The sequence below is a fragment of the Streptomyces flavalbus genome (assembly GCF_042674625.1).
GTDB classification, from domain to species: domain Bacteria; phylum Actinomycetota; class Actinomycetes; order Streptomycetales; family Streptomycetaceae; genus Streptomyces; species Streptomyces flavalbus.
The window spans coordinates 4,587,485-4,642,782 of record NZ_JBHTEB010000001.1 but is presented as its reverse complement, the minus strand read 5'-3'; the positions used below and the strand labels follow the sequence as shown (position 1 = coordinate 4,642,782).

Here is a 55,298-nt window from a genome sequence, read left to right as displayed (position 1 = left end):
GCCGATGCCGCAGCGGGCCTCGGTGACCGTCTCGCCCTCGATCTCCAGGATGAGGCGGAGCACTCCGTGGGTGGAGGGGTGCTGGGGTCCCATGTTGACGACGATGCGCTCGTCGTCGGCGCGGGCCGCGGACTGGACGACCTCGTCCCAGTCGCCGCCGGTGACCGTGTAGACGGTGCCTTCGGTGGTCTCCCGGGGGAGGCGTGGGAAGTGCTCATGAGTACGACCTCCGCTGGTCCGGAGCCGGGATCTGGGCGCCCTTGTACTCGACGGGGATGCCGCCGAGGGCGTAGTCCTTGCGCTGTGGGTGGCCCTGCCAGTCGTCCGGCATCATGATCCGCGTCAGGGCCGGGTGACCGTCGAAGACGATGCCGAAGAAGTCGTAGGTCTCGCGCTCGTGCCAGTCGTTCGTCGGGTAGACGTCGACCAGGGACGGGATGTGGGGATCGGCGTCCGGGGCGCTGACCTCCAGGCGGATCAGCCGGTTGTGGGTGATCGAGCGCAGGTGGTAGACGGCGTGCAGCTCGCGGCCCTTGTCGTGCGGGTAGTGGACGCCGCTGACGCCCGTGCACAGTTCGAAGCGCAGGGCGGGGTCGTCGCGCAGGGTGCGGGCGACGCGGACCAGGTGCTCGCGTTCGATGTGGAAGGTGAGTTCGCCGCGGTCGACGACCGTCTTCTCGATGGCGTTGTCCGGCAGGAGGCCCTGTTCCTCCAGGGCGCCCTCCAGCTCGTCGGCGACCTCGTCGAACCAGCCGCCGTAGGGGCGGGTGGACGGTCCCGGGAGCCGTACCGAGCGGACCAGGCCGCCGTAGCCGGAGGTGTCGCCGCCGTTGTTGGCGCCGAACATGCCGCGCTGGACGCGGATCTCCTCGCCCCCCTGGCCACGCTGGCCGGGGAGGTTGGAGGCGCTGAGGTCCTTCTCCGGATTGACCTCGCCGCCGGTGGCGTCGCTCATCGCAGCAGCCCCTTCATCTCGATCGTCGGCAGGGCCTTGAGCGCCGCTTCCTCCGCCTCGCGGGCCGCTTCCTCCGCGTTCACGCCGAGCTTGGAGTGCTGGATCTTGTGGTGGAGCTTGAGGATGGCGTCCATCAGCATCTCCGGGCGCGGCGGGCAGCCGGGGAGGTAGATGTCGACGGGGACGACGTGGTCGACGCCCTGGACGATGGCGTAGTTGTTGAACATGCCGCCCGAGGAGGCGCACACGCCCATGGAGATCACCCACTTGGGGTTCGGCATCTGGTCGTAGACCTGCCGCAGCACCGGCGCCATCTTCTGGCTGACCCGGCCCGCGACGATCATCAGGTCCGCTTGGCGGGGTGAGCCGCGGAAGACCTCCATGCCGAAGCGCGCGAGGTCGTACCGCCCGGCGCCGGTGGTCATCATCTCGATGGCACAACAGGCGAGGCCGAAGGTGGCGGGGAAGACCGACGACTTGCGCACCCAGCCCGCAGCCTGCTCGACGGTGGTCAGCAGGAATCCGCTCGGCAGCTTTTCTTCCAGTCCCATGACGTTAGGCCCCTCAGTCCCATTCCAGGCCGCCGCGCCGCCACACGTAGGCGTAGGCGACGAAGACGGTGAGCACGAAGAGCAGCATCTCCACGAGCCCGAACACACCCAGGGCGTCGAAGGTGACGGCCCACGGGTAGAGGAAGACGATCTCGATGTCGAAGACGATGAAGAGCATCGCCGTCAGGTAGTACTTGATGGGGAAACGCCCGCCGCCGGCCGGCGTGGGGGTCGGCTCGATACCGCATTCGTAGGCTTCGAGCCTGGCCCGGTTGTACCGCTTTGGACCGATCAGCGTGGCCATGACCACGGAGAAGATCGCAAAGCCTGCCCCGAGGGCTCCCAGTACGAGGATGGGCGCATACGCGTTCACCGCTCCTCGCTCCTCTCAGTCGGCACTGACTGCTGGCGGTTCACCGGACCCGCATCCGCCCCGTCAGTCCCACAAACCCCGTCTGTCCCGGCGAAGATCGAGAACATGTGAAGCAGGTCACAAGCCCAGTTGCCTCGCATCTTATGCCCGTGGCTCTGTGATCTGCGACACGGGGTATTACACAACCTTTGTGATCTCCACCACCTGACGAAGGATCATGAAGTCGGATGAGCGGTGATCTTCGCACGCGAAGCGTCCGAGTGATCACCAGAGGTGACATTTTCGCAAGTCAGCGCAGCTCGGAGGGGGTGTCTCCATATCAAGATGGTTCCGCTACATGCAAATTGGAGTTGGACGGGGGGCGCTGATAGTGGCCCTCGTTCACATCTCGACGAGATCACACGGGCGGGTGTGGACACGTGCACGCGTTCACGAAGTCACCCGCCCCCGACAACACGACCGGCACCACCCTCACCACCCACCCTCACCACCCACCCTGACCGCCCACCCCGACCGCCCACCTCGGCGCACACGCGAGACGCGACCGCCGCGGAAACCGTTCCGTGACCTCCGCCACATTCACAAGAGGGGGAGGAAAAGCGGACTTGGCCAACGGACGCAACGAGTGGTAGGCCGCGGGCAATTCGGGCGTAACGACGAAAGCCCATGATCACAGGCTTGATCACCCGCGTCCGCAATGTCCGTTACGGCGTCAATAAAGGGCGACACGCCCGGCGTTCGAGGGGCCCGTTGAACAACTGTGGCGCACCACACGTTTCTTGTAGGTATGGAGGAGCCCCTGATACCGGTTGGTTTCATGTCCCACACCGCTCACATACCCAGCCACCGGAAACCCCGCCGCAACGCGTCCTCGAAGATCGCGATGCGGGCCGGAGTTGCCGGTGGCATCCTCAGCACCGTGGCAGTGGCCAGCGCGTCGGCCGCGGCGAACGCCGCCGAGCCGGTCACGCAGACCCTGGAACTGCCCGTCCTGACGGCCGACCTGGCCGCTCAGGTCGCCGAGTCCGCGGACGCCACCCAACTGGCCGCCGCGAACTACGAGCTGGAGGCCGAGCGAGACGCGGCCGCCGCGAGGGCCGCGAAGGAGGCCAAGGCCGACCTCGCCGAGGCGAAGCGCAAGGCCGAGGCCAAGAAGAAGGCCGCGGAGGCCGCCCGCAAGGCCGCCGCGGAGCGCGCCGCCCGCGACGCCGAGCGCGTCACCCTCACCGCAAGCGCCGACACCGGCACCACCGCCTCCGCCTCCGCCTCCGCGCCCGCCAGCGGCAGCGTGGCGACGGTCATCTCCTTCCTCAAGGCACAGTTGGGCGACGCCTACGTCATGGGCGCCACCGGCCCCAACGCCTGGGACTGCTCCAGCCTCGTCCAGGCCGCCTTCCGCCAGGTCGGCGTGGACCTCCCGCGCGTCTCGCAGGACCAGTCGATGGTCGGCACCGAGGTCTCCCTCTCCGCCCTCCAGGTCGGCGACATCCTGTACTGGGGCGGCAAGGGCTCGGCGTACCACACGGGCGTCTACATCGGTAACGGCCAGTACCTGGACGCGGCCAACCCCTCCAAGGGCGTCGTCATCCAGGACCTCTCCGGCTACCCGGCGTCGGGCGCGGTACGGGTGCTCTGACCCACGGGACACACGCGCCACCACGCGCGCGTCGGCGCCCCACCAGGCGCCACGGGAAAGGGCCGCAGCCGCTCGGGGGCAGCGGCCCTTCCGCCGTACCGCTGGTTGCGTCCGGCCGGTCGGCCCCAGCACCCTCTTGCCCGACGGTCCCGCCACGGTGGCGTGACCGCGGGAGAGAGAAGGAGGGGCGGCGATGCCCAGCGTGTTCCTGCAGGGGCGGCCCGTCGAGTCCTACCCGCCGCTGGCGCCCGAGGCCCGGCGCGGGGCGGTGCGGCGGATCACCGAGGTCGGTGAGCGGGTGCTGCACAAGCCCTGCCGGGACGTCACCGAGTTCGGTCCCGACCTCGCCGCGCTCCTCGACGACATGTTCCTCACGATGTACGTCGCCGAGGGCGCCGGGCTGGCGGCGAATCAGGTCGGCGTTGACCTGCGGCTGTTCGTCTACGACTGCCCGGACGACGACGGTGTCCGACATGTCGGGCACGTCGTGAACCCGGTGCTCGACCCGCTGGACCCGGCCGGGCGGCGGCTGGTCGACGACAGCGAGGGCTGTCTGTCGGTGCCGGGCGCGACCATGGCGGTGCCGCGTCCGGACCGGGCCGTCGTGCGCGGGTACGACAAGGACGGCGCGCCGCTCGTCATCGAGGGCACGGGCTACTTCGCGCGGTGCCTCGCGCACGAGACCGACCACGTGAACGGGCAGGTGTACCTGGACCGGCTCTCCGCGCGGGAGCGGAAGGAAGCGCTGCGGCAGGCCGCGGACCGGCGGGACGAGGTGTTCGCCCGCCGGGCCGCCAACGTCGAGGCGCTCACGGCGTAGGGACCCGGACCACCCGGGTCCGGTTCACGCCTTCGGGGCCACCTTGCTCAGGCCGTTGATGATGCGGTCCATCGCGTCGCCGCCCGTGGGGTCGGTGAGGTTGGCGAGGAGCTTCAGGGTGAACCGCATCAGCATCGGGTGGGTCAGGCCGCGCTGGGCGGCGATCTGCATGACCTTCGGGTTGCCGATGAGCTTCACGAAGGCGCGGCCGAGGGTGTAGTAGCCGCCGTAGGTGTCCTTGAGCACGCGCGGGTAGCGCTGGAGCGCGGCCTCCCGCTGGGCCGGAGTCGCCCGCGCGTGCGCCTGGACGATGACGTCGGCGGCGAGCTGGCCGGACTCCATGGCGTACGCGATGCCCTCGCCGTTGAAGGGGTTCACGAGCCCGCCCGCGTCGCCGACGAGGAGCAGCCCGCGCGTGTAGTGCGGCTGGCGGTTGAAGGCCATCGGGAGGGCGGCGCCGCGGATCGGGCCGGTCATGTTGTCGGGGGTGTAGCCCCAGTCCTCCGGCATGGACGCGCACCACGCCTTCAGCACCTCGCGCCAGTCCAGCTCCTTGAAGGAGTCGGAGGTGTTCAGGACGCCCAGGCCGACGTTGGACGTGCCGTCGCCCATGCCGAAGATCCAGCCGTAGCCGGGCAGGAGGCGGTCCTGGGGGCCGCGGCGGTCCCAGAGTTCCAGCCAGGACTCCAGGTAGTCGTCCTCGTGGCGCGAGGAGGTGAAGTACGTGCGGACGGCGACGCCCATCGGGCGGTCCTCGCGGCGGTGCAGGCCCATCGCCAGGGAGAGCCGGGTGGAGTTGCCGTCGGCCGCGACGACGAGGGGCGCGTGGAAGGTGACCTCGCGCTTCTCCTCGCCCAGTTTGGCGTGCACGCCGGTGATCCGGCCGGTGCGGGCGTCGACGATCGGGGCGCCGACGTTGCAGCGCTCGTGCAGCCGGGCGCCCGCCTTCTGGGCCTGCCGGGCGAGCTGCTCGTCGAAGTCGTCGCGCTTGCGGACGAGGCCGTAGTCGGGGAAGGACGCGAGGTCCGGCCAGTCGAGCTGGAGGCGGACGCCGCCGCCGATGATGCGCAGGCCCTTGTTGCGCAGCCAGCCCGCTTCCTCCGAGATGTCGATGCCCATCGCCACGAGCTGCTTGACCGCGCGCGGGGTGAGACCGTCGCCGCAGACCTTCTCCCGGGGAACTCGGTCTTCTCCAGCAGCAGGACGTTCAGCCCCGCCTTGGCCAGGTGGTAGGCCGTGGTGGATCCGGCCGGACCCGCGCCCACGACGATCACATCAGCGGTGTTGTCCGTCAGAGACTCGGCCACGGCGGGATCTCCCCAAGTTCGAAATCGGTGTGCCGACCGGCACTGGACATGGGCAGTCTATTCAGCAGAATTGATCACCCGGCTGAAGGGCTGCCCTCGTGAACCGAACTCTCCCCGTAGTGCGGCTGCGCGTTCCCACCGACGAGGACGCCGTCGCCTGGCACCGGGTCTTCGACCACCCGGACGTCATGGAGTTCCACGGCGGCCGGTCCGCGGAGCTGTCCGTCTACGAGGAGCTGACCGCCCGCCAGCGCCGCCACGACGCCGAGTACGGCTTCTGCCTGTGGACCGTGCTGGACGAGCAGGACCGGGTCATCGGCTTCACCGGCGCGCAGCCGTGGCCGTGGGAGTGGGGGCCCACGGGGGAGATCGAGATCGGCTGGCGGCTCGGGCGGGAGCACTGGGGCAAGGGGTACGTGACCGCTGCCGCGCGGGAGACGCTGGAGCGGGTGCGGGCGGCGGGGGTGTCCGACGTCGTGGCGATGGTCAACGCCCGGAACGCGCGGTCCATAGCGGTCACCCAGCGGCTGGGGATGCGGCTCGCTGAGAGGTTCGTGTCCCCGGCCAGTCAGCAGGAGGGACACTGCTACCGGCTCGCGCTGTGACCGGCGCTGCCAGTACCGCCGGGGGTGACATCTGTGCGCATACCCCCGAAACGCCCGAGGTGCGGGTGCCGACGGCACGTCAGTCTGATGAGCACCGGCGGGGGCGCGGGGGTCCGTGAGCCCCGGCTGCCCACGGCAGGCGGGGCGGTACAGGAGTCGGGGGAGCCGCGGGGTGCCGCCGCTACGCGGCTGACGGCTGGGTCTTGAAGGCCCGGTGCAGGGCCACCACTCCGCCCGACAGGTTGCGCCAGGCCACGCTGGACCAGCCCGCCTCGCGGAGGTGGTGGGCGAGGGCGGGCTGGTCGGGCCAGGCGCGGATGGACTCGGCCAGGTACACGTAGGCGTCGGGGTTGGAGGAGACCGCGCGGGCGACCGGGGGCAGGGCGCGCATCAGGTACTCGGTGTAGACCGTGCGGAAGGGCGCCCACGTCGGGTGGGAGAACTCGCAGATGACCACGCGCCCCCCGGGCCGGGTCACCCGGTACATCTCGCGCAGCGCGGCATCCGTGTCCTGCACGTTGCGCAGCCCGAAGGAGATCGTCACCGCGTCGAAGGTGTCGTCCCGGAACGGCAGTCGCGTCGCGTCGCCCGCCGTGAACGGCATCCACGGCTGGCGCCGCTTGCCGACCTGGAGCATCCCCAGGGAGAAGTCGCAGGGCACGACGTACGCGCCCGCGCGGGTGAACGGCAGGGAGGAGGTTCCCGTACCGGCCGCGAGGTCGAGGACCTTCTGCGCGGGCCGCGCGTCGACCGCGCGCGCGACCTCCTTGCGCCATCGCCGGTCCTGGCCGAGGGACAGCACGTCGTTGGTGAGGTCGTACCGTTCCGCGACGTCGTCGAACATCGAGGCGACTTCGTGCGGCTGCTTTTCCAGGGATGCGCGGGTCACGGAGCCATTCTTGCAGCAGGCGTCGCGGGCCGGGCGCCCGGGACGAGACGCGGCGGTTTCCGCGCCGCCACGTCCTCCACCCACCCGCACAGCAGGACGAACGCCCCGATCAGCACCCACGCCACCCCGAACATGAACCACTGGCTCTCCAGCGGCAGATGCGCCTCGAAGGCGGGGACCTCCCAGCACCGGTCGATCAGCGGTACGGCGAGGACCAGCGCGATCTCGTGCCAGAGGTAGACCGTCACCGCGCGCGCGTTGAACACGGTCACGAGCCGGTCCAGCCGCCGGAACCGCGCGAGCCCGGCGAGGTCGAAGCCGAAGCGGGCCTTGGCGTACATCAGCGGCGTCACGAACCCCGCCGACCAGAAGGCCTGGGCGAGGGGGTCGTCGTCGAGGTCGTAGCCGCCGTACTCGGCCTGGTGGGCCAGCGCGTACCAGCCGCCGTAGCCGAGCGCGGCCACGGACAGCAGCGCGACGGCGACGGGCGGCAGCCGCCGTAGGACGCCCTCGCGGTGGGCGAAGCCGACGAGCCAGCAGCACAGGTACGTCGACAGGTCCCACAGGCCGGTGCCGAAGCGGTCGTCCGGCGGCTGCCAGACGAAGGTGAGGACCAGGACCGGCGCGAGGGAGAGGCCGAGCACCGCGACCGGTGCCCGCCGGAACAGCCACAGCAGCGGCGGGGAGAGCAGGACGAACCAGAGGTACGTCCGCAGGTACCAGAGGACCTCCCACGCCTGCTCGCCCCACGCGTTGCCCGGTGGGTCGCCGAGCGGGACGACCCAGTAGACGATCTGCCAGCCGGGCATCCAGCCGTGCACCAGCATCGCCAGCACCACGAAGGCGCCCCAGAACCAGAACGGCGGCAGCAGTCGGCGGATCCGGTCGCGGAGCACCGTGACCGCGGGGCGCTCCAGCGACCGCGCCATGAGCGTCCCGGCGAGGGCGAACATGATCCCCATGGAGGGGAACACCAGGCCCGCCCAGGCCCACCCGAAGGCGTGGTACGTGACCACCCGGACGAGCGCGAGGGCGCGCAGCGCGTCGAAGTAGCGGTCACGCCCCCCGCCGACCGGCACCGTGCCCGCCCCGTCACCTTTCCTGCGATGCGCCCCCATCAGCCCGCGGACCCCGAGGACTTCACGGCCCCCGTCGGGCTGCCCACCTCGCCCGTCCGCTTCAGCTTCTGCCAGCGCAGCCGTCCGCCCGTGAGGGCGGTGACGCAGGAGTGGATGAGGACGAGGTACATCATCTGCCGGTAGGCGAGCTGCTGGAGCGGCATCATCAGCAGGTACCGGTACTTCTCCCGGTCCAGCCGGAAGGCGTACGCCGCGCACACCAACTGCACCCCCAGCACCGCCAGCCACGCCAGCAGAGCCGCCTTCAGGTCGATGAAGATCATCGAGTAGGCGGTGAAGACGTCGATGAGCGGCGCGCAGACGGGCGTGACGATCTGGAAGATCACCACGAGCGGCATCCCGACCCGCCCGAACCGTCCCGAGGGCCCCTTGTCGGTCACCGACCCGCGGTGCTTCCACAGCGCCTGCATGGTGCCGTACGACCACCGGTAGCGCTGCGACCAGAGCTGCCTCAGCGAGCCCGGCGCCTCGGTCCACGCCCGCGCGTGCTCCTGGTAGACGACCCGCCAGCCCGCGCGGTGCATGGCGATGGTGATGTCGGTGTCCTCCGCGAGGGTGTCCTCGCTCATCCCGCCGACCTCCAGCACCGCCTCCCGGCGGAACGCGCCGATCGCGCCGGGGATGGTCGGCATACAGCGCAGCAGGTCGTACATGCGGCGGTCGAGGTTGAAGCCCATCACGTACTCGATGTGCTGCCAGGCCCCGATGACCGTGCCGCGGTTGCCGACCTTCGCGTTGCCCGCGACCGCGCCGACGCCGGGGTCCGCGAAGGGCCGCACGAGCTGCCCCACCGTGTCCGGCTCGAAGACGGTGTCGCCGTCCATCATCACGACGATGTCGTGGCTGGCGTTGCGGACGCCGTTGTTGAGGGCGGCGGGCTTGCCCGCGTTCTCCTGCCGGATGACCCGGACGTTGGACATGCCCAGCGAGTCGGCCGCGTCCCGCGCGATCTGCGAGGTGCCGTCCGTCGAGCCGTCGTCCACGACGATGATCTCGATCGGGTGGGTGCTCCGCGCCAGCGACTCCAGGGTGTTGGCGATGCACTCCTTCTCGTTGTACGCCGGGACGATCACGCTCACCGGCCGGGTGACCGGCGGCCCCCAGCTGAAGCGGCGTCTGTTGCGCTGCCGGTGGTGGCGGCGGGCCAGCACCAGCATCATCCCGAACCGCCCGAGTACCGCCACGCCCACCACCACGAGCCCGACGGACAGCGCGGGCACGGTCCACTCCGCGACGGCGACGGCCGCGACGAGCGCCTTGCCCTCGTAGAGGGTCGTGCCGGTGGCCTGCCGGTGGGCGGCCTGGAGCATCGACGTACCAGAGACACCAGGGGGAGCGGCCCTGTCCGACTGCCCGGAGGACTCCGCCCCCTGCATCGCCCCGCTGACCGTCGTGAAGGTGTACCCCTTCGCCTGCATCTTCTCGATGTACCGGGCGAGCGCCGTCACCGTCTGGGAGCGGTCGCCGCCCGCGTCGTGCATCAGCACGGAGGCGCCCTCGCCGTCCTCCGGAGTGGCCCACTCGACGATCTTCGCCACGCCCGGCGTCTTCCAGTCGTCGCTGTCGGTGTCGACGAAGACGCTGGTGTAGCCCTGCTCGCCGAGCTGCTGGTAGACGGGCCAACTGTAGTTGTCGATGGCGTCGGTCTCGGAGGAGTACGGCGCCCGGAACAGGGTCGTCGTGATCCCGGCCGCGCCCGCCAGCGCGAGCTGCGTCTGCGTCATCTCCCGCGTGACGCGGGCCTCGCTCTGGTACGACAGGTCGACGTGCGTGAAGGTGTGGAGGCCGACCTCGTTGCCCTGCTCCACCAGGTCCTCCACGACGTCGGGGTACCGGGCCACCATCGACCCGACGACGAAGAACGTGCCCGGCACGTCGTACTTCTCCAGCACGTCGAGAATCCGCGGCGTCCAGGTCGGGTCGGGACCGTCGTCGAAGGTCAGGGCGATGGTCTTGTCCGGCACGGAGAGGGTGGTGGCCTCGCCGCCCCGGAAGGTGAGGATGGGGCCGCCGTCGAGGACGTCGTCGGGTACGTCGCTGGAGCTGGCGCCGGTGCGGACGCGCTGGTCGCCGCCGACCTCGGAGCGCAGATAGCCGTCCAGCAGCATCACGCAGGTCAGCGCGAGCAGGAGCAGCAGGGCGAGGATGACCCGGGGGCGCTGGAGCGCCGCGGCCCTGCCCGCCGCGCGTTCGATCCGGGTGGGGGCGCGGCGGCGGCCCCGGGCGGGGCGTGCGGGAGCGGTGGTCATGAGGCGCCGTAACCGCCCTGCGGCGGGAGGTCGGTGCCGGGGGCGCCGCTGGGGACGCCAGCCGGCCGCCGCCGGGCCCGCCCTCCGCGCCGAACGGCAGCAGCGAGGACGGCGTGAGCGACGTCCCCCAGCCCATGAAGGCCGCGCCCAGCAGGACGGCGTAGCCGAGGCAGGCGACACCGAGGAGGACGCCGATCCGGCGCAGCGCCCTGGCGCGGCGCCCGGAGGTGTCCACGAACACGGGTCCCTCGGCGGTGCTATCGATGGCAAGGTTGGCAGGCTCGGAATGCATTCCCCGGATGGTAGGGAGCCATTATTTGCGTGGGGCACGGACCGCTTATGAGAAACCCATGGAAAGCCGGGAAACCTGTCCTTCCCCTGAGAGAATCCGCGCTCGGACGGAAATCGGCGCCGTGGCCCGAATTCTTGTGAGACGTTTCCCTTCCCCACGAGCGAGGTTCACGAGAGCGGGTACGTCAGTGATACGGAGTTTCCGAAAGCCGGTGGCCGGGCTGGGCTGCCTGCTGGCGCTGGCCGTGACGGGGTGCTCCACGACGCCCGCCACGCCCGCCACGCCCGCCACGCCCGCCACATCCGCTACATCCGCTACATCCGCTACATCCGCCACGCCGTACGCCCCGTACGTCAGCGCCACCACCGCCGCCGACCACGACACCGCCGGGTCCCCCACCGCCTACAACCTCGCCTTCGTGATCTCCGACGGCACCGGCTGTACGCCGACCTGGGGCGGCACGTCCGCCATCGACGACTCGGCGGTGGCGTCCCGGATAGCCCAGCTCACCGGCGTCGGCGCCGTGCCGCGCGTGTCCTTCGGTGGCGCGTCCGGCGCCGAGTTGGCCACCGTCTGCAACACCGCCGCGGAGCTGGCGGAGGCGTACGGCGCCGCGCTGGACGCCGCCGGTGCCACCCGCGCCGACTTCGACGTCGAGGGCGAGACCCTGACCGACGCCGACTCGGTCGCCCTGCGCTCCGAGGCGATCGCGCTGCTCCAGGAGGAACGGCCGGGGTTGGAGGTGTCGTTCACGCTCCCGGTGATGCCGTCCGGCCTCGACGACGACAGCGTGGCGCTGCTTGAGTCGGCCAACGACCACGGCGTCCAGGTCTCCACCGTGAACCTCATGACGATGAATTACGGCAGTACGTACACCGGGGACATGGGCGACTACGCGATCGAGTCGGCGAATTCGGCGCACACTCAGCTCCGGTCCGTTTTCGGGCAGTCCGCGAAAGGCGCCTGGCGGGCCATGGCGCTCACCTCGATGATCGGCGTGAACGACGTCGACGGGGAGACGTTCACGCTCGCGGACGCGAAGGAGGTCCGCACGTTCGCGGCGGAGAAGGAGATCGCCTGGGTGTCGATGTGGGCGAGCTTCCGGGACCAGGAGTGCGCGGACGGCGCCACGCAGGAAGGGCACGACGACGCGGCCACGAACTGCAGCGGCGTCTCCCAGACCACCGGCGCCTTCGCCGAGGCGTTCACCGGCCAGGACTAGGAGTACGCCGTCGCGTCACCGCCGCCGGTGCACCAACCGCCCCGCGCACACCGTGGCGACGGCCTCCCCCACCCCGTACTCCCCGGCGAACACGGCGAGATCGGCGCGCCCGCCCGCCGCCAGCGCCCCGAGGGCCGACGCACCGTCGGCCACCACGCGTACGTCGTTCCGCTCGGCCGCGCCCCGCAGTTCCGCCGTCTCCGCGTGCCCGGCGAGCACGGCGGTGGCCCCCCGCTTCAGCACCGCGTGCACCCGCTCGCGCGGCGAGGGCGCGTCCGGCAGCGGACCGTCGTACACCAGGCCGGGACCGAGGACGCCGGGCCAGCGCCGCACCCGCGCCCCCGGGAACCGCGCGGTCAGCTCGGTGAGCGTCCCCACGGCGGCGATCCGCGCCCCGTCGACGGCGACGGCGCCGTCCGGCAGCTCCTCGGCACCGCCGACCACCAGGTCGGCGGCGTGAATCGTCAGCACGGAACGGTCAGCTCAGTTGGACGCGAGCAGCTTGAGCTCGGGATGGGCGGTGCCGCCCTCGATGGCGGTGGAGGAGATGTGGGACATCACGCGCCCGTCGACGGGGTCGTCGGCCGGGTCGTCGTGGACGTGCAGGTGCTCGTACGTCGTCGACCGCTGCGCGGGCACCCGGTCGGCGCCGCGGATCATCTCGATCATCTCCATCAGGTTGGAGCGGTGCTTGGCACCGGCCGCGGAGACGACGTTCTCCTCCAGCATGATCGAGCCGAGGTCGTCGGCGCCGTAGTGCAGGGTGAGCTGGCCCGCGTCCTTGCCGGTGGTGAGCCAGGAGCCCTGGATGTGGGCGACGTTGTCGAAGAAGAGCCGGGCGACGGCGATCATCCGCAGGTACTCGAAGATGGTGGCCTGGGTGCGGCCCTTCAGGTGGTTGTTCTGCGGCTGGTACAGGTACGGGATGAAGGCGCGGAAGCCGCCGGTCCGGTCCTGGACGTCGCGGATCATCCGCAGGTGCTCGATGCGCTCGGCGTTGGTCTCGCCGGTCCCCATCAGCATGGTGGAGGTGGACTCGACGCCGAGGTTGTGCGCCGTCTCCATGATCTCCAGCCAGCGCTCGCCGCTCTCCTTCAGCGGGGCGATGGCCTTGCGGGGGCGCTCCGGCAGCAGTTCGGCACCGGCACCGGCGAAGGAGTCGAGCCCGGCGGCGTTGATCCGCTGGATCGCCTCCTCGACGCTCACCTTGGAGATCCGGGCCATGTGCTCGACCTCGGAGGCGCCCAGCGAGTGGATGACGAGCTGCGGGAACTCCGCCTTGATCGCGGCGAAGTGCTTCTCGTAGTACTCGACGCCGTAGTCCGGGTGGTGGCCGCCCTGGAACATGATCTGCGTGCCGCCCAGTTCGACGGTCTCCGCGCAGCGGCGCAGGATGTCGTCGAGGTCGCGGGTCCAGCCCTTGGCGGTGTCCTTCGGCGGCGCGTAGAAGGCGCAGAACTTGCACGCCGTCACGCAGACGTTCGTGTAGTTGATGTTCCGCTCGATGATGTAGGTCGCGATGTGCTCGACGCCCGCGTACCGCTGGCGGCGCGCGGCGTCGGCGGCGGCGCCCAGGGCGTGCAGGGGGGCGTCGCGGTAGAGCGCGAGCGCCTCCTCGGGCGTGATCCGCCCACCGGCCGCGGCACGGTCGAGCACAGACTGGAGGTCGGCCTTCTCGGTCACCGAAGCGTCCCTTTCGTCAAGGGTTGTGGACAGACCGATCCAGCCTACGCCAGCCCCTTCCGGCGCCCGCCTACTGCCCCACCTTGGACATCCTGGCCTCCGGCTCGCCCGAGTCCGTACTGTCCGACTCGTACCGCAGGTCGTCGCCGACCGGGGTGAGCGTCACGGTGTGCGGCGCCTGGCTGCACACGGCGCGGTTGTCCTCGGCCCCGGCGGCACGGGCCACCAGCCGCTCGCCGTTCACCCGCCGCAGCGTCAGTACGTCGGTGCAGACGCCGCCGACCGGGTCGACGTTCCGCACCCGGCCGACCTCCTCGCCCACCTCGGCCTGCTGGACGGTGACCCGGAAGGTGCCCATGGGCAGCGTGCCGCCGAGGGCGGTGCCCGCGCCCTCCCAGGTGCCGAGGTAGCGGTCGGGCACCTGGGCCGCGCCGCCGCCCGAGCCGTCGGGGGCGCTCTCGCTCGCCGCGGGGGGCTTGGTGGCCGTGGGCGGCCCGCTGTCGGCCGTGTCCTGGCCGCCGCCGCCCGGCAGCAGGTCGAACACGAACGCCGACCCGACCGTCACGGCCGCCAGCGCCCCCGCCACCGCGAGCGCGACCGTGCAGCTCAGCCGCCGCCCCCGCCCACCGGCGCCGGGCGCGCTGGACGCCGACACGGTGACCGCGAGCCTGCCGGGCGGCCGGTCGGCGGGCTCGGCACCCGGTCCCACGGTGGCGAAGCCGGGCGGCGGCGGTGCGTACGTGGGCGGCGGCGCCGTCGGCATGACCGGCGCGGGCCCGAACTGCCCCTGCCCGGAAACCCCGTTCCCGTTCCCGCCGGGCACCCCCGTCACCCCCACCGCCGGACTGCTGAACCCGACGGGCCCCGAGGCGGACGCCCCGTCCACCGGGGACGCCGGGGACGCCGGGGACACCGCCGCCTCCAGGTTCAGCAGTTCTACGGCACTCCGGCTCACCCGCTCCACCAGCGCCCCCGGCAGCCACCCCCCGCCGACCAGCCGGGCGGCGCCCTCCGGGGCGAGCCGTGCGGCGATGTCGCGGGGCGTGGGCCGGGCGGCCGGGTCCTTCCGCAGGCAGGCGGCGGCCAGCTCCCGCAACTCCCCGCTCAGGGCGCCCAGCTCGGGCTCCTCGTGGACGACCTTGTAGAGCAGGGCGGCGGAGGAGTCCCCGGGGAAGGGCGGCGCGCCGGTCGCGGCGTACGCCAGGACGGCGCCCAGCGAGAAGACGTCCGCGGCGCCCGTCACGCCCTTGCCGAGGATCTGCTCGGGCGACATGTAGCCGGGGGAGCCGACGGAGACCCCGGTGGAGGTGAGGGAGGCGGTGCCGTCGGTGGCGCGGGCGATGCCGAAGTCGATCAGGAGGGGGCCGTCGAGGGTGAGCAGGACGTTGGACGGCTTCACGTCCCGGTGGACGAGCCCCAGCTCGTGCACCGCCGCCAGCGCCTCGGCGAGGCCCGCGCCCAGCGCCCGTACCGAGAGGTCGGGCAGCGGACCGCCGTCCGTGACCGCGGCGGTGAGGGAGGGTCCGGCGGCGTACGCCGTGGCGATCCACGGCACCGGCGCCTCGGGGTCGGCGTCCAGGACCGGCGCGGTCCAGGCGCCGCCGACCCGCCGCGCCGCCTCGGCCTCCCGCCGGAAGCGGGCGCGGAACTCCTCGTCGAGCGCGAAGTGCGGGTGCACGATCTTGACGGCGACGGTCCGGCCCCCGGCGCTGCGCCCGAGGTAGACGCGCCCCATCCCACCGGAGCCGAGCCGTCCGAGCAGCCGGTAGGGCCCCACGGTGGTGGGCTCGTCGGCACCGAGCGGCTGCATGGCCGCCCCCCTTTCCCCCGAGGGTTCCCCCGTTTCCCTGCACTGCCCGGAAGGTTATAAGCAGTACCCCGACGCTGGCCCGCTCCGTCCCGAGCCCCGCGCCCGCCCCTACGGCGTCAGCAGCTCCACCTTCACGTCCGCCGCGAACCCGGTCGTCGGGCCCACCCGGCGGGCGAACTCCGCGACCGCCGCGAGCTGCGGGGCGCCGAAGCGGAAGTCGAGGGTGGTGAAGTAGCGGGCGAGCACCTCCTCGTCGAACGCCTCCCAGCGGGCGGCGTGCTCGGCGACCTTGTCGACCTCTTCGAGGGAGAGGTTGCGGGAGGCGAGGAACGCCTTGTGCACCTCGCGGGTGATGACCGGCTCCCGCTCCAGGTAGTCGCGGCGCGCCGCCCAGACGGCGAAGACGAACGGCAGCCCGGTCCACTCCTTCCACAGCGCGCCCAGGTCGTGCACGTCGAGCCCGAAGCGGGGCCCGTCGTGCAGGTTGGCGCGCAGGGCGGCGTCCCCGATGAGGACGGCGGCATCGGCCTCCTGCATCATCACGCTGAGGTCGGGCGGGCAGGTGTAGTAGTCCGGCTGGACGCCGAAGCGCTCCGCGAGCAGGAGCTGGGCGAGCCGGACCGAGGTGCGCGAGGTGGAGCCGAGGGCGACCCGGGCGCCGTCGAGGCGGTCCAGCGGGACCTGGGAGACGATCACGCAGGACATCACCGGCCCGTCGCAGCCGACGGCGATGTCGGGGAAGGCGACCAGCTCGTCCGCGTGGCGGAGGAACTCGACGAGGGTGACGGGCCCGATGTCGAGGTCTCCCTGCACCAGTCTCTCGCTGAGCTTCTCCGGGGTGTCCTTCGTCAGCTCGAAGTCGAGGAGTGTGCCCGTTCTGGCGAGCCCCCAGTACAGGGGCAGGCAGTTCAGGAACTGGATGTGGCCGACGCGCGGCCGGGTGCGAGAAATGTCCACATCGGGAGGCTAGACCCTGTGCGGTAGGGTGCAGCCCTCAGGGTCGGAAGGGCCCGCTGGGGCGGTCGAGCGCCACGTCAGCACCACCCGCCCCCCTTCAAACATCCGGGTGACGTGATCTTGCCCTCTCTTGCATTCCCCTGCGCGCGTGCTAGGCTCGCCGCAAGTTGCAGTTTGGTTTCCCTTGCAGTACAGAGCCTGCGGAGCATGTGACCGCAGGCTCTCGTCGTTCCTAGACGGATGCAGTTGTGCAGAATGCAAATATCTTCACACTTGCTGGTTCTGGAGCAGGGCAACCCTTTGGGCCCAAGGAGGGCTTATGGCTACCGGAACCGTGAAGTGGTTCAACGCCGAAAAGGGCTTTGGTTTCATCGCCCAGGAAGGCGGCGGCCCCGACGTCTTCGTCCACTACTCCGCGATCAACGCGACCGGCTTCCGGTCCCTTGAGGAGAACCAGCAGGTGTCCTTCGACGTCACCCAGGGCCCGAAGGGCCCGCAGGCGGAGAACGTCACCCCGGTCTGATCGATCCTCCGATCCGGGAACGAGTGCAGTACCCAAGGAGCCCCGCGCCGTCCAGTACGGCGACGGGGCTCCTGCCCTTTTCACCGAGATACCCATGTCTCACACGTGCTGCATGATGAGCACGAAAGCCGTACCGGGGGCCAGCGCCTCATACGCATGGGCCACGTCCCCGCGGTAACTCAGGTAATCCCCCGGACCCAGCTCCACCTCTTCACCGCGCGGCCCGGCCTTGACCCGTCCGGCGCTGACCACGAGGTGTTCCACCGTCCCCGGAATATGCGGCTCGGACTCGCGTACCGCGCCGGGTTCCGCCCGTAGCCGGTAGATGTCCCGGCGGGCGCCGGGCGGGCTGGCGGAGAGCAGGGTGGCGACGTAGTTCGCCTGTTCGGAGGCGACGGACGGCCCCTCCCCCGCCCTGATCACCCGCACCGCGGGCGCGGGCGGCTCCACCAGCGCGCTGAAGGGCACCCCGAGCGCGACCCCGAGCGCCCAGAGCGTCTCCACGCTGGGGTTCCCGGCCCCGGCCTCCAACTGCGACAGCGTGGACTTGGCGATCCCGGCGCGCTTGGCCAGCTCGGACAGGGAGATCCCCACGCGGGTGCGTTCGCGGCGCAGCGAGGCCGCGATCCACTCCAGGGGGAGCCGCGTCGGCGGCAGCGAGGCCCCGTCGTCGCCGCCGGTACCCGTACTCATCGTTCGCTTCACCATCCCATTCGTTCGCCTTGACGAACGACGCCGTACGCGTTCATTGTAGGAAACATGCGTTCGCCACTCCGAACACCCGTGTCCGCCCCCATGATGGCACCCCTCGTCCGCGACGCCTCCCTGGTCTGGCTGGCGAGCGGGGTGGTCGGCGTCTCCTTCGGGGCGATCGCCGTGACCGGTGGGCTGCCGGTGTGGGTGCCGGTGGTGATGTCGCTGGTCGACTACGCCGGGTCGGCGCAGTTCAGCGCGGTGGGCGTGCTGCTCGCCGGGGGCGGTCCGCTCGCGGCGGCGGCCACCGGGCTGCTGCTGAACACCCGCACGGCCGCCTTCAGCCTCGCCGTCGCCGACACCCTGGGCACGGGGCGGCTCGCCCGGCTCCTCGGGGCGCACCTGGTCACCGACGAGACGGTCGCCTTCGCCCTCGCGCAGCCCGACCCGGAGCGGCGCCGGGCCGCCTTCTGGATCTCGGGGCTCGGACTGTTCGCTGTGTGGAACGCGGGCGTCCTGGTCGGCGCGCTGGCGGGCAGCGCGCTCGGCGACACCGGCCGCTACGGCCTGGACGCCGCCTTCCCCGCCGTCCTCGTCGCCCTGGTCCTGCCCGCCCTCCGCCAGGACGGCGCCGTACGCCGGGCCGCCCTGCTCGGCGCGGCGCTCGCCCTCGCGGTCACCCCGGCCGTCCCCGCGGGCGTGCCGGTGCTGCTGGCGCTGGCCGGGCTGGCGCTGTACGGGCGACGGGAGCGCACGGCGTGAGCACGACGGTCGCGATGATCCTGGCGCTGGCGGTCGGGACGTACGCCTTCCGGCTGGTGGGCCCGGTGCTGCACGGGCGCGTGGTGCTGCCGGTGCGGGTGCAGGAGCTGCTGTCGGCGGGCGCGGTGGTGCTGCTGGTGGCGCTGCTGGCGACGGGTGCGCTGACCGAGGGCGGCGGCTTCGCCGGGTGGGCGCGCCCGGCGGGGGTGCTGGCCGGGGGCGTACTGGCCTGGCGGCGGGCGCCGTTCGTGCTCGTCGTGCTGGGCGCGGCGGTGACGACGGCGGCGCTGCGGGCGCTGGGCGTGGAGTGAGCGCGCCCCGCCGTTGTCAGTGCCGCCGGATACGGTCCCACCCATGACCACCGACTCCGCCGCCCGGCCCTCAGACGCAGACACCACCACCCCACCCTCGGACGCCACCACCCGCGCCTTCTACGACGCCATCGCCGAGGACTACGCCGACCAGTTCCGCGACGGTCTCGCCGCGCGGCCGGTGGACCGGGCGCTGCTGTCCGCCTTCGCCGAGTTCGTGGCCGCGGACGGCGGCGGACCGGTGGCCGACCTCGGGTGCGGGCCCGGCTGGGTCACGGCGTACCTGGCCGACCTGGGGCTGCCGGTGTTCGGGCTCGACCTGTCGGCGTCGATGGTGGCGACGGCCCGGCGCGCGTACCCGGGGCTGCGCTTCGAGCAGGGTTCGATGCGGGCGCTCGACCTGCCCGACGGCCACTTGGCGGGCGTCGTCTCCTACTACTCGTCGATCCACACCCCGGTGGCGGAACTGCCGGACCTGTTCGCGGAGTTCCACCGCGTGCTGGCCCCCGGCGGGCACCTCCTCCTCGCCTTCCAGGTGGGCGACGAGCCGCGCCGCCTCGACCGCCCCTACGGCCACCCGGTCGCCCTGGACTTCCTGCGCCGCCGCCCGGAGCAGGTGGCGGAGCTGCTGTCGGCGGCGGGGTTCACGCTCCGGACGCGGGCGGTGCGGGAGCCGGAGGAGGCGTTCGCGGAGACGACCCCGCACGCGTTCCTGATCGCCCGGAAGCCCGGTCCGGCGGCCCCCTGACGTCGGCTACGCCCCGTACATCGCCTCCACCTCCCGGGCGAAGTCCCGCAGGATCGCCTCGCGGCGGAGCTTCATCGACGGGGTCAGATGGCCCGCCGCCTCCGTGAAGTCGTAGGGCAGGATCGTGAAGCGGCGGATGGACTCGGGGCGGGAGACCATCTTGTTGGCCTCGTCGATGGACCGCTGGAGGAGGGCGCGCAGCTCCTCGTCCTGGGCGAGGACCTCGGGCGGGGCCGGGGGGCGGCCGTTCATCCGGCGCCAGTGCTGGGTGCCGTCGAGGTCGAGGGTGATGAGGGCGGTGATGTAGGGGCGGCGGTCGCCGAGGACCAGGCAGTGGGAGATCAGGGGGTGGCTGCGGAGCCAGTTCTCCAGCGGGGCGGGGGCGACGTTCTTGCCGCCCGCGGTGATGAGGATCTCCTTCTTCCGCCCGGTGATGGTGAGGTAGCCCTCGTCGTCGAGGCGGCCGATGTCGCCGGTCGGGAACCAGCCGTCGGGGGCGGCCGGGACGACGCCGCCCGCGTGCGGGTCCCAGTAGCCGCGGAACACCTGGCCGCCGGAGAGCAGGATCTCCCCGTCGGCGGCGATCCGGACGCGGGTGCCGGGCAGCGGCCAGCCGACCGTGCCCAGCCGGGGCCTGAGCGGCGGGGTGACCGTCGCGGCGCCGGTGCACTCGGTGAGGCCGTACCCCTCGTAGATCTCCATCCCCGCGCCCGCGTAGAACGCCGCCAGGTCCCGGCTCAGCGGTGAGCCGCCGCAGATCAGGTAGCGGACCCGGCCGCCGAGGGCGCCCCGGATACGGCGGTAGACCAGCGGGTCGTAGAGGGCGCGGGCGGCTTTCAGACCGGCGCCGGGTCCGGGGCCCGTGCCCTGTTTGCGGGCCTCGGTCGCCTCGCCGTGGCGGCGGGCCACCCTGGCGGCGCGTTCGAACGCCCCGGCCTTTCCGCCCCGTTCGGCGGTGGCACGGGCGCTGTTGTAGACCTTCTCCAGCATGTACGGGATGGCCAGCAGGAACGTCGGCCGGAACGCGGCGAGGTCGGCGATCAGGTCCTCCGCCTTCATGCTGGGCGCGTGCCCGAGCCGGACCCGGGCGCGGACGCAGGCGACGGCCACCATCCGCCCGAAGACGTGGGAGAGCGGCAGGAAGAGGAGGGTGGACGGCTCGGCGGTGGTGCGGGCCCGGAAGACCGGGTAGAGGAGTTCGATCGCGTTGTCCACCTCGGCCAGGAAGTTGCCGTGCGTCAGCGCGCAGCCCTTGGGCCGTCCGGTCGTGCCCGAGGTGTAGACGAGCGTGGCGAGCGTGTCCGGGCCGAGCACCCCGCGCCGTACGTCGACCTCCTGGTCCGGCACCGGCCCGCCCAGCTCCGTGAGCCGCTGCACGTGCCCCTTCTCGATGACCCACAGGTGCCGCAGGTCGGGCAGGTGGCCCAGCTCAGGGCCCAGGGCCGCCGCCTGACTGACGGACTCGGTGACCAGGGCGACCGCGCCCGCGTCCTGGAGGATCCACCGGGTCTGGAAGACGGAGGAGGTCGGGTAGACGGGGACCGTCACCAGCCCGGCGGCCCAGGCGGCGAAGTCGAGCAGCGTCCACTCGTACGACGTCCGCGCCATCACCGCGATCCGGTCCCCCGGCGACAGCCCCTCCGCTATCAGGCCCTTGGCCAGGTCGAGCACCTCGCGCGCGAACTCCGCCGTCGTCAGGTCCGTCCAGTTCCCGTCCTGGTCGCGGCGGCTGACGACCCGTTGGTCGGGGGCGACGGCGGCGTTCTCGAACGGCAGGTCGGCCAGCGACCCGTGGGACACGGGCGGCACCAGCGGCGGTACGGCCACCTCGCGCACCTCGCCGTCCAGCCGCCGGATCTCCGGCTCCACCAGGACCGGGCCGCCGTCGGGGTCGTAGTCCAGCTCAGGCGACGGCTCCGCGGGGTCGGGCGGCACGGGCGACGAGGACGCGTACGAGATGGGCATGGCGGCTCCTGGGGCCTTGCGGCGGGCGTACTGCTCCGCGGCATGTGGTACGCGGCGGGCGTACGGCGGCGTTCACCGGCCGTGGGCCGCGCGGGCGGTGAACGCCACGGGTCGGCAGCGTGATCGTACGGCTCCGGGGTGGGGAGGACGTGCGGGTTCGGGGACGGGCGTGTGCAGTCCTTGGGGGTGTGGGCGCGGTCGTCACCCCGTACGTCCCGGGGATTTACCTACGGTAACCTTACTCCGAGGTAAGTACGAGAGATCCGGTCCCCACGAGCTGGAGTCGCCCATGGCAGCCGACCGCTATCTGAGCTTCACCGGCACCGCGCCCGGCCGCTTCCTCACCCGGCGCCTGGGCCTGCCCCAACCGGTGCCGCTCAGCCGCTGGTCACCACAACGGCCCCGGCTTGAAGGAACGTTGCGCCACCTGGTCGCGGGCGACGGCGAACCCGACCCCGCCCTCGACGCCGTCCTGGCCCGTACGGGACTCCGCAGCGCCGAGGAGACCACGACCGCGCCCGTCGCCGCCGTCGTCCTCGACGCCACCGGCGTCCGGGACGTGGCCGCGCTCGCCGGGGTGCACGCCGCCCTGCACCCCGTCGTCCGGTCGGTCGCGGCCAGCGGCCGGGTGCTGGTCCTCGGGGCGCCGCTCGACCCCGCCGACCACCACCAGGCCGCCGCCCAGCAGGCGTTGGAGGGTTTCACCCGCTCCCTCGGCAAGGAGATCGGCCGGGGCAGGACCGTCAACCTGGTCCGGCTCACCGACCCGGGCGCCGCGGAGTCCACGCTCCACTTCCTGCTCTCGCCCAGGTCGGCGTACGTCAGCGGCCAGGTGATCGAGGTCGGCACGGCGACCGGCGCCGCCGCGCCCCACCCGGAGGGCCCCCGCACCGCCCTGGTCACCGGCGCCGCCCGCGGCATCGGTGCCGCCGTCGCCGAGACGCTGGCCAGGGACGGCGCACGGGTCGTCGTCCTCGACGTGCCGTCGGCCGGGGCGGACGCCGAGCGGCTCGCGGACCGGCTCGGCGGCAGCGCCCTCGCGTTGGACATCACCGCCGCCGACGCGGGTGACCGGATCGCCGCCGCGCTGCCCGACGGCCTCGACGTGCTGGTGCACAACGCGGGCATCACCCGCGACCGGCGCCTGGTCAACATGGACGCCGAGCGCTGGAGTTCCGTCGTCGACGTCAACCTGGCGAGCGTGCTGCGCACCACGGACGCCCTGCTGGCGGGCGGCACCCTGCGCCCCGGCGGCCGGATCGTCGCCACCGCCTCCATCGCGGGCCTCGCCGGGAACGCCGGTCAGACCAACTACGCCGCGAGCAAGGCGGGCGTCGCCGGACTGGTCCGCGCCCTCGCGCCGCGGGCCCGCGAGGCGCACGGCGTCACCGTGAACGCGGTCGCGCCGGGCTTCATCGAGACCCGGATGACGGCCGCCGTACCGCTGTTCATCCGCGAGGCGGGACGCCGGATGAACTCCCTCGCGCAGGGCGGGCGCCCCGAGGACGTCGCCGAGACCGTCGCCTGGCTCGCCCACCCGGGCTCGGGCGCCGTCAACGGGCAGGTCGTCCGGGTCTGCGGCCAGAGCCTGCTGGGGGCGTAGTGATCCTCCTCAACGATCCCCCGGCGCTCACGCCGCTGCTCGCCCGCGGCGCCCTGTTCTCCCCGTTCAAGCGGCCCCGCTCCGGCGCGGCGTTCCCCCGCACCCGGCTGGTGCTGCCCGGCGTGCGCATCGACCTCGCGCGGCTCGCGCGGTACGAGCGGGTGTGCGGCTTCCCCGCGCCCGGCGACGACGCGCTCCCCCTCACCTACCCGCACGTCCTGGGCTTCCCGCTCGCCATGAGCCTGATGAGCGGCCGGGACTTCCCGCTGCCGCTGCTCGGCCTCGTCCACACCACCCTCGCGGTCTCCCGGTACGCCGCCCTCCCGGCCACGGGCGCGTACGACCTCTCCGTGCACATCGACCAGTTGGCCTCGCACCGGCGCGGCACGCAGGCGACGGTGGTGACGCAGATGGAGCGCGACGGGAACCTCGTGTGGGAGTCCTCCAGCACCTACCTCTCCCGGCACCACCGCCCCGACGCCGACGCCGCCCACCGCGCCGAGCCCGCTCCCCCGGCGCCGCGACGGCCCCTGCCCGTGCGCGCGGAGTGGCGGCTCGGCGCCGACCTCGGACGGCGGTACGGCGCGGTGTCCGGCGACCGCAACCCCATCCACCTGCACCCGCTCACCGCCCGCCCGTTCGGCTTCCGGCACCCCATCGCGCACGGCATGTGGACCATCGCCCGCTGCCTGGCCGCCCACGGCACGGCCGAGGCGGTCCGGGTCCGCGCGGAGTTCCGGGCGCCGGTGCCGCTGCCCGGGGTGGTGCGGTACGCGGCGGACGACGAGGGACGGTTCGAACTGCGGGGCGGGGAGCGGGTGCACCTGACGGGATACGTGGACTGACGACTGACGCGTCAGGGCTGGTCGGGCGGCGGAGGGGTCCACTGGCGCCCCTCCATCAGGCTGCCGAGGCCCGCCCACGCGAAGTTCATCAGCGTCGCCGTGGTCTGCCGCGCGGTGACGCCCGGCGTCGCGTTGGCCCACGCGGCGAGCGACTCGGCGGCCCCGACCAGCGCCTCCGCGAGCCCGGCCACCTCACGCTCGGGCAGGTCCGGGTCGCGGTGGGCGTCCCGCGCGGCGGCGGCTATCAGCCCCGTCACGAAGGCGACGATCTCCGCGCGCAGCGCCGTCACCTCGGCGGCGAACCGCTCGCCGTGCGTACGGGCGTGCAGGTGCAGCACCCGCCAGGCGTCCGGGTGCCCGGCGGTGTGCGTGAAGAACGCCAGCAGCCCGTCCCAGAGTTGGCGGTCGGCGGGCAGTTCCGGTACGACGCCCAAGCGCACGGCGGCGAGCAGCGCGGTGGCCTCGCGGCGGATGCAGGCGGTGAAGAGGTCGTCCTTGGAGTTCAGGTACAGGTACACCAACGGCTTGGACACGCCCGCGAGTTCGGCGATGTCGTCCATCGACGCCGCCATGTACCCCCGTTGCCCGAAGATCTGTACGGCGGCGTCCAGCATCTGCTGTTCACGGACGGCGCGCGGCATCCGCTTGGTCTTCACGGCACCCATGGGGAAAGACTACGGTTCACGCACCCGTGCCCCGTGCCGCTGCGGACGGTCCGGGAAGATTCAGGACGTCTGGCCCTGCGCCGCCCGCGCCGCGTCGTCGGCCAGGTCCTCCTGGCTGCGGTTGGCCTCCATGTCGGCCTTGACCCGGTCGACCTTGCGCACGATCTGCTCGGAGGCCCGGTCCCGCTCCTTGCGCAGCACCACGAAGCTGATCGGCGCGGAGATGACCAGGGAGAGCAGCAGCACCCACATGCCGTTGGAGTCCCCGAGGCCGCGCGGTGCGACGCCGGAGTAGACGAGGCCCCAGACGACCACGAGGCAGCCCACGAAGACACCGAGGCGCATCAGCGTGTAGCGGAGCATCTCAATCCACTCTTCCTTCACCGGAACATGTCCACCGCGTTTTCCACCGTCCAGTGAAGCACGGGGACCGGGAGATCTTGGACGGGGGTGCGTCAGCGCAGCGTCAGCAGCATCGTGATGTCGTCGCGGAGGTCGTCCGGCGCCACCCGGATCGCGTCGGGCACCCGGCCGACCTCCTTGTAGCCGCAGGAGGCGTAGAACCGCTCCAGACCGAGCCCGCCCCGGCAGGTCAGCCGGATCGCGTCGAGCCCGCCGATCGAGCGGGCCGCGTCGGCGGCGGCGGCCAGCAGCTCCCGGCCGTACCCGCGCCCCTGGTACCGGGGGTGCACCATCACCGTGTAGAGCCACGCCCAGTGGGTCATCAGCCGGTGCGTGTTGAAGGTGAGGAACGCGGAGGCGGCCAGCCGCCCGTCCTCGTCACGGCCGACGACCAGACGGCTGCGGCCCTCGGCCATCGCGGTGAGCTGCCTGAGCAGCTCGGGCCGTATCGCCTCCCGCTCCACCGGCGGGACGAACCCGACCGCCCCGCCCGCGTTGGACACGTCCGTCCACAGGTCGAGGAGGCCGTCGCGCAGGGCCGGGGTGACAGGGGGGTCAAGAGTGTAAGTAAGCGGCACCTGGGCATCGTAACCCTTACGGCAGTAGTCGCGCCCCTACTTCGAGGTCCGCGACCAACCCCTGGTACGCGCCCTCCCTGTCGTCCGCCCGCAGCACCGCCGAGGGGTGCACGGTCGGCACCAGACGCTCCGGGCGGCCGTGGATCTCCTCCTCCAGCACCGTCCCGCGCACCCGCGTCACCCGGAACGACGACCCCAGCAGCGCCTTGCCCGCCGTCGCGCCCAGCACCACGATCAGCTCCGGCTCCACCAGCGCCAGCTCGGCCGCGAGCCAGGGCCCGCACGCCGTCATCTCCCGCAGGCTGGGCGCCTTGTGGATACGCCGCTTACGGGGCTCGGCCCGGGTGAACTTGAAGTGCTTGACGGCGTTGGTGACGTACGCCTCCCCGGGATCGATCCCGGCCTCCGCGAGCGCCCGGTCCAGCAGCTTCCCGGCGGGCCCGACGAACGGCTTCCCCTGCCGGTCCTCCTGGTCCCCGGGCTGCTCCCCGACGAGCATGACACGGGCGTCCACGTCCCCCGCCCCGAAGACGGTCTGGGTGGCGTCCCGGTGCAGCGGACACCCCCGGCAGCCGGAGGCGGCCCGCCGCAGGGCTTCGAGGTCGCCGCCCTCGGGGACGAAGGGCTCCGCGGTGAAGGCATCCTCGGGAGCCTTGGTCATCATGCGCCCCGAGTACCCACCCCAGGGGCGCGGGGAACTGCGCGACCAGCCCCCCACCCACCCGCACCCGAAGATCAGACCCGCATCGGCTGAGGCATCTCCCGACGCCCCGCGTCAGCCCCCTCGTACTCCCGGATCACCTCGTACCGGGTGTTCCGCTCCACCGGCCGGAACCCCGCGTCCCGGATCAGCTCCAGCAGATCGTCCCGGGTCAGCTTGTTCGGCGTGCCGTAGTTGTCCGCGTCGTGGGTGATCTTGTACTCGACGACCGACCCGTCCATGTCGTCCGCCCCGTGCTGGAGGGCGAACTGCGCGGTCTGGAGCCCGTGCATGACCCAGAACACCTTCAGGTGCGGCACGTTGTCGAACAGCAGCCGCGACACCGCGAACGTCTTCAGCGCCTCCGCCGGGGTCGCCATGGTCGTCCGGGCCTGGAGCCGGTTGCGGACCTTGCCGTCCTTCACGTCCACGAAGTCGTGCTGGTAGCGCAGCGGGATGAAGACCTGGAACCCGCCGGTCTCGTCCTGGAGTTCCCGCAGCCGCAGCACGTGGTCGACGCGGTGCCGGGGCTCCTCGATGTGGCCGTAGAGCATGGTGCACGGGGTCTTCAGACCCTTCTCGTGCGCCAGCCGGTGGATGCGCGACCAGTCCTCCCAGTGGGTGCGGTGGTCCACGATGTGCTGCCGGACCTCCCAGTCGAAGATCTCCGCGCCACCGCCGGTCAGCGATTCGAGTCCCGCGTCGATCAGCTCGTCCAGGATCTCGCTCGCGCTCAGCCCGGAGATCGTCTCGAAGTGGTGGATCTCGGTCGCGGTGAACGCCTTCAGGGACACGTTCGGCAGCGCCGCCTTCAGCTCCCGCAGCGAGCGCGGGTAGTAGCGCCACGGCAGGTTCGGATGCAGCCCGTTGACGATGTGCAGCTCGGTGAGGTTCTCGCCCTCCATCTCCTTGGCGAGCTTCACCGCCTCCTCGATGCGCATCGTGTACGCGTCCTTCTCGCCCGGCTTGCGCTGGAAGGAGCAGTAGGCGCAGGACGCCGTGCACACGTTGGTCATGTTGAGGTGCCGGTTGACGTTGAAGTGGACGACGTCGCCGTTCATCCGCGTCCGCACCTCGTGCGCGAGCCCGCCCAGCCAGGCCAGGTCGTCCGACGCGTACAGCGCGATGCCGTCCTCGCGGGTCAGCCGCTCACCGGAGCGGACCTTCTCCTCCAGCTCGCGCTTGAGCCCGACGTCCATGCGACACCTCTCTCGTGGAACCGACTCCGACCACCGTACGCCCCGCCCGTCACACCTCTTCGGGCAGCTCACCCACGCGGTTCTCCCACTTGGTGGAGAGCACGATGGTGGTACGGGTCCGGGAGACGCCCTTCGTCCCCGACAGCCGCCGGATGATCCGCTCCAGGCCGTCCACGTCGCTGGCGCGCACCTTGAGCATGTACGAGTCGTCACCCGCGATGAACCAGCAGTCCTCGATCTCCGGGAGGTCCCGCATCCGGCGCGCCACGTCCTCGTGGTCGGTGGCGTCGGAGAGCGAGATGCCGATCAGGGCGGTGACGCCGAGGCCCAGCGAGGCGGCGTTCACGGTGGCCCGGTACCCGGTGATGACACCGGCCGCCTCCAGCCGGTTGATCCGGTCGGTGACGCTGGGGCCCGACAGTCCGACCAGGCGCCCCAGCTCCGCGTACGAGGCCCGGCCGTTCTCTCTCAGGGCCTGGATGAGCTGCCTGTCCACCGCGTCCATGCGATCGATGCCTTCCACTGAAGAGAGTCGAGTGAGAAAAGAAAGGGGGAGGAAGGGCGCGGGAACTCAGGGGCGGGACCCGCCGAGTTCGCCCTTCCAGCGGCCGTAGAGCCGGTGCGGGACACCCACCGTGTCCAGCACCCGCCCCGCGACGAAGTCGACGAGGTCCTGGATGTGCGTGGCGCCCGCGTAGAAGGCGGGCGAGGTCGGGACGACGGACGCCCCGGCGTCGTCCAGCGCGACCAGGTGCCGCAGCGTCTGCCCGGTCAGCGGCGACTCGCGCACCGCGACGGCCAGCGGGCGCCGCTCCTTCAGCGTCACGCTCGCCGCCCGCTGCAACAGGTCCTTGGACAGCCCGAGGGCCACCCCCGCGACACACGCCGTCGAGGCGGGCACGATCAGCATCCCCCTGGCCCGGTACGACCCCGACGACGGCCCCGCCGCGAGGTCGGCGGCGCGCCAGTACCGCACGTCCGACAGGTCCACGGTGAACGTCCCCGGCTTGCCGTCGGCGCCCCGGGCCAGCCATTCGGCCAGGTCCTCCCGCCAGTGGCCGTCCCGGAAGGAGATGCCGGTCTCGTCGAGCAGGGTCAGCCGCGAGGCCCGGCTGACGACCAGGTCGACGCTCTCCCCGGCCGCGAGCAGCGCCCGCAGCACGGCAGCCGCGTACGGCGTCCCGGATGCTCCGGAGACCCCCACGATCCAAGGCACGCGCTGCGTTTCTCCTGCGTTCACATCACGAGCCTACCGGCGCGGTGACCCGACCTCAGGACGGGTGGGTGCCTGAGACGTACCTCAGACCGTCAGACCCCGGACCAGCAGATCGAGCAGCGCGCACACGAACAGGGCGATGCCGATGAAACCGTTGACGCTGAAGAAGGCCCGGTTCACCCGGGACAGGTCGTGCGGGCGCACGATGGAGTGCTCGTAGCCGAACGCACCGGCGACGATCAGCAGGCCCAGCCAGAAGAAGGCGCCCGCGTCCGTCGCCACCGCGTACCAGGCGAACAGGGCCGTCGTCACCACGTGGCAGGCCCGCGCCCCCCAGATCGCCGCCGGGACGCCGAACCGGGCCGGGACCGAGCGGACGCCGATCTCGCGGTCGGTGTCGACGTCCTGGCAGGCGTAGATCAGGTCGAAGCCGCCGATCCAGATGCCGACCGCGAGGCCCAGGATCACGGCGTCCCAGGACCAGGACCCGGTGATCGCCAGCCAGCCGCCGACCGGTCCCATCGCCTGGGCGAGGCCCAGGATGGCCTGCGGGAAGTTCGTGAACCGCTTGCCGTACGGGTAGACGACCATCGGGACCACCGCGACCGGCGCGAGTGCCAGGCAGAGCGGGTTGAGCAGCGCCGCCGCGCCCAGGAAGACCGCCAGCGCGACCAGGGCGCCGGTCCACGCGTGCCGGACCGACATCGCGCCGGTGACCAGTTCGCGGTGGGCGGTGCGCGGGTTCCGGGCGTCGATCTCGCGGTCGATGATCCGGTTGGCGGCCATCGCGAAGGTGCGCAGGCCGACCATGGCGAGGGTGACCAGGAGCAGGCGGCCCCAGTGGATGTTCTCGTCCCACTCGTACATCGCGGTGAGCGCGGCGATGTAGGCGAAGGGCAGCGCGAAGACGGAGTGCTCGATCATCACCAGGCGCAGGAAGGCTTTCGTGCGCCCCGGCTGCTGGGGAAGCGCCGCTGAGGCGGAGGTCGTCACAGGCCGTACTCCTTCCAGCGGCGGTCGACCAGGGCCGCCGTATCCGGGTCCGACTCCACCATGTCCGGCCACCCCCCGTCGCGCGTGTACCCCTCCTCGGGCCACTTCCTGGTCGCGTCGATGCCCGCCTTGCCGCCCCAGAACTGCTGGTAGGAGGCGTGGTCCAGGTGGTCGACCGGGCCCTCGACGAGGGTCAGGTCGCGGGCGTAGTCGGTGTTCCCGAGCGCCCGCCAGGCGACCTCGTGCAGGTCGTGGACGTCGCAGTCGCTGTCCACGACGATGATCAGCTTCGTCAGGGACATCATGTGCGCGCCCCAGATCGCGTGCATCGTCTTCTGCGCGTGCTTGGGGTACTTCTTGTCGATCGAGACGATGGCGCAGTTGTGGAAGCCGCCCGCCTCGGGCAGGTGGTAGTCCACGATGTCCGGAATGATGATCTTGAGGAGCGGAAGGAAGAACCGCTCCGTGGCCCGGCCCAGCGGCCCGTCCTCCGTCGGCGGCCGTCCCACCACGATCGACTGGAGCAGTGGCCGCTTCCGCATCGTCACGCAGTCGATGGTCAGCGCCGGGAACGGCTCCTGCGGCGTGTAGAACCCGGTGTGGTCGCCGAACGGCCCCTCCGGCAGCATCTCGCCGGGCTCCAGCCACCCTTCGAGGACGACCTCGGCCTGCGCGGGCACCTGGAGCGGCACCGTCTTGCAGTCGACCATCTCGATCCGCTTGCCCGCGAGGAACCCGGCGAACAGGTACTCGTCGATGTCGCCGGGGAGCGGCGCGGTGGAGGCGTACGTCACGGCGGGCGGGCAGCCGAAGGCGATCGCGACCGGCAGCCGCTCCCCGCGCCGGGCCGCGACCTGGTAGTGGTTGCGGCTGTCCTTGTGGATCTGCCAGTGCATCCCGATGGTGCGCCGGTCGTGGCGCTGGAGCCGGTAGAGACCGAGGTTGCGGATGCCCGACTCGGGGTCCTTGGTGTGGGTCAGGCCCAGGTTGAAGAAGGACCCGCCGTCCTTGGGCCAGGTGAACAGCGCGGGCAGCTTCTCCAGGTCGACGTCGTCGCCGGTGAGCACCACGTCCTGCACCGGCGCGTCCCCGGACTTCACCTTCTTCGGCGGTACGTGCGTCATCGCGCCGAGCTTGCCGAACGCCTCCCGCACCCCGACGAACCCGTGCGGCAGCTCCGGCTTCAGCAGCCCGCCGATGCGCTCGGAGATCTCCCCGTACGACTTCAGGCCGAGCGCCTTCAGCAGCCTGCGGTCGGTGCCGAAGACGTTCATGGCCAGCGGCATCGCCGAGCCCTTGACGTTCTCGAAGAGCAGCGCCGGGCCGCCGGACTTCTGCACCCGGTCGACGATCTCCCCGACCTCCAGATACGGATCCACCTCGGCCTTGATGCGCTTGAGGTCGCCCTCGCGCTCCAGGGCCCTGAGCAGCGAGCGAAGATCGTCGTAAGCCATGGGGACCAGTATCCCCGAGGGGCTACCCTGGCCCCGTACCTGGGGGCCGCGTCCGGCGCCCCCACCCCCCCTTCGCTGGAGAAGCCAATGCTGCGGGTGCTGATGTTCCTCGTGCCGCTGGCGCTGAGCATCTACGCGTTCATCGACTGCATCAGCACGAAGGACGAGGACATCCGCCACATGCCCAAGCCGCTGTGGGCGATCCTCGTGCTGCTGTTCCCCCTCGTCGGCTCGGCGTCCTGGCTCATCGCGGGCAAGAGGCGCAGCCCCGCCGCCGACGGCTGGTCGGGGGTGCGGGCCCACCGCTCCCAGCAGTGGGTGGCGCCCGACGACAACCCCGAGTTCCTGAGGTCCCTCAAGGACGAAGAGGGCAACGACGACAGCGACGACAAGAAGAACCGGAACGACCCCTGACATGGAGCTGCGGCTGCTGGTCACCTTCGAGAAGGTCGCGACGGTCCTGAGCTTCACCCGCGCCGCCGCCGAGCTGAGCTACGCCCAGTCCAGCGTGACCAGCCAGATCCGCGCCCTGGAGTCGTCCCTCGGCACCGAGCTGTTCGACCGGCTCGGCAGCCGCATCCAGCTCACCGAGGCGGGCGAGCGGCTGCTGCCGTACGCCCGGCAGATCCTGGAGCTGACCGAGGAGGCCCGTACGGCGGTCACCAGCGCCGGGGAGCCGGAGGGCACCCTCACCGTCGGCACGATGGAGTCGCTGACCAACCACCGGCTGCCGCCCCTCCTCGAACTCTTCCACCACCGCTACCCCGGCATCCGGCTCGCCCTGCGCACCACCATCGGCGACGAGACCCGGCAGGCCCTCCGCCAGGGCTCCTACGACCTGGGGTTCCTGATGGAGGCGGAGACGGACCACCCCGGTCTGGAGACGGCGGTCCTCGCCGCCGAGCCGCTCGCCCTGGTCGCCGCGCCCGGCCACCCGCTCACCGGCGCCCCGCCCGCCACCGCCGACCTGCTGGCCCACCCGCTGCTTGCGACCGAGCCGGGCTGCGCCTACCGCGACCTCTTCGAGCGGGAGCTGACCTCCGTGGCGCCCGTCTCGTTCATGGAGTTCGGCACGATCGAGGCGACCAAACGGGCGGCGGCGACCGGTCTGGGCGTCGCGCTGCTGCCCCGGATCGCGGTCGCCGCCGAGCTGGCGGAGGGTGCGCTGGTACGGCTGGAGTGGGAGCCCCCCTTCACCCTGTGGACCCAGCTCGCGTGGCGGGCCGGGAAGCGGCTTCCGGCCCACGCGCGACTGTTCGTGGAGCAGGCGCGGAAGCTGCTCGCCGAGCAAGGGTGACCCGCAGGCTGGCCAGCACGATCAGTGGCACGCCGAGCGCCTGCACGAGCCCGATGTGGTGGCCGTAGACCGCCCAGTCCATCACCATCGCGACCGCCGGGTAGACGAACGCCAGGACGGCGATCTTCGAGACCGGGAGCTGGGCGTAGGCGGCGTACATGAGCACGTACATCAGCCCGGTGTGGATGAGGCCGAGCCCGACGAGCCAGCCCCAGTCGGCGCCGGTGCCCGCCATCGCCCCGAACGAGGCGAACGGCAGCAGCAGCGGTATCCCGACCAGCACCTGGACCAGGGCGATCAGGTGCGGGCGCACCCCGGTGATCCGCTTGGTGACCAGGGTGGAGAGCCCGTACAGCAGGGCGGCCAGCAGCGCCTGCGCGACGCCGGTGACGTACCCGTCGCCGCTGCCGAAGTCGCCGGGCGTCACGCCCGACACGAGGACGAGGCCCGCGAAGGCCACGCCGATCCAGCCGACGGTGGCGGCGGTGAGCCGCTCGCGGAAGAGGAGGGCGCCGAGCAGGACGACGTAGAACGGCTGGGTGTGGTAGACGACGGTCGCCACGGAGATCGACGTGTTCTCGTACGACTGGAAGAGGAACACCCAGTTGAAGACGATGAACACGCCGCCGAGGACGGCGAGGCCGAGCGTGCGCGGGGTGAACCCGTGCCCGCGCAGCCACCCCCGGGCCACGACGTAGGCACCGAGGGCGAGGGCGCCGAACAGCACCCGGAAGAACACGACGTTGAACGGGGACGCCCCCGACTCGACGACGAAGATACCGAGGGTGCCGGACAGCACCATGGCGGCGGTGAGTTGGGCGGTGCCCTTGCTCTGTGAGGTCATGCCCAGGACGCTACGAGCGGGCTGACCTGCCGGTCCACGGCCCAGTGGGGCGTCCTGCCGATGGGGCCATCGGCCGCGCCGATGGCCCCTGACAGCCGCCCCGGCCCCCTCAGCCTCCGCAGGCGGAGCGGATCTTGTAGAACGTCGACAGGTACTTCGAGTGGTAGCTCGCGCTGGTGATCCGCACGAAGGACTCGTCGGCGGACCGCAGCGAGGACCCCGTCAGGTTGGCGCTGCCCGTGTAGACGCGGGGCGTGATGCTGCCGTTGTAGTCGCCGTCGATGAGGATCTGCTTGTTGTGCGGCCGGACGTCGATCCCCGGCCCGTTGGGGATCATGCAGGCGCGGTGCTGGATGTTCGCCCCGGTCAGCTTGGACTTCACCGCCGACCCGGCCGACGCGTAGATGATGTCGATCCAGCAGCCCTGGCCGCGGAGCTGGGCGAGCTTGTCGGCCACCTGGACGCGGGAGTCGTTGAAGTAGAGCATGACGATGCGGATGTCCGTCTGGTGCCGGTTCCCGTCGGTGCCGGTGTAGGCGCAGGACACCTCGTCCAGCACGTTCACGATGGTGTCGGTGGACGGGTTGTTGTACGAGGAGTCGCCGCGGGGGAAGAAGTAGCCGCGGTAGGTGGACCCGGTGGGGGTGGAGAAGTACACGTTGTTGTTGCCGCCCGACAGGTACCGCCCGGCGCGCAGCTTCTCGTGGTAGCTGGCGTACCCGTCGTAGACCGCGCTGTCGGCGAAGGTGACGGCGTCGTTGAACGACTCGACCTTGTACCAGTTGGACAGGTTGGAGGAGGTCTGGAAGACGACCTTCGAGTAGCTGGTCCCGTCGTCGAAGGGGCCGATCTTCGAGAAGAGGAAGAACTTGTTGTGGTTGTACGCCGGTCCGGGCGGCGCCACGGCGAGGCAGCCCCGCTGGACGTCGTCCACGCCGTCGTTGTCCTCGAACCGGTCGTCGCAGACGACGACCCAGGACCGCGCGCTGTCGTTGCTGCCGAGGGCGGCCTTGAGCGACTGGTAGGCGGGGTTGGTGTACTGCTGCCCCTCCCCGTTGACGTAGGTCGAGTCGTCCACGATCAGCTTGACGTCGACCCCGCGCCGGTGCGCGGCGATCAGCGCGTCCGCGACCTCCTGGTCCCCGAACTCGAACATCGACGCGCGGATCGACTGGCCCGCCGGGGTGGCGTCGATCAGCGCGACGAGCTGCGTGAAGATCTCCTTCTGCTGACTCGCGGTCCCGAACGGGTCGTTGAAGGTGGGCCCGTTGATGACGGGCTTGGTCAACGCGGCGGCCTGTGGGGCGCCGCCGAGCATGACGAAGCAGAGCAGCGCCAGGGCGCAGACGAGCGCCCTGGCGGATGTGCGCGGGCGGGTGCCCAGCATGTGTCCCCCTTGTGGAAGCCGACTTCCGTACGGACACAGGAGGCTAGCGGCGGCCCGTCGCCGGGTCTGTCAACTCGGGCGGTACCTCGGGGCGGTGGGTAAACCACGGTCGTACCCGTCAGCCGGTGTCCGGGGTCTCCTCCTCCCCGGCGTACTCGCCGTCGTCCGGGGCGGCGGAGGCCAGCGGGTCCACGGCGTCCGTGGGCGAGGGGTCGGGGTCGGGGACGGTGGTGCCGTCCGAGGCGATCGTCAGGGTGATCCCGGAGCCCGCCGGTACCTCCGTGCCCGGGTCAGGGGACTGGGCGAGGACCGTGCCCGGGGCCGCGGTGTCGGAGAACTCCTCGACCGTCGTGACCTGCATCCCCTGCGTTTCGAGGGTCGCCGTCGCGTCCGTCGCGGGCCAGCCCTGGACGTCGGGGACCGTGACCGTGTCCGTCGGCGCGGAGTCGGACGGGGTCACCGAGGGGTTCTCGGGGTCGGGGGCCGTCGGCAGGGGCGTGTCGTCCGTGCCGTTGGAGCCCGCCTCGCGGGCCAGGCCCGCGTCCGGGTCCTCGACGTCGACCAGTTGGTAGACCTCCACCGGGTCCTCCTCCGGCGCCGGTTCCACCTTGGCGACGCGCTTCTCGTCGTACGACGTCCACTTCTTGTTGCGGCCGTCGAACTCGACGTCGGCCTCGTCCACGGAGTGCTCGAACGCCCTGAGCGGGTTGCCGCAGCTGCACTGCACCGCCGGTACGCCCAACTCGTCGACGAGGACGGCGATGCCCGCCTCCAGCAGCGCGTCGAAGGGTGCCGCCCTGCCCTTCTTGAAGTCGTGGTTCCTGACCAGCGTGTCGGTGCGCAGCAGCACCGGCGTCAGCTTCTTCACGTAGCCGTCGATCTCGCCGATGCCGCCGAGGCCCTTCACGTCGGCCCACTCGCGCGCCTTGCGGCGGTTCTCCGGCGCCTGGAGGAAGTCGACCAGCGCCGCCTTGTCGCAGTGACCGGCGTCCCGGGTACCCCCGTACAGACCCGGGTCGCCGCCCTCCAGTACGCCGCCGAGGCCGGACAGCGCGGCCCCGATGGCGATGTCCTTGCCGAGGTTCTTGAAGAAGGGCGCCGCGGCCGGAACCCCGCGCGCGACCGCCCGTACGGCGACCCTGCTGGCAGGAACACACGCCGTCGACAGCACGCCGACGACGGCCAGCACCGCCACCAGCGCGATGACCGCGCGCCCGCTCCCCCGTGTGCGTTTCATGAGCGTCCCCCGTTGCTCCTTCCGGACGTCCGCCCACCGGACGGTGGGCGGTCACGTCAGTGTGGGCGGGGGGCGGGGGCGCGCACATCGGGGTGGGCACGGGACCGGCGCGGGCGGGGATCCGTGTCGGCACGGATGACGGGCGCGCCGGGTGGTGGTCACGATGGGCACATGCCGCGCACGGTGCTGATCGTCGACGACGACCCCCAGTTCAGGGCGGTGGCGCGGCTCCTGCTCGAAACCGACGGGGACCTCGCCGTGGCGGAGGCGGGCACCGGCGCGCAGGCGCTGGCGGCGGTGGCGCGGGCGCGGCCGGACGCCGTGCTGCTGGACATCGCGCTGGCGGACGGCGACGGCTTCGAGGACGGCTTCGCCGTCTGCCGCGCGCTGCACGCCGCCGCCCCCGGCACGGCCGTGGTGCTGTGCTCGGCGCGGGAGGCGGAGCTGTACGGGGAGCGGATCGCCCGGTCACCGGCCGTGGGGTTCCTGGCGAAGGAACGTTTGTCCGCCGCCGCGCTGGCGCGGCTCGCCCGGTGGCGGTCCCCGTGAGGGCCGGTGCGCCGTCAGTCGTCCGAGGCGAGGTACAGCAGGACCGCGCGCACCCTGCGGTCGTAGCGCTCCTTCGCCTCGGGGCGCAGCTCCAGCTTCTCGAAGACGGTGTTGACGTGGTCCTCCACCGTGCGCTTGCTGATGGTCAGCTCGGCGGCGATGGCCGAGTTGGACAGGCCCCGCGCCATCAGTTGCAGCACCTTGAGCTGCTGCTCGGTCAGCGCGGTGACGAGGTCGCGGCGGTGCGGGGTGCGGTAGAGGGCGCGCTGGATCTCGCCGTCGATGGCGTACCGGCCCGCGCCGACCTCGGCGACGACGCCGGTGACGAAGTCGGGTCCGGTCACGCGTGACTTGAGCTGGTAGCCGATGCCTCCGGCGGCGGCGTTCGCGGGTCCGGCGGCCAGGAGGTGCCGCAGGTGGGTCAGCTCCATGTCCTTGGAGAGCAGCAGGATGCCGACGCCGGGGTGGGCGCGGCGGATGTCCACGGCGGCCCGGAGCCCCTCGACGGTGTGCGTGGGCGGCATCCGGATGTCGACCACCGCGAGGTCGGGCCGGGTCCCGGAGACGGCGGCGCGCAGGGCGTCGGGTTCCATGGCCCGCCCGGTGATCTCGTGGCCCTCCTCCTCCAGGATCAGCGCGAGCCCGCGCAGGTACACGGGGTCGTCGTCGGCCAGCACGATCCGCATGTCCGTCCTCCGTTCAGCCCTGGCCGACCCGCGCGGCGGCCCCCGGTCCCGTCGGCAGCACCGCCTCGACGGTGGTGCCCCGGCCCGGCGCGCTGCGCACCGTCAGTTCACCGTCGTAGGCCGAGACCCGGTGCCGTAGCCCGAGCAGTCCCGTGCCGCCGCCGTGCGGGTCGGCGCCGCCGACGCCGTCGTCGGTGACGGTGAGCCGCAGGTGGGTGCCGTCGTGGGTGAGGGTGACGTGGATGGTGTGGGCGGCGGCGTGGCGGAGCACGTTGCTGATCGCCTCCTTGGCGACGTAGTACGCGGTGAGTTCGACGGGTCCGGGCAGCGCGGGCAGCCCGGTGGCGCGCAGCTCGACCCGGAGCGGCAGGTCGGCGGCGAGGGAGCGCAGGGCGGGGACGAGGCCCGCCTCGCTGAGGACGACGGGGTGGATGCCGCGGGCGGCGACGCGGAGTTCGGCGTGGGCCTGGTCGAGGGTGGCGAGGGCGTCGTCGAGGAGGGCGGCCACACCCGGGTCACCGGGGGCGCGGTCGAGGCGGCGGCGGGCCAGGCGGAGCTGGAGGCCGAGGTTGATGAACTTCTGCTGGGCGCCGTCGTGCAGGCCGCGCTCCACCTCGCGGCGCTGTTCGTCCCCGGCCTCGATGACGCGGCGGCGGGAGGCGCGGAGTTCGGCGACGAGGGCCTGGTTGTCGAGTTCCAGGGCGGCGGCGGAGACGACGGCCTCCAGCACGTACCGGTCCTCGCGCAGCGCGGGGTCGTGGACGAGGACGCCGACGCGCCGCCCGCCGCGCTCCAGGACGCTCGTCCACTGGCCCGGCGCGGCGGTGAGCGGTCGGCCGTCGGTGTCGACGTAGCCGTCGCAGTCGGCGGCGGAGGAGCCGTCGGGCGCCGGGAAGCCGAGCTGGAGCGAGGGGTCGTCCAGGGTGCGGGCGAGTTCGTCGCGCAGGGCGGCGCGGGAGGTGACCGGCAGTCGGCGCAGCAGCTCGGCGACGGCGGTGCGGCCGAGGCGGATTCGCCACACCCCGGCGAGGAAGGCGAGCGGCAGGCACAGCACCGACAGGTGGGCGGCGGTGATCAGCGGGGTGTGGGACCAGGCGCGGTCGGCGCCGAGTGCCGCGTCCAGGGCGGAGGCGAGGCCGCCCGTCAGGCCGACCGTGAGCGGCGGGGCGAGTTCGCGCCGGTAGGGCCGGGACGCGGCGGCCCAGCGCCACAGCAGCACGGCGACGACGGCGGCGCTGACGGTGAGCTGTACGGCGTCGGTGAGCTGGTGGAGCCAGGGCACGGGGCGCAGGAGCAGCAGGTTGGGGGTGACGGAGGCGTGGAAGGGCACGCCCGCGGGCTGGAGGACGAAGGCGCTCGCGCAGCCCACGCCGAGCAGCGCCCGGTCGGCGACGGCGGCCACGGCGCCGTCCTCGGCGCGGGAGCGGAGCCTGCCGTAGGGGAAGACCAGCAGGAGCGGGATGAGGAAGCCGGTGGACGCGGAGCGCGGGAAGAGGCCGATGGTGTGCAGGAGGGGGTCGGTGGAGATCTGGAGGTCCTCCGCGAACCAGCCGATGCCGACGAGCAGCATCAGCAGGCCGACCGCGTTGCCGGGGCGCCGCAGCCGGGCGAGCAGTCCGGCGGCGAGGTAGAGGCCGCCGACGGCGCCGGAGAACAGGGTCGAGGTGGAGTCGGCGTACCGGTCGGGCGCGGTGACCGCCAGCACCCAGGCGCCGAAGGCGGCGCCGGACGCGGCGAGCAGGACGGCGGTACGGGTGCGCCGTGGTGCCGTACCCGCCGTGCGGACCGTCGTCGCCGGTGACCGGATTCCGGTGACCGGTCGGGCCGTCGCCTCCAGCACCGCCCTCACCCCCTGACGGCCGTCCCCCGCGCGCCGCTCCCCGTGGCGCGGGGCTCACGGTACGCGTCCGGGCGGTTCCTGTGCGCGTTCCCGGCGAAAGTGCCCCGGGCGGCGGGCGGAGGTGGTAGACCCCGGGCTGATTTCGCGTCAGATCCGTGACCCAACGGACACCAGACGCCCTGTTCCGGATCAACCCCCTCTTCATAAACTGGTGTTGGTGGAGGGGGACACGAGGGTGGGCAGTCGGCTGTACGGGCGCGGGGCGCTGTTCGACGCGGAACCGGCCGGTCTTGCCCCGCGGCTGGTGGGGCTGCGTCCGCACCGGCACCGCGCCACCCAGGTCGAGCATCCGAAGGAAGTGCCGTTCGTCGTGCTGACCGGCGCGCGGGGGCTCGGCAAGAGCGCCGTGCTCGCGGAGTTGCGGGACGCGTACAAGGGGCACACGCCGGTCGCGTTGGTGGACTGCGCGGGCGCCCAGTTCGCCCGGCCGCCCCTCGGCCGCCCGGAGGAGTCCTGGTCGCCGCTGGCGCAGGCGCTCCTCGAAGCGGCCGAGCAGTTGGCGGAGCCGGTCACGGGCGCGGGGCGAATCCAGTTCCCGCGGCTGATGTCGGGGCTGGTCGCGGTGGCCGCGAGCGGCTGGGCGGACGCCGACTCGGAGCGCATCCGCACCGAGGTGGAGCGCATCCTGCTGCTGAACGAGAGCGGTTCGTGGATCACCGGGGTGGCGGGCCGCTGGGCCACGCGGGTCGCCGCCAACGTGGTCGCGGCGGCCACCTCGACGGCCGGTCCGCTGCTGACGGCGGCGGTGGAGGCGACCCTCGACTCGATCTCCGAGGGCTTCGGCAGCAGACGGCACCAGCGGGCCGCGCTCTGGTACCGGGACTACCCGAACGCGGGCGGGCACGCGCGCCGCGGGCTGATGCTGCTTGCCGGGCACTTCCGGGCGGGCGGCGCCTCGCGCGAGCACGCCGAGCGGTATCTGGTGCGGGCGCTGCTGGCCGACCTGGCGGACGCCTACACGGGGGTGCTGCCGCGGATGCAGCGCATCGGGCGCCCGCTGGTCCTCGTCGACAACGCGCAGACGGTGCCGGGTCCGGGGCTGCTCGACGCGGTGCTGCGGGACCGGGCGGAGGGCGTCGCCGACCAGGTCGCCTTCGTCGCCGGGCTGCGCGGCGACGGGCGGACGACCGCGCTGCGGGCCGCCGTGCGCCGGGAGCTGCCGGAGGTGGCGCGGCGCGCCGACTGGGCGCCGGATCCGGGGGCGCACTCCTCGCGTGCGCTGGTGGTGGCGCTGTCGCCGCTGTCGCCGGACGACACCCTGCACCTGGTGGGCGCGGTGTGCGGGGAGCTGGCGGTGCCGCCGCAGCTGCCGCACGCCATGCACCGGCTGACGGGCGGCAATCCGCTGGGGGTGGAGGTGCTGGCGGAGTCCGCGGCGCAGCACCCCGACGACGCGGGGTCGCTGGGCGCGCTGGTCACCGCGGAGGTGCGGCTGCGTGAGCACGGCGAGGCCGAGCCCGCCTACCGGGAGCTGCTCGACCGGCTGGTGCCCGCCGACCGCCTGGACGAGCTGACGGTGCTGGCCGCCGCCCACGACCACGACTCGGCGTGCGCGCTGGCCGAGGCGCTGCTGCCGGACGACTTCGGGCCCGCGGACGTCCGGGCGTTGCAGACCCGGCTGGCGGCGGAGGGGCTGCCGGTGGTGCCGGGGCAGTTCGTGGGCAGCGCGTTCACCCGCACCCTGCTGCTGCTCAGGCTGCACCACCGGGACGCCGACCACCGCCGCTGGCGGGCCGCGCACGAGACGCTGATACGGCACTATGACGCCGCTGATGCCAACGGCGAGGACCGCGCCCGCTACCGCCTCCACCACCAGCTCGCCCTGGGCCGGACCGACGCGGCGGTGGACCACCTGCGGGACACCTTCCCGACCCTGGACACCCGGGTGTGGCTGGAGACGCTGTCCTTCGTGGCGTCCGCGCCGTACTTCCACGCGCACGACGCCGAGGGCCGTGACCACGCGCGCCCGGTGGACGGGCGCACGGCGGTCGCGCTCGGCCGCACGGACGCCGACCAGCGGGTGCCGGACGGCGCGGACACCGCGCTGCACCTGCGGATACGGCGGCTGCTGCACGCGGTGTGGCAGCTCACCGATCCGCTGGTACTGCCCGAGGAGCGGGTGTGCGACCGGCTGCGCTTCGAGCTGGAGCAGTTGTCCAACCTGCGGCCCGCGGGCAACGCCCTGCTGTGGGGCCTCGCGCGACTGGCCCGCGGACGCCCTCGCCGGGCGGCCCCTGCGCGCGGTGGACGACGCGGACCCGGACACCGCCGCCGATGACGACCGGGACGGAGACGGCTGATGGCGCGGAGGACCCGTATGGCCCGGTTCGGTGAGTGGCTGCGCGAGGGCGTGTGGGAGATCCCGCTGCGCCGCTATCTGGCGCTGCTGCTGTCCGCGGCGCTGGTCGCGGGGGTCGCGTTCGGGGTGCGGGCGCTGACCCGGGAGGACCGCTCCTGCGCCCCCGGTGTCGAGCGGCCCGAGGACGGCGACGACTGCGTGGGCGTGTCGACGACGGCGTACGACTTCGGGCGGCCGGAGTTCACCGACACGATCCGCGCGATCGACCGGGAGAACCGCTCCCTGAAGCCGGACAGCTACGTCACGATCGCCATGCTGGCGCCGTTCACGGCGTCCGACCGGGACAACGTCAACGACACGCTGCACGAGTTGCAGGGCGCCTACCTGGCGCAGTACCAGGCCAACCACGAGTCCAACGGGCAGACCCCGCAGATCCGGCTGGTGCTCGCCAACTCGGGCGCGGACGGCTCGCACTGGGAGCGCACGGTGGCGCGGCTGGTGGAGATGACCAAGGGTCCGGACCGGCTGCGGGCGGTGACGGGGGTCGGGTCGAGCACCGAGAACAACAAGCGGGCGGTGGCCGAGCTGACCCGGCTGCGGGTGCCGGTGGTGGGCAGTTCCATCACCGCCGACGACCTGGCCAACGACCAGGACGGCGTGGACCCGTTCCCGGGTCTGGCGCGGGTCTCCCCGACCAACACCGACGAGGCGCGGGCGCTGACGTCGTTCGCCCGGGTGAAGGCCGGTAGGGCGCTGCTGGTGTACGACAAGCCCGGTGACCCGTACACGACGACGTTGCAGCGGTCGTTCGAGCGGCTGCTTGAGGGTTCGCCGTACGAGCCGCAGCCGTTCACGCCGCCGGACGACCGCAGCCAGGAGGGGACGACCGCCAACACGTTCCGGCAGATCACGCACCTGGTGTGCGACACCTCACGGGACACCGACACGATCCTGTTCGCCGGGCGGCACACGCAGTTGCGGCAGTTCATCAACGCGCTCGGCGGGCGCGGCTGCCAGGACCGCGCGTTCACCGTGCTCACCGGCGACGAGGCGTCCTACCTCACCGGTGACGAGGACCTGGACCGCTCGGCCCTGAAGCGGAACATCGCGGTGCGGTACACCGCGCTCGCGCACCCGGACGCCTGGGAGCACGACCCGGCGCAGACCGGCGGCTCGGTCGGGGACGCGCGGGAGCTGGAGCGGCTGCTGACGAACAGCGAACGGAAGCCCATCGGGCCGATCGGCCCGGTCGTCCTGGAGGACGGCCAGTTGATCATCGCCTACGACGCCATGCGGCTCGCCGTGCACGGCGTCCGCCAGGCGACCCCGGAGGGCCGCACGAACCCGCCGCTGGCCGACGTGGGCCTGCAGTGGCCGCAGGTGAAGGGCTCGCTGCGGGTCAACGGGGCCAGCGGCTGGATCTGCCTGGACGTGCACGGCAACCCGTACGACAAGGCCGTACCGATCGTGGAGCTGACGAGCGAGGGCCGGGCCCGGTTCGTACGGATCGCCTGGCCGGAGGGGAAGCCACCGGGGAAGGAGTGCCTGCCGCCGTCGTAGGCACTACCCCACGGACTCGATCAGTCGTTCGAATATGGCCCGCCAGGCCGCTTCCGACTCCCCGTCCCCCCGGAACTCCCGTGTGAAGCGCAGCGCGCACCCCGCGTCACCGTCCCGTTCCAGGTGGAAGCGGAGTCGGCCGCCGTCCTCCAACGTGTACTCGGCGACACGGTCCACGTCCCACGCGGTGACCTGCCCGGCCCCCACGCCACGGAGACTGACCGCGCCGCCCAGCCGGGGTTCGAGCACGTCGGCCGGGGTGAACCAGGCCGCGAGCCCCTCCGGGGTGGCGAACGCGGGCCAGACCCCCTCCATGGACCGCGGAAGCCGGACCAAGAAGTGCAGGATGCGGGTGTTCCCGTGGGTCTGGCTGGTGCCCTGTTCGACAGAACCGGTCATGACTCCAGCCTGACCCCTGAGAGCACCAGGCGCACACCCTCACGGGCGGCCCTTCGGGGTACGGCGGTCAGAAACCGGCGGACTGGAGAACGCCCAGGCCGACGTCGGCGTAGGAGTGCTTGCCGGAGACGAAGATGTTGACGCCGTAGTAGTTGAACAGCCAGCAGGCGAAGGCGAGCAGGGCCAGGTAGGCGGCCTTGCGGCCCTTCCAGCCCGCGGTGGCGCGGGCGTGCAGGTAACCGGCGTAGGCGACCCAGGTGATGAACGACCAGGTCTCCTTGGGGTCCCAGCCCCAGTAGCGGCCCCAGGCGTCACCGGCCCAGATGGCGCCCGCGATGATCGTGAACGTCCACAGCGGGAAGACGGCGGCGTTGACCCGGTAGGAGAACTTGTCCAGCGAGGCCGCGGCGGGCAGCCGCTCCAGGAACGACCGCGCGAACTGGCCGGGCTGGCCACCGCTGGCGAGCTTGTTCTCGTAGGAGTCGCGGAACAGGTAGAGGACCGTGCCGACCGCGCCGACGTAGAAGACGGCGCCGCACAGGATCGCGGTGGAGACGTGGATCCACAGCCAGTACGAGTGCAGGGCGGGAACCAACTGGTCGCTGTCGGTGTACAGGACAGTGACGGCGAGACCGAGGTCGAGGAGGACGCTCGTGGTCAGGAAGAGCCCCAGCCAGCGGACGTTCATCTTCAGCGCCAGCAGCAGGAGGTACACCCCGACGGCGGTGGTGGAGAAGGTGATGTTGAACTCGTACATGTTGCCCCACGGCGCCCGCTGCACCGAGAGGGCCCGGGTGAGCACCCCGCCGAACTCCAGGGCGAAGGCGAGCACGGTGAGCGAGATGGCGATACGGCCGTAGAGGTCGCCCTGCTGGTCCCCGCCGTGCGCCCCCGGCCCGTCGGGCACGTCCCGCGCGCCGCCCGTCGCCCGGACGACGACCTGGGGCCGTTCCAGTACGGCGGTGCCGCCCGCCGCCGTGCGCGCGGTGACGGCCGGGGCCTTCGCCGCGCTGTCGGTGGCGGTGGTGGTGAGCGCGGCGGCCGTGCGGCCGACCTTGCTGCGGCTGCCGAAGAGCCACTCCGCGATGTAGGCGAGGAAGGCCAGGGTGTAGACGGCCATCGAGGAGTAGATCAGCGTGTTGCTGATGTTGGCGAGGTTCTCGTTGGTCGCGGCGGCGAGAGTCACTTCTCAGCCCCTTCGGCAGGCACAGCGGCGGTGGAGTGGGTGGTCGGGTCGGTCTCTTGCTCTTGCTCTTGCTCTTGCTCGGGTGCTGCTGGGCTGGGCGCGTCCTGGTAGAGCAGTCCGGCGAGGTCACCGAGTTCCTCGGGCACCTTCGCGGACTCGCTGCGGCCGAGACCGGCCATCTCCACCACGGTCACCCCGTCGGCGCCCCGCACCGCCCGCACCCAGACCCGGCGGCGCTGGACGAACAGGGAGGCGGACAGGCCCAGGATCGCGGCGACGGCACCGCCGAGCGCCCAGCCGCTGGCGGGCTGCTTGGCGATCTGGAAACCGGCCCACTCCTGCACGCCGTCGAAGGTGATGGAGCCCTGCCCGCCGGGCAGTTCCATGGTCTCGCCGATCTTCAGCCGCTGCTTGGACAGCTGCCCGTCGGCGTCCTTGAACTCCTTGAGGTGGGTCTTGTCGAGCTGGTAGACGCTCTGCGGGATGCCGGAGTCCACGCCGAGGTCGCCGTGGAAGGCGTTCAGCGCCAGCCGCGGGTTCAGCAGCGCCGGGAACTGCGACAGCATCGTGCCGCTGCCCTCCCCGGCGAAGGTCGGCACGAAGAACGCCTGGAAGCCGAGCTGCTCCCGCTCGCCCCGGGCGTTGCGGTAGCCGTCCATGACCTTGATGGCGCCGGTGGAGGTGATGTTGCCGTCCTGCGGCAGCAGGGCCACGGCCTCCTTGTCGAGGACGACCTTGCCGGAGGCGTCCCGGACGGTGACGATCGGGGCGTAGCCGTGGCTGACGAGGTAGACCTTGGAGCCGCCGATGTCGAGCGGCTCGTTGACCTTGACGGTGGTCTCCTTCTCCTCGCCGTAGGCGCCGACGCTGTAGGTGAGGTGGGCCTCGAAGGTGCGGGCGGTGCCGCGGTTGGGGCCGGAGGGCTCGTAGGTGCCGCGGAAGTCCATGAGCTGGAAGCTGAAGGCGTCCAGGTCGTCCTGGGTGAAGAGGTTGCCGGACTTGAAGTCGTCGTACTGGGTGAGGGTGTTGGCGAACCCGTCGCCCTCAAGCACCAGCTTGTTGCCCTCGTACTTGAAGAGCTGGCCCCAGGCGAAGGCGACCAGCATCACGATCAGCGCGAGGTGGAAGAGGAGGTTGCCGACCTCGCGCAGGTAGCCCTTCTCGGCGGCGACCGCGTCCCCGGCCACATGGGCGCGGAACCGGCGCTTGCCCAGCAGGGCGAGGGCCCTTTCCCGAATCTGCTCGGGGTCGGCGTCGGTGCGCCAGGTGGTGTAGGCGGGCAGCCGGGTCAGACGGCGGGGGGCGCCGGGCGGACGGCCGCGGAGCTGGCCGACGAACTGCCAGGTGCGCGGGATGATGCAGCCGATGAGGGAGACGAACAGCAGGATGTAGATCGCGGAGAACCACACCGAGCTGTAGACGTGGAACAGGCCGAGCTTGTCGTAGAGCGGCGCGAGCGTGTCGTGCCGTCGCCGGAAGTCCGCGACCTGGGTGGCGTCGACGCCGGTCTGCGGGATCAGCGAGCCGGGGATGGCCGCCAGCGACAGCAGCAGGAGCAGCAGCAGCGCGACCCGCATGGAGGTGAGCTGCCGCCAGAACCAGCGGGCCCAGCCGACGGCGCCGAGGGAGGGCAGGTTGGGCAGCTCCTCGCGCGGGGCGGTGGAGAGCTGGGAACCGGCGGCGCCGAGGTCCTGGTCCTCGGCGGCGGGCGTCGTGGTGTTGGTCATCGATCAGATCCCCACAGTGAAGCCGTTGGACCAGGTCTGCATCTCCTGCACCAGGCGGTCCCAGGCGCCGGTCAGCAACAGCACACCGGTCGCGATCATCATCACGCCGCCGACGCGCATCACCCACACATAGTGGCGCTTGATCCAGCCGAAGGCGCCGAGTGCCTTGCGGAAGGCGACGGCGGCGAGCACGAAGGGCACCCCGAGGCCGACGCAGTAGGCGACGGTCAGCAGGGCCCCGCGGCCCGCGCTGGCCTGGTTGAGGGCGAGCGCCTGCACCGAGGCGAGGGTCGGCCCGATGCAGGGCGTCCAGCCGATGCCGAAGAGCGCGCCGAGGACGGGGGCGCCGACGAGCCCGGCGACCGGCCGCCGGTGGAAGCGGAACTCGCGCTGGGTGAGCCAGGGCATCAGCCCCATGAAGAAGACGCCCATGGCGATCATGAGCACGCCGAGCACCTTGGACAGCACGCTGTGCTGCTCCTGCAACTCCTGCCCGAAGAACCCGAACAGCGCTCCGCCCGAGACGAAGACGGCGGTGAAGCCGAGCACGAACAGGGAGGCGCCGAGCGCCATCCGGCCCCGCCGGGCGTCGGCCAGGTCGGTGCCGCTGACGCCGGTGACGTAGGAGAGGTAGCCGGGGACGAGCGGCAGCACGCAGGGCGAGAAGAAGGAGACGAGGCCGCCGAGGACGGCGATGGGCAGGGCGAGCAGCAGCGCCCCGTTGAGGACGGTGTCGTTGGTTCCGGTGGCGGCGAGCGCCGTGAGTCCGGTCACAGCCACGTCTCCGGTCACAGCCACGTCACTTCTCCGCCAGGACCGGGTCGAGCATCTCGCGCAGCTTCTTCTCGCTGAGCGCCTGGAGGGTGCGCGCGGCGATCTTGCCGTCCCGGTCGAGGACGAGCGTGGAGGGGATCGCCTGCGGGTTGAGGGTGCCCTTCTCGAAGCGGAGCATCAGCTTGCCGGTCGGGTCGTAGAGGCTCGGGTACGTGATCCCGAACTCCTCCTCGAAGGCGCGGGCCTTGCTGGTGTTGCCGTCGCGGGTGTTGATGCCGACGAACTCGACGCCCTGGGCCTTGGTGTCGTCGTAGACGGTCTGGAGGTTCTCGGCCTCGGCGCGGCAGGGCGAGCACCAGGAGCCCCAGATGTTCAGGACGACGACCTTGCCCTTGAGGTCGGCGACGTCGAGCCGCCCGCCCTCGACCGTCTCGCCGGACAGGTCGGGCGCGGCGGTGCGGTCGCCCTTGGCCACCGTGTCGATGCCGTCGGACCCGGCGACGAAGCCGGTGCCACCACCGCCGCCCGAGGTGCCCCCGGAGGTGCAGGAGGTGAGGGCGAGTGCCGCGGCTGCCGCACCGGCGGCGAACAGGGTGACGCGGCGGCGGGTGCGGCGTGGGCGGTTCGAGCGCTGGGGGGCGCGGCTGGCGGCACTCATGTGAAAAGTTTCGCATGTCGGTTCTGGGGATCTTGGGCACCCCCCTGGGACCGAAGGACCCCTTGCGTGAGCCCTGGTCTACAGGCTCCGCCACCCCGCCGCGGGCGCCTGCCCGACCTCCAGCGTGCGGAGCTTGTCGAGCACCTCGGGCCGCTGCGCGTCCAGCCAGTCCACGAACTGCCGGAAGGAGACGAGCCGTACGTCCTCGCCCTTCTCCTTCTCCCTCGCCATGTACGTCAGGGCCTCCTCGACGGCGTCCATGTAGATGCCGCCGTTCCACTGCTCGAAGTGGTTGCCGATGAAGAAGGGTGCCCGATTGGTCTCGTACGCCCGCTTGAAGCCGGATATGTACGACTGGGTGGCCTGCTCCCGCCAGCCCGGGTAGTTGTGGGCGGGGGCGTTGGTGGAGTTGATGGACTGGTTGGCGAGGATGTTGTAGTCCATCGAGAGCACCTCGAAGGTGTGTTCGGGGAAAGGTATCTGCTGCAACGGCAGGTCCCAGAGCCCTGCCCGCTTCACGGGCCACACCTGGCGTCCGCCGGGCGAGGAGGCGTCGTAGCGCCAGCCCAGTTCGCGGGCGGTGGGCAGCAGGTTGTCCTGGCCGAGCAGACAGGGCGCGCGCCCGCCGACGAGTTCCTTGTCGTAGTCGAAGGGCAGCGACTCGATCTCGGTCCACCCGGTGTTGGTCCGCCACTCCTTGACGAAGGACTTCGCCTGCTCGATCTCGCTGCGCCACTGCGCGGACGTCCAGTTGCCGACCGAGCCGTACCCGGCGCAGAAGTGCCCGTTGAAGTGGGTGCCGATCTCGTGCCCCTCCAGCCAGGCGCGGCGGACGTTCTTCAGGGTGTCCTTGATGTGCGCGTCGGTGAGGTAGCCGATGTCGGAGGCGCCGCGCGGGTTGTTCGGGGGGTCGTAGAGCCGCTTCTTCGACTCGGGGAGCAGGTAGATCCCCGAGAGGAAGAAGGTCATGGCCGCCCCGTGCTCCTTGGCGAGGTCGAGGAAGCGCGGGAAGAGCCCGTTGCCGACCTCACCGGCGCCGTCCCAGGAGAAGACGACGAACTGCGGCGGCTTCTGACCGGGCTCCAGCGGCTCGGGCGCGGGCGGCTGGTGGGGCTGCCTGCCGCTGTGGGAGGTGGAACCGTCACCGAGGGGCCGGGCGGTGACCCCGGTCGACCCCTTCCCCTTGTTCCGCGAACCGGACCCGGCCCCGGAACCGGAACCGGCCCCCGCCCCGTCTGACGACCTGAGGCTGCCACAGCCCGCGAGCCCGGCGGCGGCAGCCCCCGCACCGATCCCGATGAGTCCCCGTCGGGTGAAGTTGCGCATGGCGTCCCCGTCCGTCGCATTCCGTACTGGTCACACAGTCAGATGAATGCGACGAACGGAAGGTTTCCCGGGATTCGCGAAGATTCCGCAACGAATGTCACAAACCGGTACGGGAACGCCTTGCGGCCCCCTCAGGCTCCGAACGCCTTGTCCTTCCCCTTCACCGGCTTGGCCCCGGCGAGAAGATGGGCGGGCACCAGGTCTCGGGCGGGCTCGGTGTAGCCGACGGAGACGATCCGGTCACCCTCGTAGGTGAACGTCGTCAGCGAGGCGAGCGTGCACTGCCGCTTGCGCGGGTCGTGCCACAGCCGCCGCTTCTCGACGTACGACCGCAGGATCCAGATCGGTAGCTGATGGCTGACCAGCACGGCCTCGTGCCCGCGCGCCTGGTCCCTCGCGGCGTCCAGCGCGCCCATCATCCGCACCACCTGGTCGACGTACGGCTCGCCCCAGGACGGCTTGAACGGGTTGACGAGGTGCTTCCAGTTCTCGGGCCGCCGCAGCGCGCCGTCCCCCACCCCGAAGGTCTTGCCCTGGAAGACGTTCTCGGCCTCGATGAGCCGCGCGTCGGTGGCGAGGTCGAGCCCGTGCGCCTTGGCGATCGGCGTGGCCGTCTCCTGCGCCCGCTCCAGCGGCGAGGCGACGACGTACGTCACGTCCCGGCTGGCGAGGTGCTCGGCGACCCGGTCGGCCATCCGCCGCCCCAGCTCGGACAGGTGGTACCCGGGCAGCCGCCCGTAGAGCACCCCGTCCGGGTTGGCGACCTCACCGTGCCGCATGACGTGTACGACGGTGATCTCCCGCGTCTGGTCGCTCATGCCGTGGCCTCCGCGGCGGCGCGGGCGGCGGCGGGCAGGGCGTCGGCGATCCGCTGCACGGCCCGCTCGTCATGGGCCGTGGACACGAACCACGACTCGAACGACGAGGGCGGCAGATAGACCCCGTTCGCGAGCAGCGAGTGGAAGAAGGCGGTGAACCGGAACGACTCCTGCGCCTTGGCGTCCTCGTAGTCGCGCACCGGCCGGTCGGTGAAGAACACGGAGAACATGTTGGAGGCGTTCTGGAGGGTGTGCGCGACACCTTCCTTGCTGAGCGCCTCGGTCACCAGCGCCTGGATCTGCGCGGAGACGGCGTTGACCTGCTCGTAGGCGGCGTCGTCGAGCAGCCGCAACTGCGCGAGCCCGGCGGCGGTGGCGACGGGGTTCCCGGACAAGGTGCCCGCCTGGTACACGGCCGGCCGGAGCGAGGAAGGCCATCACGTCGGCCCGCCCCCCGAAGGCGGCGGCGGGGAACCCCCCGCCCATGACCTTCCCGAAGGTCATGAGGTCGGGCCGCACCCCGTCGACCCCGAACCACCCGCTCCGACTGGTCCGGAACCCGGTCATGACCTCATCGGAGATGAACAGGGCACCGTTCTCCGCACACAGGTCCTTGAGCCCCTGGTTGAACCCGGGCAGCGGCGGTACGACGCCCATGTTGCCCGGCGACGCCTCGGTGATCACGCAGGCGATCTCACCGGGGTGCGCCTGGAACGCGGCGCGCACGGCGTCGAGGTCGTTGTACGGCAGCACGATCGTGTCGCCCGCCTGCGCGCCGGTGACGCCCGGCGTGTCCGGCAGCGCGAAGGTGGCGACCCCGGACCCGGCGGCGGCGAGCAGCGCGTCGACGTGCCCGTGGTAGCACCCGGCGAACTTGACCACCTTGGCCCGCCCGGTGAACCCGCGGGCGAGCCGGATGGCGGACATGGTCGCTTCTGTCCCGCTGGAGACGAGCCGCACCTGCTCCACGGGCTCGATCCGCGCGACGATCTCCTCGGCGAGCGCCACCTCACCCTCGCCGGGCGTCCCGAAGGACGTACCGCGCTCCACCGCCTCCCGCGCCGCGGCGACCACCTCGGGGTGCGAGTGCCCGAGGATCATGGGCCCCCAGGAACACACCAGGTCGACGTACTCGCGCCCGTCCGCGTCGGTCAGGTACGGACCGGTGCCGGACACCATGAACCGGGGCGTACCGCCCACCGCGCGGAAGGCGCGCACCGGGGAGTTCACGCCGCCGGGCGTGACGACGGCCGCACGGTCGAATAGAGCCTGCGAGACAGGCGCGTCGTATGAATAGGGGGCTTCGCTCATGACCTGCGACTTCTCCGACTTCTCGGACTCCGTTGACGGGGACCTCCTCAGGGTAGGCCAGCGGCAGGTCGGCCACGGGAGGGAATATGTCTGATCAATCCACCGCTATCTGCGAGACTGAGACCGAGACTGAGACCTGATACACACAGCTCGTACGGGCTGCCACGATCCCGCTGACAGGTGTTTCCACGCGCCACGTTTCGGCGGGCAGCCGTGGGGGAGGTCACTGACACGATGATCGGGTTGCGCGGCGGGCGCCACGCGTCCTAGAAAAGCAGTCGGGTGGAGATATGCATCGCGGTGGCGGACTGGGCGAGGGGACTGACGACCTGGGTCCTCGACGTGCCCGGCGGGGAAGGCACCGACGCGACGCGGAGGAAACAACCGAACCACGCCGGACACCGGACGTCCCGGGGGTTCCCGGCGTACCGAGTGAGCGCAGGAATGGTGGTCGGGTGGGGGTGACGTACAAGTACTTCGGCGCACCGGACGGCGCCACCGCGGCCCGCGTCCCGATCTCGATGCGCCCCGAGGAACTCGGCGGCGACGAGCTGGGCATGAACGGCATGTTCACCAAGATCAAGCCGGAGACGATGGCCGCGATGGTCCTCACCGGCATCGAAGGCGTCCCCCTCCACAAGGTCCCCCCGCTGGAACTGGTCGTCCTCCACCCCGACTACGCCGTCGTCAAACTCCCCATGACCGTCGTCGACCCCCTGCGCGGCATCGGCGAGGAGGCGGTCGGCGCGGCGGCCTTCATCTGGTCAACGGTCCCGGACCGGGGCGGGCCGCGGGACGCGTTCAACGTGTACCAACTGCTGCACGAGTGGCAGGACTTCAGCCATCGGCTGCACGAGGCGGGGCATCAGCCGTACTGCCTGGTGTGGCCCTGATCTTGGGTTTCGTGAGGGCCGGGCGGGGCTGTGGGCGGCGTTCCGACCAGTCCCTCAGCGGTTCGTCGTACGTCCTCGCGTTCCTCGCGTCGGTGACGGCTGGCTCAGGAGGGCAGCGCCCACTGTGGGCCGTCCGGGTTTCCGAGCCACACAGCCTGCTGGTCGCGGGAGACGGTCACGCCGAACGCCGTGGTGTTCGGTGAGCCGTACTCCTCCCAGGTGGCCACCGCCGACTCAACCGCGTCCCACAGGCGGCGGGGGCCGCCCTGCCTGACCTGCCAGCCGCCGTCCGTGGGAGCGAGGACCGCGAAGGAATCGGCAACGCTGTCCAGTAGAAACGTGCTGACCGGGCCGCCGCCGACCGCCATCGAGAAGAAGCGGGCGTCCGGCGCCGCGAGCTGCGCCATGAAGGCCGACCCGGAGCTGGTGAGCAGTTCTGGCCCGCGTACGGCTCTCCGTACCGTCCCGTCGTCGGGGACCGGCACCATGCCCAGGCTCTCCGGTGCGTCCTGCTGGCGGGCGATCATAAAGCTCGGGCCGTCCTCGCTGAACCAGCCGCTCGCGCTGTCACCGGTGACGATGAGCTTGACCAGGCCGAGGGAGCGCATCCAGCCGCGGAGGGTGGTGAGGATGACGCCGCCGGGCCGGACCTGTTCCAGCCAGGCGGGCGGGATGTTGCGGAAGCCACACGTGGCGACCAGCCGGTCGTACGGGGCTCCGTCGGGGTGGCCGACGCGGCCGTCCCCCACCAGTAGGTGAGGGGTGTGACCGGATGCGGTGAGAGCTTCGCGGGCTCGTCGGGCCACGCCCTCGTCCGTCTCGATCGAGGTCACGTTCTCGCTGCCAAGCCGGTGGCACATCAGTGCTGTCGAGTAACCGGTTCCGGTGCCGATCTCCAGCACGTCCATGCCGTCCTGCACATCCAGGTCTTCGAGCATCCGGACCACTAGACTCGGCAACGTCGACGACGAGGTCGGGGTCGCGTTGCTGATCGGCTTCGGGTCGGTCCAGTCGATGTCCCGGCCGTCGAACTGGGTCATCCAGGTCTCGTCGGTGTAGACGAGCCGGAGCCACTCCTCCTTGGCGACCGTCTCCGGTGTGACCGGCTCCCAGGTGGTGACGCCCGGGCGTGGCTCTCCCGGTAGAAGCGCGGAACGAACCTGTGGCGGGGCACGGCCTCCACAGCGGCCCGCCACTGCGGCGAGCGCAGCCAGCCGCCCTTCTCCAGTTGGCGGGCGAGCCGACAGCGGAGATCGGCCGCGACCGTCTCGATGTCAGTTTCACTAGCCATGGAGTCCTCCTTCCAGGAGATCAGCGAGTGCGGCAGTCATCGGCAGACCGGTCGGCGGCTCCATCCACGCCCACTGCCCGGAAGGATTGCACTCGATGAAGATCCACTCGCCGCGGTCGGTCAGAGCGAAGTCGAACGCCCCGAAGACGAGCCCGAAGTGCTTCAGATAGGCACGCATAGACCGCTCCACTGCGGGGGGCGCGGCAAGCGGCGTGTATGTGTGAGTGCCGTAGTCCGTACGCCAGTCGAGGAGACCGGAGTCGATCCGCACGGCAAAGATCTGCTCGCCGATCACAGTCACCCGGATATCGGCAACCTTGTCCAACCGCTTCTGGAAAAGGTGCATGGTGCCAGATACGCAGTCGTCGATCTCGTCAGCGGTCACCTCGGCCACGGGGACGGTCTGGGCCTTGCCCTCTACCAGGTAGAGCGGAACCGAGATCGGCTTGAAGATGACCGGGCCGTGCGCCCTGATGAAGGCCGCTGCGTCGTCGGGAACGTTGGTGATCAGCGTCGGCGGAAGCGTGAAGCCGACCGCCGCCGCTGCCGCGAGCCCGGCTGGCTTGTACTCCGCGTCGCCGATGCGATGGGGGTGGTTGACGTAAAGGCAGCCCGGCAGAGAGGTCAGGATGCCGCCGAGCCCGTAGCGCGCTTGGGCCACGGCGAATCGCTCGTCCTGCTTGTCGAGATGGGGGAAGGCGAACCCGGAGGGACGCCGGTAGTACACGGAACGCACCGCGCCCAGGTCGGCATGTCGGCTGGGGGTCTGCACGCTTCCCCGCCACCGGTCGGTACCACCGATGGTGGCCGAACACGACAGAGTGGCGGGGAAGTCACCGGAGTCGAACCGCACGACCGGGACACCCCGGTCGTACAGCTCTGCGATCACGAAGTCCGCGGTCGGGTCGTCGAGGTTGGTGACGACCAGGACCGGACGATCGTCGTTCGTCACCAGAGTCACTGGCCGGTGTCGTTCCCCGTATCGCTGTCCGGGGAGTCGCTGTTGCGGTCGCCCTGGCCCGTGGTACCGGTCGCGGGATTCGTGCCGGAGGACGTGCCGTGGCCCGGAGACATGGTGGGTGCCCCGGAGCTGTCGAAGTACTGGCCGGTCTGAGTCTCCGGATCCAGCGTCACCCTCGCGTAGGCGGGACCCTCGACGGGTGGGTACGGGGCGATGCGACGCAGAGCCCACGGGGCGGCGGTCAGATGCCCCTGTGGCAGCGGGCTGCCCGTGGGAAAACGGTCCATGTGGTTGAACACGGTCTTCCTTCCTGTCGGATGTTCTTGTTCTTCGTCTGACGGCGCGGATCTCACCGAGAGCCAGTGCCATCTCGGGCGAAGCCGCACAAGGTCGGTGTTCCCCGCACGCGTCCAGGAACGGGTCGTGGACAACCCCACCGAGGGCGGGAGCCGTAAGGAGACACGCGAGATCAGCATGTGGTCGGCACCCTCAGCTCCGCCCAGACGACCTTGCCCCAACGATGGAGGTCGTAGCCCCACCGCCAGCTCAGCGACTCGACCAGGAGCAGGCCACGGCCGCCCTCGGAATCGCCTTCAGGACAGGCCGGTTCGGGGGTGTCTCGGCACTTGTCGGCGACGCCGATCCGAATCACCTCGGCCGTCTCACGCCGGATCACCACGCGGACCACGCGACACGGCGTATGGCTGACGGCATTGCTGACCAGCTCCGAAACGATCAGAGTGCCCGCCTCGGCCAACTCGCCTATGCCCCAGGTGTCCAGAGCCGCGGAGACAAGCAGACGTGCGCGGCGCGCGGACTCCGGCTCGCACGGCATCCTCTCGGTGTAGCCCGGGACACCGGTCACTGTTGGTTTGGCGGCGGTCATGGTCAAGGGGTCATCCCTCCGAGGCTGGCACGCCCGCCCCCGACGGGTGCGCGGGGACGGGCTTTCCTCCACGCCATCGAGAGGCAGAAAGTGGAATCTCGCCCGCTCAACGGCTGGTACCGAGTCAACGGCCCTTGGCCGTCGGCGAACAGGAAAGGTCGCGC

Annotated in this window: 52 protein-coding genes and 5 pseudogenes (1 of these 57 cut by a window edge); 16 read left to right on the top strand and 41 right to left on the bottom strand. The window is 71.7% G+C overall.

What is annotated here, in order from left to right; translation table 11 throughout:
• From ACFQZ6_RS20970 to ACFQZ6_RS20955, 4 genes and pseudogenes are all read right to left on the bottom strand, one after another.
• Positions 1-195, bottom strand: a pseudogene (locus tag ACFQZ6_RS20970) (NADH-quinone oxidoreductase subunit D) (its annotated part extends 1,104 nt beyond the left edge of the window); the annotation flags it as partial.
• A 19-nt stretch (positions 196-214) separates the two neighbouring features.
• Positions 215-955, bottom strand: a complete 741-nt coding sequence (locus tag ACFQZ6_RS20965; protein ID WP_381611374.1) for an NADH-quinone oxidoreductase subunit C — start codon at positions 953-955, stop codon at positions 215-217.
• Entirely contained in the window at positions 952-1,506 is a 555-nt protein-coding gene (locus ACFQZ6_RS20960) for a NuoB/complex I 20 kDa subunit family protein (protein ID WP_189217821.1), read from the bottom strand. Before ACFQZ6_RS20960 ends, ACFQZ6_RS20965 begins: the two co-directional genes overlap by 4 nt.
• 13 nt (positions 1,507-1,519) lie before the next feature.
• Positions 1,520-1,879: an NADH-quinone oxidoreductase subunit A gene (locus ACFQZ6_RS20955; protein ID WP_086791863.1), complete on the bottom strand. Its 360-nt coding sequence runs from the start codon at positions 1,877-1,879 to the stop codon at positions 1,520-1,522.
• A gap of 787 nt (positions 1,880-2,666) precedes the next feature.
• On the opposite strand from ACFQZ6_RS20955, the gene ACFQZ6_RS20950 reads away from it, so the two are divergent.
• Positions 2,667-3,515 carry a C40 family peptidase gene (locus ACFQZ6_RS20950; protein ID WP_381611371.1) on the top strand — a complete coding sequence of 283 codons (849 nt, stop codon included), beginning with the start codon at positions 2,667-2,669 and terminating at the stop codon, positions 3,513-3,515.
• 193 nt (positions 3,516-3,708) lie between these two features.
• Positions 3,709-4,335 (top strand): peptide deformylase, encoded by a 627-nt coding sequence (gene def / locus ACFQZ6_RS20945; RefSeq protein WP_381611369.1) that lies wholly within the window; start codon positions 3,709-3,711, stop codon positions 4,333-4,335.
• Positions 4,336-4,359: 24 nt separating this feature from the next.
• On the opposite strand, the pseudogene ACFQZ6_RS20940 reads toward def, so the two are convergent.
• Positions 4,360-5,463 (bottom strand): annotated as a pseudogene (locus ACFQZ6_RS20940) (geranylgeranyl reductase family protein); the annotation flags it as partial.
• A 20-nt stretch (positions 5,464-5,483) separates the two neighbouring features.
• A pseudogene (locus ACFQZ6_RS20935) lies at positions 5,484-5,600 on the bottom strand (FAD-dependent oxidoreductase); the annotation flags it as partial.
• 140 nt (positions 5,601-5,740) lie between these two features.
• Here ACFQZ6_RS20935 and ACFQZ6_RS20930 point away from each other — a divergent pair.
• Complete coding sequence (locus tag ACFQZ6_RS20930; protein WP_381611368.1) at positions 5,741-6,247, top strand: GNAT family N-acetyltransferase; 507 nt, start codon at positions 5,741-5,743, stop codon at positions 6,245-6,247.
• Between the two features lie 181 nt (positions 6,248-6,428).
• Here the strand turns inward: ACFQZ6_RS20930 and ACFQZ6_RS20925 are convergent, their stop codons facing one another.
• The 3 genes from ACFQZ6_RS20925 to ACFQZ6_RS20915 are packed head-to-tail and all read right to left on the bottom strand — an operon-like array spanning position 6,429 to position 10,524.
• Positions 6,429-7,136: a demethylmenaquinone methyltransferase gene (locus ACFQZ6_RS20925; RefSeq protein ID WP_381611366.1), complete on the bottom strand. Its 708-nt coding sequence runs from the start codon at positions 7,134-7,136 to the stop codon at positions 6,429-6,431.
• The gene (locus tag ACFQZ6_RS20920; protein WP_381611365.1) at positions 7,133-8,254 is read right to left on the bottom strand and encodes an acyltransferase family protein; all 1,122 of its coding nucleotides are present in this window, start codon (positions 8,252-8,254) and stop codon (positions 7,133-7,135) included. Before ACFQZ6_RS20920 ends, ACFQZ6_RS20925 begins: the two co-directional genes overlap by 4 nt.
• Positions 8,254-10,524 carry a bifunctional polysaccharide deacetylase/glycosyltransferase family 2 protein gene (locus ACFQZ6_RS20915; protein ID WP_381611363.1) on the bottom strand — a complete coding sequence of 757 codons (2,271 nt, stop codon included), beginning with the start codon at positions 10,522-10,524 and terminating at the stop codon, positions 8,254-8,256. The genes ACFQZ6_RS20920 and ACFQZ6_RS20915 overlap by 1 nt, the downstream gene beginning before the upstream one ends.
• A gap of 482 nt (positions 10,525-11,006) precedes the next feature.
• On the opposite strand from ACFQZ6_RS20915, the gene ACFQZ6_RS20910 reads away from it, so the two are divergent.
• The gene (locus tag ACFQZ6_RS20910) at positions 11,007-12,038 is read left to right on the top strand and encodes a chitinase (protein ID WP_381618502.1); all 1,032 of its coding nucleotides are present in this window, start codon (positions 11,007-11,009) and stop codon (positions 12,036-12,038) included.
• Between the two features lie 15 nt (positions 12,039-12,053).
• Here ACFQZ6_RS20910 and ACFQZ6_RS20905 read toward each other — a convergent pair whose 3' ends face one another.
• From ACFQZ6_RS20905 to ACFQZ6_RS20890, 4 genes are all read right to left on the bottom strand, one after another.
• Positions 12,054-12,509, bottom strand: a complete 456-nt coding sequence (locus ACFQZ6_RS20905; protein ID WP_381611361.1) for an imidazolonepropionase-like domain-containing protein — start codon at positions 12,507-12,509, stop codon at positions 12,054-12,056.
• Positions 12,510-12,521: 12 nt separating this feature from the next.
• Positions 12,522-13,721: a cyclic dehypoxanthinyl futalosine synthase gene (gene mqnC / locus ACFQZ6_RS20900; RefSeq protein WP_381611359.1), complete on the bottom strand. Its 1,200-nt coding sequence runs from the start codon at positions 13,719-13,721 to the stop codon at positions 12,522-12,524.
• Between the two features lie 70 nt (positions 13,722-13,791).
• Positions 13,792-15,531, bottom strand: a complete 1,740-nt coding sequence (locus tag ACFQZ6_RS20895; RefSeq protein WP_381611357.1) for a serine/threonine-protein kinase — start codon at positions 15,529-15,531, stop codon at positions 13,792-13,794.
• Positions 15,532-15,639: 108 nt separating this feature from the next.
• The gene (locus ACFQZ6_RS20890; protein WP_381611355.1) at positions 15,640-16,488 is read right to left on the bottom strand and encodes a menaquinone biosynthetic enzyme MqnA/MqnD family protein; all 849 of its coding nucleotides are present in this window, start codon (positions 16,486-16,488) and stop codon (positions 15,640-15,642) included.
• Between the two features lie 319 nt (positions 16,489-16,807).
• Here ACFQZ6_RS20890 and ACFQZ6_RS20885 point away from each other — a divergent pair, with 319 nt between their 5' ends.
• Positions 16,808-17,011 carry a cold-shock protein gene (locus ACFQZ6_RS20885; protein WP_004984723.1) on the top strand — a complete coding sequence of 68 codons (204 nt, stop codon included), beginning with the start codon at positions 16,808-16,810 and terminating at the stop codon, positions 17,009-17,011.
• 99 nt (positions 17,012-17,110) lie between these two features.
• Here ACFQZ6_RS20885 and ACFQZ6_RS20880 read toward each other — a convergent pair whose 3' ends face one another.
• On the bottom strand, positions 17,111-17,704 hold the full coding sequence (locus tag ACFQZ6_RS20880) for a helix-turn-helix domain-containing protein (RefSeq protein WP_381611353.1): 594 nt from the start codon (positions 17,702-17,704) through the stop codon (positions 17,111-17,113).
• A 66-nt stretch (positions 17,705-17,770) separates the two neighbouring features.
• Between ACFQZ6_RS20880 and ACFQZ6_RS20875 the strand changes: the two genes are divergently transcribed.
• From ACFQZ6_RS20875 to ACFQZ6_RS20865, 3 genes are read left to right on the top strand one after another with little or no spacing between them, the layout of a single operon-like run.
• Complete coding sequence (locus ACFQZ6_RS20875) at positions 17,771-18,466, top strand: AzlC family ABC transporter permease (protein ID WP_381611351.1); 696 nt, start codon at positions 17,771-17,773, stop codon at positions 18,464-18,466.
• Positions 18,463-18,777 carry an AzlD domain-containing protein gene (locus tag ACFQZ6_RS20870; RefSeq protein ID WP_381611350.1) on the top strand — a complete coding sequence of 105 codons (315 nt, stop codon included), beginning with the start codon at positions 18,463-18,465 and terminating at the stop codon, positions 18,775-18,777. The genes ACFQZ6_RS20875 and ACFQZ6_RS20870 overlap by 4 nt, the downstream gene beginning before the upstream one ends.
• Before the next feature lie 43 nt (positions 18,778-18,820).
• Positions 18,821-19,525 carry a class I SAM-dependent DNA methyltransferase gene (locus ACFQZ6_RS20865; protein WP_381611348.1) on the top strand — a complete coding sequence of 235 codons (705 nt, stop codon included), beginning with the start codon at positions 18,821-18,823 and terminating at the stop codon, positions 19,523-19,525.
• Between the two features lie 6 nt (positions 19,526-19,531).
• Here the strand turns inward: ACFQZ6_RS20865 and ACFQZ6_RS20860 are convergent, their stop codons facing one another.
• Positions 19,532-21,490 (bottom strand): AMP-dependent synthetase/ligase, encoded by a 1,959-nt coding sequence (locus ACFQZ6_RS20860; protein WP_381611346.1) that lies wholly within the window; start codon positions 21,488-21,490, stop codon positions 19,532-19,534.
• A 289-nt stretch (positions 21,491-21,779) separates the two neighbouring features.
• On the opposite strand from ACFQZ6_RS20860, the gene ACFQZ6_RS20855 reads away from it, so the two are divergent.
• Complete coding sequence (locus ACFQZ6_RS20855; RefSeq protein WP_381611344.1) at positions 21,780-23,093, top strand: 3-oxoacyl-ACP reductase; 1,314 nt, start codon at positions 21,780-21,782, stop codon at positions 23,091-23,093.
• Positions 23,093-23,938 carry a MaoC family dehydratase gene (locus tag ACFQZ6_RS20850; protein WP_381611342.1) on the top strand — a complete coding sequence of 282 codons (846 nt, stop codon included), beginning with the start codon at positions 23,093-23,095 and terminating at the stop codon, positions 23,936-23,938. Before ACFQZ6_RS20855 ends, ACFQZ6_RS20850 begins: the two co-directional genes overlap by 1 nt.
• A gap of 11 nt (positions 23,939-23,949) precedes the next feature.
• Here the strand turns inward: ACFQZ6_RS20850 and ACFQZ6_RS20845 are convergent, their stop codons facing one another.
• The 9 genes from ACFQZ6_RS20845 to ACFQZ6_RS20805 all read right to left on the bottom strand — a co-directional run bounded on the left by ACFQZ6_RS20845 (position 23,950) and on the right by ACFQZ6_RS20805 (position 31,145).
• Positions 23,950-24,603 carry a TetR/AcrR family transcriptional regulator gene (locus ACFQZ6_RS20845; protein ID WP_381611340.1) on the bottom strand — a complete coding sequence of 218 codons (654 nt, stop codon included), beginning with the start codon at positions 24,601-24,603 and terminating at the stop codon, positions 23,950-23,952.
• A gap of 60 nt (positions 24,604-24,663) precedes the next feature.
• The gene (locus ACFQZ6_RS20840; RefSeq protein WP_381611338.1) at positions 24,664-24,966 is read right to left on the bottom strand and encodes a DUF4229 domain-containing protein; all 303 of its coding nucleotides are present in this window, start codon (positions 24,964-24,966) and stop codon (positions 24,664-24,666) included.
• Between the two features lie 92 nt (positions 24,967-25,058).
• The gene (locus ACFQZ6_RS20835) at positions 25,059-25,583 is read right to left on the bottom strand and encodes a GNAT family N-acetyltransferase (protein WP_381611336.1); all 525 of its coding nucleotides are present in this window, start codon (positions 25,581-25,583) and stop codon (positions 25,059-25,061) included.
• A 16-nt stretch (positions 25,584-25,599) separates the two neighbouring features.
• Positions 25,600-26,247 carry a UdgX family uracil-DNA binding protein gene (locus ACFQZ6_RS20830; RefSeq protein WP_381611334.1) on the bottom strand — a complete coding sequence of 216 codons (648 nt, stop codon included), beginning with the start codon at positions 26,245-26,247 and terminating at the stop codon, positions 25,600-25,602.
• Positions 26,248-26,318: 71 nt separating this feature from the next.
• A complete protein-coding gene (mqnE, locus tag ACFQZ6_RS20825; RefSeq protein ID WP_381611332.1) occupies positions 26,319-27,482 on the bottom strand; it encodes an aminofutalosine synthase MqnE in 1,164 nt (387 codons plus the stop codon).
• A gap of 49 nt (positions 27,483-27,531) precedes the next feature.
• Positions 27,532-27,987 (bottom strand): Lrp/AsnC family transcriptional regulator, encoded by a 456-nt coding sequence (locus tag ACFQZ6_RS20820; protein ID WP_381618499.1) that lies wholly within the window; start codon positions 27,985-27,987, stop codon positions 27,532-27,534.
• Positions 27,988-28,053: 66 nt separating this feature from the next.
• Entirely contained in the window at positions 28,054-28,698 is a 645-nt protein-coding gene (locus tag ACFQZ6_RS20815; RefSeq protein WP_381611331.1) for a UbiX family flavin prenyltransferase, read from the bottom strand.
• Between the two features lie 84 nt (positions 28,699-28,782).
• The gene (gene mqnP / locus ACFQZ6_RS20810) at positions 28,783-29,691 is read right to left on the bottom strand and encodes a menaquinone biosynthesis prenyltransferase MqnP (protein ID WP_381611329.1); all 909 of its coding nucleotides are present in this window, start codon (positions 29,689-29,691) and stop codon (positions 28,783-28,785) included.
• Entirely contained in the window at positions 29,688-31,145 is a 1,458-nt protein-coding gene (locus ACFQZ6_RS20805) for a menaquinone biosynthesis decarboxylase (RefSeq protein WP_381611327.1), read from the bottom strand. Before ACFQZ6_RS20805 ends, mqnP begins: the two co-directional genes overlap by 4 nt.
• Positions 31,146-31,232: 87 nt before the next feature.
• On the opposite strand from ACFQZ6_RS20805, the gene ACFQZ6_RS20800 reads away from it, so the two are divergent.
• Both ACFQZ6_RS20800 and ACFQZ6_RS20795 read left to right on the top strand, forming a co-directional pair.
• Positions 31,233-31,559, top strand: coding sequence for a PLD nuclease N-terminal domain-containing protein (locus ACFQZ6_RS20800; RefSeq protein ID WP_381611325.1), 327 nt, complete (start codon positions 31,233-31,235; stop codon positions 31,557-31,559).
• Position 31,560: 1 nt separating this feature from the next.
• The gene (locus ACFQZ6_RS20795; protein WP_381611323.1) at positions 31,561-32,442 is read left to right on the top strand and encodes a LysR family transcriptional regulator; all 882 of its coding nucleotides are present in this window, start codon (positions 31,561-31,563) and stop codon (positions 32,440-32,442) included.
• Here the strand turns inward: ACFQZ6_RS20795 and ACFQZ6_RS20790 are convergent.
• From ACFQZ6_RS20790 to ACFQZ6_RS20780, 3 genes are all read right to left on the bottom strand, one after another.
• Positions 32,339-33,286 (bottom strand): DMT family transporter, encoded by a 948-nt coding sequence (locus ACFQZ6_RS20790; RefSeq protein WP_381611321.1) that lies wholly within the window; start codon positions 33,284-33,286, stop codon positions 32,339-32,341. The two genes, ACFQZ6_RS20795 and ACFQZ6_RS20790, sit on opposite strands and share 104 nt — an antisense overlap.
• 109 nt (positions 33,287-33,395) lie before the next feature.
• Positions 33,396-34,673, bottom strand: coding sequence for a phospholipase D-like domain-containing protein (locus ACFQZ6_RS20785; RefSeq protein ID WP_381611320.1), 1,278 nt, complete (start codon positions 34,671-34,673; stop codon positions 33,396-33,398).
• 118 nt (positions 34,674-34,791) lie between these two features.
• On the bottom strand, positions 34,792-35,910 hold the full coding sequence (locus ACFQZ6_RS20780; RefSeq protein WP_381611318.1) for a DUF6777 domain-containing protein: 1,119 nt from the start codon (positions 35,908-35,910) through the stop codon (positions 34,792-34,794).
• Between the two features lie 171 nt (positions 35,911-36,081).
• On the opposite strand from ACFQZ6_RS20780, the gene ACFQZ6_RS20775 reads away from it, so the two are divergent.
• Positions 36,082-36,459: a response regulator gene (locus tag ACFQZ6_RS20775; protein WP_381611316.1), complete on the top strand. Its 378-nt coding sequence runs from the start codon at positions 36,082-36,084 to the stop codon at positions 36,457-36,459.
• Between the two features lie 14 nt (positions 36,460-36,473).
• Here the strand turns inward: ACFQZ6_RS20775 and ACFQZ6_RS20770 are convergent, their stop codons facing one another.
• Together ACFQZ6_RS20770 and ACFQZ6_RS20765 are read right to left on the bottom strand one after the other, a co-directional pair.
• Positions 36,474-37,145, bottom strand: coding sequence for a response regulator transcription factor (locus ACFQZ6_RS20770; protein ID WP_381611314.1), 672 nt, complete (start codon positions 37,143-37,145; stop codon positions 36,474-36,476).
• Between the two features lie 13 nt (positions 37,146-37,158).
• Positions 37,159-38,985, bottom strand: a complete 1,827-nt coding sequence (locus tag ACFQZ6_RS20765; protein ID WP_381611313.1) for a sensor histidine kinase — start codon at positions 38,983-38,985, stop codon at positions 37,159-37,161.
• 235 nt (positions 38,986-39,220) lie between these two features.
• Between ACFQZ6_RS20765 and ACFQZ6_RS20760 the strand changes: the two are divergent.
• Together ACFQZ6_RS20760 and ACFQZ6_RS20755 are read left to right on the top strand one after the other, a co-directional pair.
• Positions 39,221-41,345 (top strand): annotated as a pseudogene (locus ACFQZ6_RS20760) (hypothetical protein).
• 17 nt (positions 41,346-41,362) lie between these two features.
• Positions 41,363-42,904, top strand: a complete 1,542-nt coding sequence (locus ACFQZ6_RS20755) for a hypothetical protein (protein ID WP_381611311.1) — start codon at positions 41,363-41,365, stop codon at positions 42,902-42,904.
• A gap of 3 nt (positions 42,905-42,907) precedes the next feature.
• On the opposite strand, the gene ACFQZ6_RS20750 is transcribed toward ACFQZ6_RS20755, so the two are convergent.
• From ACFQZ6_RS20750 to hemL, 8 genes and pseudogenes are all read right to left on the bottom strand, one after another.
• Positions 42,908-43,303, bottom strand: a complete 396-nt coding sequence (locus tag ACFQZ6_RS20750; RefSeq protein ID WP_381611309.1) for a hypothetical protein — start codon at positions 43,301-43,303, stop codon at positions 42,908-42,910.
• Positions 43,304-43,370: 67 nt separating this feature from the next.
• Positions 43,371-44,489 carry a c-type cytochrome biogenesis protein CcsB gene (gene ccsB / locus ACFQZ6_RS20745; protein ID WP_381611307.1) on the bottom strand — a complete coding sequence of 373 codons (1,119 nt, stop codon included), beginning with the start codon at positions 44,487-44,489 and terminating at the stop codon, positions 43,371-43,373.
• Entirely contained in the window at positions 44,486-46,216 is a 1,731-nt protein-coding gene (gene resB / locus ACFQZ6_RS20740; protein WP_381611305.1) for a cytochrome c biogenesis protein ResB, read from the bottom strand. Before resB ends, ccsB begins: the two co-directional genes overlap by 4 nt.
• A 3-nt stretch (positions 46,217-46,219) precedes the next feature.
• Complete coding sequence (locus ACFQZ6_RS20735; protein WP_381611303.1) at positions 46,220-46,990, bottom strand: cytochrome c biogenesis CcdA family protein; 771 nt, start codon at positions 46,988-46,990, stop codon at positions 46,220-46,222.
• Positions 46,991-47,015: 25 nt separating this feature from the next.
• Positions 47,016-47,648 (bottom strand): TlpA family protein disulfide reductase, encoded by a 633-nt coding sequence (locus ACFQZ6_RS20730; protein ID WP_381611301.1) that lies wholly within the window; start codon positions 47,646-47,648, stop codon positions 47,016-47,018.
• Positions 47,649-47,726: 78 nt separating this feature from the next.
• Entirely contained in the window at positions 47,727-48,974 is a 1,248-nt protein-coding gene (locus tag ACFQZ6_RS20725) for a hypothetical protein (protein ID WP_381611299.1), read from the bottom strand.
• A gap of 131 nt (positions 48,975-49,105) precedes the next feature.
• Positions 49,106-49,792 carry a histidine phosphatase family protein gene (locus ACFQZ6_RS20720; RefSeq protein WP_381611297.1) on the bottom strand — a complete coding sequence of 229 codons (687 nt, stop codon included), beginning with the start codon at positions 49,790-49,792 and terminating at the stop codon, positions 49,106-49,108.
• Positions 49,789-51,103, bottom strand: a pseudogene (gene hemL / locus ACFQZ6_RS20715) (glutamate-1-semialdehyde 2,1-aminomutase). The gene ACFQZ6_RS20720 and the pseudogene hemL overlap by 4 nt, the downstream one beginning before the upstream one ends.
• A gap of 290 nt (positions 51,104-51,393) precedes the next feature.
• On the opposite strand from hemL, the gene ACFQZ6_RS20710 reads away from it, so the two are divergent.
• Positions 51,394-51,996 carry a hypothetical protein gene (locus ACFQZ6_RS20710; RefSeq protein WP_360222879.1) on the top strand — a complete coding sequence of 201 codons (603 nt, stop codon included), beginning with the start codon at positions 51,394-51,396 and terminating at the stop codon, positions 51,994-51,996.
• A 104-nt stretch (positions 51,997-52,100) separates the two neighbouring features.
• Here ACFQZ6_RS20710 and tgmC read toward each other — a convergent pair whose 3' ends face one another.
• The 4 genes from tgmC to ACFQZ6_RS20690 form a co-directional block, all read right to left on the bottom strand.
• A complete protein-coding gene (gene tgmC / locus ACFQZ6_RS20705) occupies positions 52,101-53,192 on the bottom strand; it encodes an ATP-grasp peptide maturase system methyltransferase (RefSeq protein WP_381611294.1) in 1,092 nt (363 codons plus the stop codon).
• Positions 53,193-53,279: 87 nt separating this feature from the next.
• Complete coding sequence (tgmB, locus tag ACFQZ6_RS20700; RefSeq protein WP_381611292.1) at positions 53,280-54,239, bottom strand: ATP-grasp ribosomal peptide maturase; 960 nt, start codon at positions 54,237-54,239, stop codon at positions 53,280-53,282.
• 5 nt (positions 54,240-54,244) lie between these two features.
• Complete coding sequence (gene tgmA, locus ACFQZ6_RS20695; protein WP_381611290.1) at positions 54,245-54,547, bottom strand: putative ATP-grasp-modified RiPP; 303 nt, start codon at positions 54,545-54,547, stop codon at positions 54,245-54,247.
• 170 nt (positions 54,548-54,717) lie between these two features.
• Positions 54,718-55,134: an ATP-binding protein gene (locus ACFQZ6_RS20690; protein WP_381618496.1), complete on the bottom strand. Its 417-nt coding sequence runs from the start codon at positions 55,132-55,134 to the stop codon at positions 54,718-54,720.
• Positions 55,135-55,298 lie beyond the last annotated feature (164 nt).

Excerpts from the sequence above, each read along its gene's own strand:
- ACFQZ6_RS20830 (WP_381611334.1), bottom strand. The coding sequence starts at position 26,247 with ATGATGACCAAGGCTCCCGAGGATGCCTTCACCGCGGAGCCCTTCGTC.
- ACFQZ6_RS20790 (WP_381611321.1), bottom strand. The coding sequence starts at position 33,286 with ATGACCTCACAGAGCAAGGGCACCGCCCAACTCACCGCCGCCATGGTG.
- ACFQZ6_RS20865 (WP_381611348.1), top strand. The coding sequence starts at position 18,821 with ATGACCACCGACTCCGCCGCCCGGCCCTCAGACGCAGACACCACCACC.
- ACFQZ6_RS20855 (WP_381611344.1), top strand. The coding sequence starts at position 21,780 with ATGGCAGCCGACCGCTATCTGAGCTTCACCGGCACCGCGCCCGGCCGC.
- ACFQZ6_RS20915 (WP_381611363.1), bottom strand. The coding sequence starts at position 10,524 with ATGACCACCGCTCCCGCACGCCCCGCCCGGGGCCGCCGCCGCGCCCCC.
- ACFQZ6_RS20775 (WP_381611316.1), top strand. The coding sequence starts at position 36,082 with ATGCCGCGCACGGTGCTGATCGTCGACGACGACCCCCAGTTCAGGGCG.
- ACFQZ6_RS20750 (WP_381611309.1), bottom strand. The coding sequence starts at position 43,303 with ATGACCGGTTCTGTCGAACAGGGCACCAGCCAGACCCACGGGAACACC.
- ACFQZ6_RS20845 (WP_381611340.1), bottom strand. The coding sequence starts at position 24,603 with ATGGGTGCCGTGAAGACCAAGCGGATGCCGCGCGCCGTCCGTGAACAG.
- ACFQZ6_RS20725 (WP_381611299.1), bottom strand. The coding sequence starts at position 48,974 with ATGCGCAACTTCACCCGACGGGGACTCATCGGGATCGGTGCGGGGGCT.
- ACFQZ6_RS20965 (WP_381611374.1), bottom strand. The coding sequence starts at position 955 with ATGAGCGACGCCACCGGCGGCGAGGTCAATCCGGAGAAGGACCTCAGC.
- ACFQZ6_RS20710 (WP_360222879.1), top strand. The coding sequence starts at position 51,394 with ATGCATCGCGGTGGCGGACTGGGCGAGGGGACTGACGACCTGGGTCCT.
- ACFQZ6_RS20860 (WP_381611346.1), bottom strand. The coding sequence starts at position 21,490 with ATGCCCATCTCGTACGCGTCCTCGTCGCCCGTGCCGCCCGACCCCGCG.
- ACFQZ6_RS20820 (WP_381618499.1), bottom strand. The coding sequence starts at position 27,987 with ATGGACGCGGTGGACAGGCAGCTCATCCAGGCCCTGAGAGAGAACGGC.
- mqnE (WP_381611332.1), bottom strand. The coding sequence starts at position 27,482 with ATGGACGTCGGGCTCAAGCGCGAGCTGGAGGAGAAGGTCCGCTCCGGT.
- ACFQZ6_RS20885 (WP_004984723.1), top strand. The coding sequence starts at position 16,808 with ATGGCTACCGGAACCGTGAAGTGGTTCAACGCCGAAAAGGGCTTTGGT.
- ACFQZ6_RS20950 (WP_381611371.1), top strand. The coding sequence starts at position 2,667 with ATGGAGGAGCCCCTGATACCGGTTGGTTTCATGTCCCACACCGCTCAC.
- ACFQZ6_RS20770 (WP_381611314.1), bottom strand. The coding sequence starts at position 37,145 with ATGCGGATCGTGCTGGCCGACGACGACCCCGTGTACCTGCGCGGGCTC.
- def (WP_381611369.1), top strand. The coding sequence starts at position 3,709 with ATGCCCAGCGTGTTCCTGCAGGGGCGGCCCGTCGAGTCCTACCCGCCG.
- ACFQZ6_RS20875 (WP_381611351.1), top strand. The coding sequence starts at position 17,771 with ATGCGTTCGCCACTCCGAACACCCGTGTCCGCCCCCATGATGGCACCC.
- ACFQZ6_RS20690 (WP_381618496.1), bottom strand. The coding sequence starts at position 55,134 with ATGACCGCCGCCAAACCAACAGTGACCGGTGTCCCGGGCTACACCGAG.
- ACFQZ6_RS20755 (WP_381611311.1), top strand. The coding sequence starts at position 41,363 with ATGGCCCGGTTCGGTGAGTGGCTGCGCGAGGGCGTGTGGGAGATCCCG.
- ACFQZ6_RS20800 (WP_381611325.1), top strand. The coding sequence starts at position 31,233 with ATGCTGCGGGTGCTGATGTTCCTCGTGCCGCTGGCGCTGAGCATCTAC.
- ACFQZ6_RS20840 (WP_381611338.1), bottom strand. The coding sequence starts at position 24,966 with ATGCTCCGCTACACGCTGATGCGCCTCGGTGTCTTCGTGGGCTGCCTC.
- ACFQZ6_RS20730 (WP_381611301.1), bottom strand. The coding sequence starts at position 47,648 with ATGAGTGCCGCCAGCCGCGCCCCCCAGCGCTCGAACCGCCCACGCCGC.
- ACFQZ6_RS20785 (WP_381611320.1), bottom strand. The coding sequence starts at position 34,673 with ATGCTGGGCACCCGCCCGCGCACATCCGCCAGGGCGCTCGTCTGCGCC.
- ACFQZ6_RS20880 (WP_381611353.1), bottom strand. The coding sequence starts at position 17,704 with ATGAGTACGGGTACCGGCGGCGACGACGGGGCCTCGCTGCCGCCGACG.
- ACFQZ6_RS20960 (WP_189217821.1), bottom strand. The coding sequence starts at position 1,506 with ATGGGACTGGAAGAAAAGCTGCCGAGCGGATTCCTGCTGACCACCGTC.
- ACFQZ6_RS20895 (WP_381611357.1), bottom strand. The coding sequence starts at position 15,531 with ATGCAGCCGCTCGGTGCCGACGAGCCCACCACCGTGGGGCCCTACCGG.
- ACFQZ6_RS20805 (WP_381611327.1), bottom strand. The coding sequence starts at position 31,145 with ATGGCTTACGACGATCTTCGCTCGCTGCTCAGGGCCCTGGAGCGCGAG.
- ACFQZ6_RS20795 (WP_381611323.1), top strand. The coding sequence starts at position 31,561 with ATGGAGCTGCGGCTGCTGGTCACCTTCGAGAAGGTCGCGACGGTCCTG.
- ACFQZ6_RS20720 (WP_381611297.1), bottom strand. The coding sequence starts at position 49,792 with ATGAGCGACCAGACGCGGGAGATCACCGTCGTACACGTCATGCGGCAC.
- ACFQZ6_RS20780 (WP_381611318.1), bottom strand. The coding sequence starts at position 35,910 with ATGAAACGCACACGGGGGAGCGGGCGCGCGGTCATCGCGCTGGTGGCG.
- ACFQZ6_RS20920 (WP_381611365.1), bottom strand. The coding sequence starts at position 8,254 with ATGGGGGCGCATCGCAGGAAAGGTGACGGGGCGGGCACGGTGCCGGTC.
- resB (WP_381611305.1), bottom strand. The coding sequence starts at position 46,216 with ATGACCAACACCACGACGCCCGCCGCCGAGGACCAGGACCTCGGCGCC.